A 52207-nucleotide genomic window follows, 5' to 3' on the forward strand; every position below is an offset into this window, starting at 1 on the left:
CAGCAGGAAGGCGGCGGTCTTGCCCGAGCCGGTCTGGCTGGACACCATCAGGTCGACGAAACGGGCCGAACCGGCTTCGCCCATGGCGATCGGCACGACCTTTTCCTGCACGGTGGTCGGCTGGGTGAAACCCATGTCGGCCACGGCGGCGATCAGTTCGGGGGCAAGGCCCAGCTTGATGAAACCGTTGGGCGCGGCGGGCGCCTCGGCTTCGGCGGCCTCGGGGGCTGCAGCGTCCAGTGCGTCGAGGATCGGAGCCTCGGACACGGTTTCCGCGACAGCGGTGAATTCGTTATGGGTAGCGGATTGCACAGGCGCGAGTTCGCCCTGCGCTTCAAAAGCGTCGGTCATGAATATCAATCTCAAACGCGAGCGCTGCCGTAGGCGGCGCCCCGTTGGTGGTTAAAAACATCAACCATCCAACGACATTCAACTTCCGGCTTTCGTCGGAGGCTGCGGCCCTTTTTGATCAGCGAATGCGATCGGGCGCGGTGTGCAAGATAGGGAGATGCGAGAGACGCTGATCTGTGTCCAAAGACGCATTCAAATCAGCGAAGCCTGCGATTATGGCACGGCTTCGGGTTTTTACCTAATTGTTGTCAATCCACCAAGCGCAGGAAGGTTTCCCGGTAGTGCGCCAGCTCCTCGATGGACTCGTGCACGTCGGCCAGCGCGGTGTGCGCCTGCTGCTTCTTGAAGGCGGTGTAGGCCGCGGGCTTCCAGCGCTTGGCCAGCTCCTTGAGGGTGCTGACGTCGAGGTTGCGGTAGTGGAAGTACGCCTCGAGCTTGGGCATGAACTTGACCAGGAAGCGCCGGTCCTGCCCGATGGTGTTGCCGCACATCGGCGAGCCGCTCCTGGGGATGTACTTGGCGATGAATTCGAGCAGCTGCTGCTCGGCCGCGGCTTCGTCGAGCGTGGAGGCTTTCACCTTGTCGATCAGGCCGCTGCGGCCGTGGGTGCCCTTGTTCCAGGCGTCCATGGCGTCGAGCACGGCGTCGCTCTGGTGGATGACGAGCACGGGGCCGTCGATGCGGGGTGTGAGGTCGGGGCCGGTGACGACCACGGCGATCTCGAGCAGGCGCTCTTTCTCGGGGTCGAGGCCGCTCATTTCGCAGTCGAGCCAGACCAGGTTCTGGTCGCTTTTCTTCAGGGTGGGGGCGGCTGCGGGGGGCGTCGGGTCAAGGGATTCGGGCATCGCAGGATTGTCGTCGAAGGCCTGCACCCCCATGGACCGCGGACTAAACTCGCCGCTTCATGATGTCTTATTCGCTCATCTTCACCCTTGCCTTCGCGGCGGCGCTCGTGGCGGGCCTGCTCGTGAAGTTCTGGCTGGCCACCCGCCAGGTGCGCCACGTGGCGCGCCACCGCGGCGCCGTGCCGGAAGCTTTTGCACAAACCATCACGCTCGCCGCGCACCAGAAGGCGGCCGACTACACGATCGCCAAGGCGCGCTTCGGGCTCGTCGAAATGGCCTGGGGCGCCGCCCTGCTGCTGGGCTGGACGCTGCTCGGCGGGCTCGACCTGCTGAACAAGCTGCTGCTGGTGTGGCTGGGCGGCGGCATGGTGCAGCAACTGGTGCTGCTGGCGGCCTTTGCGCTCATCGGCGGCCTGCTGGAGCTGCCGTTCACGCTGTGGCAGACCTTCCGGCTCGAGGAGCGCTTCGGCTTCAACAAGATGACCTGGAAGCTCTGGCTCACCGACACCGTCAAGTCGACGCTGCTCGGCGCGCTGATCGGGCTGCCGATCGCGGCGCTCATCCTGTGGCTCATGGGTGCGGCCGGCACGCTCTGGTGGCTCTGGGCCTGGGGCGCGTGGATGGGCTTCAACCTGCTGCTGATGCTGATCTACCCGACCTTCATCGCGCCGCTGTTCAACAAGTTCAAGCCGCTGGACGACCCGACGCTCAAGGCGCGCGTCACGGCGCTCATGAAGCGCTGCGGCTTCGCGGCCAAGGGCCTGTTCGTGATGGACGGCAGCACGCGCAGCGCGCACGCCAATGCCTACTTCACCGGCTTCGGCGCCAGCAAGCGCGTGGTGTTCTACGACACGCTGCTGCGCCAGCTCAACGCCGGCGAAGTCGAGGCCGTGCTCGCGCACGAACTCGGCCACTTCAAGCACCGCCACATCGTGAAGCGGCTCATCGCGATGTTCGCGCTGAGCCTGGCCGGCTTTGCGTTGCTGGGCTGGGTCTCGACGCAGGTCTGGTTCTACGCCGGCCTGGGCGTGCAGCCCAACCTGTCGCCGGCCGCGCCCAACAACGCGCTGGCGCTGCTGCTGTTCATGCTGGCCGTGCCGGTGTTCAGCTTCTTCGTCGCCCCGCTGCCGGCGCGCCTGTCGCGCAAGCACGAGTTCGAGGCCGACGCCTACGCCGTGGCGCAGACCAGCGGCGCCGACCTGTCGGCCGCCCTGCTCAAGCTCTACCAGGACAACGCCTCGACGCTCACACCCGACCCGGTGTTCGTCAAGTTCTACTACTCCCACCCGCCCGCCTCCGAGCGCCTTGCGCGCATGACCGCGGCGTGACCCTCGACCCCCTATTTCAGCGAAGCCCCTCATGAGCAGCATGTTCAAACCCAAGGACTGGAAGAACCTTCCGCCCCGCAAGGCCCTGAGCGCCACCGAGATCGTCTCGGGCCTGGCCCAGCTCGACGGCTGGAAGCTCACCGGCGACGGCGCCGATGTCGCCATCGAGAAGACCTTCACCTTCGCGAACTACTTCGAGACCATCGCCTTCGTGAATGCGCTGGCGATGGTGGCTCACACGCAGGACCACCACCCCGACCTGTCGGTGCACTACAACCGCTGCGTGGTGCGCTTCAACACGCACGATGTGAACGGCCTCTCGATCACCGACTTCGACTGCGCACGACAAGCCGACGCGCTGGTCGCGAGCCCCGCCGCATGAGGACACGCGCCTGTGGCTAAGCCGGGCCGCGCCGCCTTCCCCCCCGCTGCGCACAACACGGGGAAGGCGCACCACGACGGCCTCGTCGTCGCCAGCCACGGGCGTCACTGCCTCGTCGAAACGCCCACGGGCGAGCGGCTGATCTGCCATCCGCGCGGCAAGAAGAGCCAGGCTGTGGTCGGCGACCGCGTGCGCTGGCAGGCCACCGAAGACGAAGGCACCATCGAAGAGGTGCTGCCGCGGCGCAACCTCTTCTACCGGCAGGACGAGATCCGCACCAAGTCGTTCGCGGCCAACCTCGACCACGTGCTGATCCTGATCGCGGCCGAGCCCGAGTTTTCCGAACACCAGCTGGCACGCGCGCTGATCGCGGCCGAGGCCGAGCGCATCACGCCCATCATCGCGCTCAACAAGAGCGACCTCGTCGAACCCTTTGCGCGCGCCTGGGCCAAGCTGGCGCCCTACCGCCGCATGCACCACGGCGTGCTGCCGCTGTCGCTCAAGGCCTCGGGCGAGGCGGACTACGCCTCGCTGATGAAACTGCTGGCGGGCAAGTCGACCCTGGTGCTCGGCCCGTCCGGCTCGGGCAAGAGCACGCTCACCAACCTGCTGGTGCCCGGCGCGAGCGTGCTGACCCAAGAGATTTCGCAGGCCCTCAATTCAGGCAAGCACACGACCACCAGCACCACCTGGTACTGGATCGACGAGGCCCGCACCACGGGCCTCATCGACTCGCCGGGCTTCCAGGAATTCGGCCTGAACCACATCGAGCCGATGCAGCTCGCCGGCCTCATGCCCGACATCGCCGAGCACACGGGCGACTGCAAGTTCTACAACTGCACCCATCTGCACGAACCCGGCTGCGGCGTGATCTCGAACGTCGAAACGCCGACGCAAGCTGGCCCGATCAGCGCCTCGCGCTACAAGATCTACGGCGAGCTGTTCGCCGAGCTGAGCCAGACGCGCTACTGACGGTGCACCGAGGGGCCGGCCGCGCTCAAGCCAGCCAGGTGCGGTACGACTTCCAGGTCGGGTCGAACGCAAGGTCAAGCGTCACCGGCAAGTCCAGCGCTTCCTGAACCGATTGGGCATGCGCTATGGCCGCCTGCGGATCGGCCACATGGAAGTGCACGGTGCGGACGCCCGCCTCCAGCACGATGTGCGTGCAGCAGCCTTCGCCGTGCGTCTGCAGCAGCGCGGTCAGCCGGTCTTCGTAGCCACGCGCCTCGTCCAGTTCTTCGCCCGACTCGACGGGGATGGCGGCCGAGAGCCGATGGCCCAGGTCGGCACGCCCGAGCAGCGCGTTCGCGGCGTCGTTTCGCATCACGACCGCCTCGACCTCGCTGCCGTCCTCGGCGGTGCGCGTGGCCGTCAGGCCGGACCAGCCGTGCTCGCCCGCGGGAAACACGCCGGTGTGGCCCAGGTCCTCGCGCCAGCATGCGTCGAACAGAGGCACGAAGTCATCGAGCGGCACGCCATCGAAATCCGCTTGCGCATCGGCCTCGACGTGATCGACCGGCCCGACCTTCACGGCGAAGTCGTACTCGCCCAGGATGTGGTCGAGCATGATCAGGCTCATGTGGCGCGCGTGGTCCTGCATGTCCATCGGAATGGGCTTGGCAAAGCCGATCTCCAGCGCCACCCGCCCCTTGTAGGGCTCGTGCTTCACGAGAACGTCCGAGCAGGCCAGTTCGAAGTCGTTCATGCGCATGCTGAAACCTTCGCGCATGCGCTGCCGGAAGGCCTCCACCTCGACCTGGGGCAACGCGGGCGCGCTGTGCACCAGGGCCATGAGGTCTTCGAAATCGTCTTCGGCGCCATGCGCCGTCAGCACGAGCGTGAAAGCCGGCGGGTCGCCCAGCACTTCGGCGGCCAGGTTCGGAAAGAAGGGCTGCAGCAGCGCGTTCAGCGCCTCCACCAGCGCGGGGCCCGACAAGGCATGCAGGCTCTCGAGCCTGTCGCTCAAGGCTTGCCAGAACGATGTGCAGGCAACAGCGCGCGGATCGGCATGAAGGGTCGACATGGGCTTGCCTCGGGAGGTCAGGCCAGGATGTCCTGCAGGCACTGCACGAGCGCGCTGCACTGGTCCCGCGTGCCGATGCTGATGCGCAGGTACTGCGCGATGCGCGGCTGCCTGAAATGCCGCACCAGCACCGCGCGCTCGCGCAGCAAGGCGGCCAGCTCGGCCGCATCGCGTTGCGGATGGCGCGCGAACACGAAGTTGGCCTGCGACGGCAGCACCTCGAAGCCCAGGTCCTCGAGCTGCAGAGTCAGGCCTTCGCGCGTGTCGACGACCTGGTCGCGTGTCTTGCGAAACCACGCCTCGTCGTCGAGCGAGGCCACGGCGCCGGCGGACGCCAGCCGGTCGATCGGGTACGAATTGAAGCTGTCCTTGACCCGCACGAGCGCGTCGATCAGGTGCGCCTGCCCGCAGGCGAAACCGACGCGCAGCCCGGCCAGCGAGCGCGACTTGGACAGCGTCTGCACCACGAGCAGGTTCGGATACCGACTGATCAGCGACAGCGCGCTCTCGCCGCCGAAATCGACATACGCCTCGTCGACCAGCACGACGCGATCCGGGCACGCCGCCAGCAGCTGCTCGATGCGCGCCAGCGGCTGGCCGATGCCGGTCGGCGCGTTCGGGTTGGCGATGACGATGCCGCCGCAGCCCTGCCGTGCGCGCGCTGCGAAGGCATCGATGTCGATGCGCAGGCCCTCATCGACCGGCAGCTGCTCGCAGGCGATGCCGTAGAGCTGGGCATAGACCTTGTAGAAGCTGTAGCTCACATCGGGCATCAGCAGCGGCTGCGCCTGCTGGAAGAAGGCGAAGAACGCGTGCGCGAGCACCTCGTCCGAGCCGTTGCCCGCGAACACTTCGCCGACCTGCAGGCCGTGGCGGCGTGCCACGGCTTCGCGCAGCGCGAGCGACGTGGGGTCGGGGTAGCGTTCGAGGCCGTCGGCCGCCGCGCGCTGGATCGCCGCGATGGCGTCCGGCGATGGCGGGTACGGGTTCTCGTTGGTGTTGAGCTTGACGAGGTTGGCGATGCGCGGCTGCTCGCCGGGCACGTAGGGCTCGAGCGCGCCGACGCGCGGGCTCCAGAAGGCCGGTGCGGGCGGGGTGGTCATGGCCTCAGCCCAGCAGCCGCGCGAGCGTGAGCAAGGCCAGCAGCACCATCCACATCACGACCGAGCGCCAGACCAGGCCGACCACGCTGCGCAGGTGGCCGGGCTCGGGCTCGCGCCCCGGCGTGCTGCCACTGTCCAGGCGCCGGCCGACGCTTGGCGACTCGCCGGCCTGCGCGCGCGGCAGCGGATCGGCCACCGGGATCGGGCTCAGCGAGCCGCCACCCAGGCGCACGTTCACCGCGCCGGACGTGGCCGCGAGGATCACGCCGTCGTTCTCGTTGGGGAAGCGACGCGCGTCATTGCGCCAGCAGTCGATGGCCTCTTCGAAGCTGCCGACCACGGCGAAGCCGAGCGCCGTGATGCGCGCGGGCAGCCAGTCGACGGCATGCCAGGCCCGCTCGGCCGCGTCCTGCACCGCCACGCTCGAAGGCTGCACCGGCGCGCCGTTCTTGTGGGCCCAGTAGCGCGCGACGAACTCGCTCATGCGATAGAACACCGCGCCCGCCGGCCCCAGGCCCAGGGCGGCGAGCACCGAGAACCAGGCCAGCACGCCGAAGACATGGCGGTGCGCCGCAATGACCGAGTGCTCGATCACATGGCGCACGATTTCGCTGCGCGGCAGCTCGGCGGCATCGACGCCCTGCCAGTGCGCCAGCAGCGAGCGCGCGAGCGGCTCATCGCCCTCGTCGAGCGCATCGCGGATGTCGGTGAAATGGTGGCTGAACTGGCGAAAGCCCAGCGTCATGTAGAGCACTGCAACGCTCCACAGCACGGCGAACGGCAGGCCCAGCGTGAGCACCAGCAGCCAGTGCACGCCCAGCGACAGCAGCGTGGGCACGAACACCGCGAGCCCCCAGGCGATCCATCCGTGGTGCGGCTTGCCCGCATCGAAATTGCGGCTGGTCCAGCGCGTCCACGCCAGGACGCCGCCGTACACGGGGTTGTGCGGGCCCAGCGGCCGCACCTGCTCGATCAGCAACGCGCACAGGATGGCAAAGAAGCTCATCCTTCGATGATAGCGAGAGCACCTGAAGGTTTTGACCCCAGGTGGCGCCCGATCCGGCTCAGGCGGCGAGGAAACGGTAGAGGTTGCGCAGCATGCCCGCGGTGGCGCCCCAGACGAAGCGCTCGTGCGGGCCATCGACGTACGGCATCGAGTACCACTCGCGTCGGACCCCATCGGTGGCGCTGACCGCGTGGCGGCGGTGGTTGGCCGGGTCCATCAGCCAGGCCAGCGGCACCTCGAAGGCCTCGGCCACTTCGAACGGATTGATGTCCAGCACGAAATCGGGCTGCACCAGCGCGACCACCGGGGTCACGACGAACGACGTGACGGTCGTGTAGGTCGGCAAGGTGCCGAGCACCTCGATGAACTGCGCCGACAGGCCGACCTCTTCCCAGGCTTCGCGCAGGGCGGCGGCCTGGATGTTGGCGTCCTCGGGGTCGACGCGCCCGCCGGGAAAGGCCACCTGCCCCGAATGGGTCGACAGGTGCGTGGTGCGCTCGGTGAGCAGCACGGTCGCGCCTTGCGGGCGCTGCACGATCGGCACCAGCACGGCGGCCTGGGCCGGCACCCGGTCAGTCATGCGGGGCTCGCGGCGCAACTCGGGCGTCCACACGGGCGGCGAGGCAAAGCGCGCGCGCAGGGCCCTTGCCGTCAGCTGCGCCGGCGCCACCGCCGGCAGACCGTCGCTTCCGTCCACGAAGGGCGCCTGGCGCGGGTCGATCTGCAGCAACGCGGGCGGCACCACGGCATTGACGGGTTCGACGACGGCGGAGGACGTGGGGGCGGAAGTGGAGGAGGTCAAGAGAGGATGCGGCCTGTGGCGGGATGAAAGGAGTAGAGCGTAAAAATGGAAAACTGTCTTGAAGCGCAGCGCCAACGCAAAAAGCCGCCAGAGCGGCGGCTTTTTGAGCAGAAAGGACGGCGGCTGATTAAGCGGCCGACGCAGCCTTCTGCGACTTGCCCGGCAGCTTTTCCTTGATGCGTGCCGAACGACCGCTGCGCTCGCGCAGGTAGTACAGCTTGGCACGGCGCACGTCGCCGCGGCGCTTGACTTCGATGCCGGCGATCAGCGGGCTGTAGGTCTGGAACGTACGTTCCACGCCTTCGCCGCTGGAGATCTTGCGCACGGTGAAGCCGCTGTTGAGGCCACGGTTGCGCTTGGCGATCACGACGCCTTCGTAGGCCTGCACGCGCTTGCGGCTGCCTTCGACGACGTTCACGCTGACGATGACCGTGTCACCGGGCATGAAATCGGGAATGGTCTTGCCGAGACGGGAAATTTCTTCCTGCTCGAGGGTCTGGATGAGGTTCATGATTTCCTGGATATCGATCGTTTCGGGCTGCACTAAAGGCGCCGTGGGCTTTGGCGGAAGAACCACCAACAAACCGGGCGCGGCCGGACAGAGGATCGGGGAACCGCGGATTATAGCTTTTTTTTCAGCGCGGCTTCATCGGCCTTGTTGAGCTTGCCTGCCGCCCGGGCGGCATCGATCAACTCGGGGCGCCGCGCGGCCGTGATGGCCAGGCGCTGGTCGCGCCGCCAGCGCTCGATCTGCGCATGGTGGCCCGAAAGCAACGGCGCCGGAACGCCCTGCCCGCTCCACTGCTCGGGCCGGGTGTAGTGCGGGCAGTCGAGCAGGCCGTCGAGCGCCGGGTTGAAGCTGTCCTGCACATGGCTGGCCTCGTCGCCCAGCACGCCGGGCTGCAGCCGCGCCACGGCGTCGAGCAGCGCCATGGCCGCGATCTCGCCACCCGACAGCACGAAGTCGCCGAGGCTGATCTGGTGCGTGACACGCGCATCGATGAAGCGCTGGTCGATGCCTTCGTAGCGTCCGCAGACCAGCACCGCACCCTCGCTCGCCGACCAGCGCTCGACGGCCTCGTGGCGCAACGCCTCGCCGATGGGCGAGAACAGCACCACCGGCGCCAGTGCGCCGCGGGCCGCCAGCGCGGCATCGAGGCAGGCCGCCAGGGGCTCGGCCATCATCACCATGCCGGGCCCGCCGCCGAACGGGCGGTCGTCCACGCGCTTGTAGTTGCCCTGGGCGAAATCGCGCGGGTTCCACAGCACGACCTCGACCTGCTTGGACTCGTAGGCGCGACGCGTCACGCCGCTGGCCATGAAGGGCGCGAACAGTTCGGGAAAAAGCGTGAGGACGTCGAAGCGCATGCGCGCGCGGCCCGGATCAGAAATCGGGTTGCCAGTCGACCGTGATGAGGCGGCCGGGCAGGTCGACCTTGTCGACGAAGACCGAGACGAACGGCACCATGCGCTCGATGGTCTTGCCGTCTTCTTCGGCCGTCAGCACCAGCGTGGTCTGGGGACCGGTGGCGAGCAGTTCGCGCACCGTGCCGAGCACGACGCCATCGCGGTTGACGACCGACAGGCCGATCAGGTCGACCCAGTAGTACTCGTCATCGCCGGCGGTCGGGAAGCTCGAGCGCGGCACGAACACGCGCGCGCCGCGCAGGGCCTCGGCCGCATTGCGGTCAGGCACGTCCTCGGACGAGGCGACGATGCAGTCGGAATGTTCTTTGGCTTCGCGGACCGCGAGCCGGAAAGCGGCGGGTGTGGAGGCTCCGGGAGCCTGCAGGAACCAGCGCTTGGAAGAAAAAAGCGCCTCAGGTTGGGCGCTGTGGGGCAGGACCTTGAACCAGCCCTTGATGCCCCAGGCATCGGCGATGCGTCCGACCTCGATCGCATCCGCCGGCAGTTCGGCGGCTTCGAGTGTGGGCAGCATCGCCGTGCGGGCGGCTTAGGCGGCCGCCTTGGGGGCCGCGGCAGCGGCTTGCTTGATCAGGCGCAGCACCGTGGGCGAAGCCTGGGCACCGACGCTCTTCCAGTACGCGAGGCGGTCCTGGGCGATGCGGATGCTTTCTTCGTTTTCCTTGGCGGTCGGGTTGTAGAAGCCCAGGCGCTCGATGAAGCGGCCATCGCGGCGAACGCGCTTGTCCGACACGACGATGTTGAAGAACGGACGGCCTTTGGAGCCGCCGCGGGAGAGTCGAATGACGACCATGATTTATCCTTGGGTGGTCAGCGAGCCAGTTCAAATAGAAAGAGGCCCGCTCACGATGTTCTTCCAGCGTCGAGACACGCGACATGGCCACCCGGCCAGCGCACGCTGAAAAGCCCACGATTATAGCCCGACCCGGGTTTTTCTCCGAATTCCGGCCCCGCGCCGCCGCCCTCACCCGCATGACCCTCACCCTCCGCCCCAGCCGCGACGAAGACATCGCAGCCATCACGGCCATCTATGCGCACCACGTGCTGCACGGCACCGGCACCTTCGAAACCGAGCCCCCGTCCGAGGCCGACATGGCCGCCCGGCGCGCCGATGTGCTGGGCAAGAACCTGCCCTACCTCGTCGCTGAAGAAAACGGCGAAGTGTTGGGTTTTGCCTACTGCAACTGGTTCAAGCCCCGGCCGGCCTACCGGTTTTCGGCCGAAGACTCGATCTACATGTCCGAAGCCGCGCGCGGCAAGGGTGTGGGCGCACAGCTGCTGGCGGCGCTCTCGCAGGCGGCCGAGGCGGTCGGCGTGCGCAAGCTGATCGCGGTGATCGGCGATTCGGCCAACGCCGGTTCGGTCGGCGTGCACCGCAGCCAGGGCTTCACGCACGTGGGCGTGCTGAAAGACTGCGGCTGGAAGTTCGACGCCTGGCGCGATGTGGTCCTGATGGAAAAAGTACTCGGCGAAGGCAGCCGCACCAAACCCGAATGATGTGATGAAAAAGATGAAAAGCAAGACCGTGGCCGCCTGGCTCTCCTTCCTCGGGGGCCCGCTGGGCCTGCACCGCTTCTACCTGCGCGGCATGGGCGACTGGCTCGGCTGGCTGCTGCCCATTCCCACGGCGCTGGGCATCTACGGCATCGAGCGCTTGCGCATGTACGGCGTGGACGACGGCGTGAGCTGGGCGCTGATTCCGCTGCTCGGCTTCACGATCGCGGGCTGCGCCTTGATGGCGATCATCTACGGCCTGATGACGCCCGAGAAATGGAATGCCCGCTTCAACGCCGGCGCAGCGCCCGACGCCGCGCCGGGCCAGACCAACTGGCTCACGATCGGCGCCGTGGTCGCGTCTTTGTTCTTCGGCAGCTCGATCCTGATGGCGAGCATCGTGTACAGCTTCCAGCACTACTTCGAGCACCAGATCGAAGAGGGTCGAAAGATCTCGCAGTAGCCGGATCAAGCGCGGCGGCCTCTGCGAACGAGGCGCCGACGCTTCAGTGCTTCAGTGCTTCAGTGCTTCAGAAAATCTGCCAGCTGAACCAGTAAGCCATCGCCGCGACGAAGGCCGAGGCGGGAATGGTCAGGACCCAGGCCCAGACGATGTTCCCCGCCACGCCCCAGCGCACCGCGCTGGCGCGCTGCGTGGCACCGACGCCGACGATGGCGCCCGTGATGGTGTGCGTGGTCGACACCGGAATGCCCAGCGCGGTGGCCAGGAACAGGGTCAGCGCCCCGCCGGTCTCGGCGCAGAAGCCGCCCACGGGCTTGAGCTTGGTGAGAAGAGTTTCACAGTCTGGAATGTGCTCAGTGGTCACCGACGATTCCCTTACCGTTTCAATGGTGAAAGCTTCACGATTCTTCGGCATGGGACGACTTCCATGGCGACACGGCCACTCTGATCAGTACGCTTCCGAACTGAGACAAAGTCTCTTGTCGAGAATGGGCCACCGCTGAGCCGCACTCAGGGACGGATGACGATTTGAGGCTGGATTACGACTGCGGGTCGTTCCACGATCACTCCGGGCCTTGGCGCAACATACACCGGCTGTGGCTCGGCGTAGTAGGGAGCGTCATTGCGAACGCGCGCCTGTTTGCCCTTGCACTTTCGCTCTTCCTTGTACTCGCCATCCTTGTCCCATTTACGCTCAACCTTGCAGCGCCCGTCCCAGTACTCTTCCTTGTGCTCGCGGTCTTTATGCCAACCTTTCCCGCGGCCATGGCCACTTTCGTCCTTGTGCGGGTCCGCCATGGCGGCGCCTACCAGGCCACTGAATATCAGCGCCGCATAGGCTAGGGGGCGAAACAGGTTTTTCATCTGCAGTCCTGACTGTGAATTTTTCCCAGATCGTACCCGGTCGCTCTGGTCGCTCGCGTCCGACAAGGCGCGCCTGTTCTGTCAGTCAGAAGCGGGAAGCAGCAGTTCCGAGGTCAATGAAACAATTCCGCCCCCAGTGAGGCACTACATCTCTTGCGAAATGCGGGCGGACGCGCTCCCCAACCAGCCATATCCCCCCCGCCAGTGCAGCCGATCGACCTCAATATCTTAACAATTCAAATAGGTCAGTTTTCTACAACCTGTTAGTGCGGGGCTTCACCCGAAATACTCCCTTCATGCACTGATTCACAGCGCATCTCAACCCCGGTTGAGTCATCCAACGAAAGGAGTTTTCAATGAACGCAACCAACACGACTGTCCCGCTCGCAAACCCCAGCGAGACGGGAGGCATGAACTTTGTACCTCGAAGAGTCGATCTACGCGCCGAACGTCGCGCTCGCTTTATCAAAGGCGTACAACGGCAGATCAAACGCCTTGACCAGTTCCAGATCGAGCCATCGTCACGGGACTGGTTTGAACTACTTGACGAGGTTGACGGGGGAAGCATTCGTGGCCCCAAGTGCATCGCCTCGCTGCGCAACGGCTCGAAGGCCATGCCTCTTACTTCTGACGGGGCGACGCATGTCAGCTTCGACACCACATTCGACGCAGTCACCTTCTACTATGAGGCCATCCACGCATGCAAGAACGGGGAGCTGGACGAGTTGCTTGCTGCCACCCCAGGCAAAGCCCGAAGAGCGTGATCAATCGGGGCGGGATTCAGCGCCCCACCATGAGCGGCCCAGCTTCGCGCTGGGCCGCTTTCATTTCACCGTCCGAAGATCTTTCGAACGATTGACGGCCCCAGCAGTCCCGTCAGGAACGGGTGGCGTTCGATCAGCTTCTTGCCCTGTGCAAATGCGCTGGATTCCTCGACTGTCTGCGCAACGTTGTCGATGCTGTCGATCAACTGCCGGTGACGGTCATCCTCGCGTTCCATCTGCAGCGTCTGGAGCTTCGTGGTCGCATCGATGCTCTGCCTGATCGACCACTCAGTGTCCATCTCGACCTTGGTCTGCTTCTCAACCATGTCCGCGAACTCGGGATGGCCCTTGCCGTAGGCGCGCGAAACGAAGTCTTCTGCCTTCTGTTTCGCATCGTCCTCGTAGAGGTCCATTGCCTCGTGGTCCATCAACTGGTTGATGCGCTCCTCGTAGCAGTCCAGCTCCAAGTTCGACATCTTGTAGCCGGACACGAGGGCCGCCAGCTCTTCCGAGGTCTGGCACCGATAGACCGCCGTATTGAAGGACACCCCGAAGTGCGGGTTGTCTTCCCAGATTTCGAGTTCGCGTTCGGGCGGCGGTGTGCGTGAGAACAGTCCCATGTGTTCTCTCTCTTTACTTCGCTTGACCGACTCGAACGAGCTGATTCTTCATGATGGGGCTCTCCGGGTCCATCGAACAGACGACCGCCGTTGCAACGTCCGGTGACTGCGTCCCGAACGGCATCTGTACCCGTTTCTTCTGCCCCGGCAACAGTCCAGAGACAAGCACGTAGGTGTTGCCGAGCAACACACCGTCCCTGCCATACCCCCATGCTTGAAGGTCTGCCCTGAGTGCTACCTGCGCAGTGTTCTCGACGACGCATTCAAGGATCGGGATCGGCGAGGCGATCTTGCAGTCCGAAATACGAACTGGTTCGGGACACATTGCCACCTCATAGGTCTGCCCTTGGCCTTGACTCGCGACAGCGTCTGCGGTGCCGGAATGACTTCGACCAACAAGGTAATCGATCCCATGTGCTCCTGCCAGGACGACCGCGAACGCAGCAGCCGTGTAGACGAATTTCTTCTTGTCCATGAATTGAATTTCTCCTCGACTCGTTGACTTGTAGATGCGCCGGACGCGAGGGTGACCCTCGCGTCAAAGCCACGACCAAGGTGGTCGTGATGCCGTTCAAGTAGCCGGCTCCCTCACTTTCCCGGCATGAATCGAATCCTTCAACGACAATAGCGGTACATGGACCGTGGCCTCATATGCATCATATCCATAACCATCAAGGGGTGCCAAACCTCTCCAGTCATCGTCAAGATCCGCAGCTTGTGGCGCTTGGCATGGCCATTCGACGCATCCGTCAGGCGAGCAAGATTTCGCAGGAGAAGCTCGCGCTCACAGCCGAACTGGACCGCAGCTATGTCGGTCGTGTGGAGCGAGGGGACAACAACGTCGCCGTCCTGACGCTGTCACGTGTAGCCGCCGCGCTGGGCGTCACGATGAGTCAGCTACTGGTTGAAGCAGGTCTGTAGACTTTGCAGTTCCATGCGAAGACGACCATGACGATGCAGCCCGCTGACGACGACGAACCACCCTACGTGAAATCACCGCTGAGCCGGCGCCTCACCCGCCACGGGGTGACGGTGCAGGTTGAGATCTATGGGGACGGAGAAGGCAAATGGATTCTCGAAGTGGTGGATGCCCATTGGTCATCTCACGTCTGGGACGATCACTTCGAAACTGACCAGCAGGCTCTTGCCGAAGCGATCCGTGCCCTGGAAGAGGAGACGATCGATTTCATTGACCCACCACCTCCGGAATCAGGCAACCTTCACTGACCTTGCGAAGATCGATTGGGGCACCGTTCCCATGATGAAGCAGCCGATCCTCTTCAAACCCGTTACTTTTCTTGAAGATCGATCTGACAGCCCTCGACCTGCTCAGATGCCTTCAGGACTAACCAACGACTGGTAAGAGAAGTCATACCAGTTTTGCACCGAGCGTCGGAGACCCGCGCCGTTGCGGGCTCTACAGTCATAGGCCCTGAGCTTCGATAGAACTGCAGCGGTTGTTCCAGGCGAACAGCCGAATCGGCCCCACTCCCGCCGGTCAGGACAATGCAGGCAACGACTGGAAAGCGAGTGGAAGCGGTCGTTGCCGCTCGCGGTCGGGCCCAAGGGATTCCTGCGACCGAGGCGAAAGATCGGACACGGCGGTTCTTATCTACTGCCCGCAACAGTACCTTGGGCGAGCCGACGAGCGATCTTCTGACCAAGCGAGAAAGCCGCCTCGACGCTCACGACCTCGACCTCTGGGTGCCGCAGTGCCCATCGATCGCCGTCAGCGCGAGAGGCGAAGAAATGCACCTGGCAGCAGAAAGATTGCCGGATGCCGGCCTGCGGAACCGCAAAGGAAACAGCGGCGTCGGCCGGTTCGACCACGCATAGATCGTGCGGAGCCACCGTCAGCGAGACCGGCATTCCCGTCTCCGGACAGAGAGAGCGTACTTGTGCAGCCTTGCCGATGATGGCCGGGAACATCAAGGTGTCGAGAGCGCACCAGGTGAACAGCTCGCGCCCCTCCACTTCGAAGGCATGCAGCGTTTGCCGCAGCGTGATGCCGTAGCCGACGATGTTGCCTGCCGGGTCGTATTCGATGTCAGGTGCCCGCCGAAGTACCGCGTCGACCTGGTCCAATGACCGCCCTGAGGCTTCAGCCAATACCCGCACAGGCACCGGGGAGCCTTTCGCCAGCTCGCGTAGGAGCGTGCTAAAGACGGGAGCAAAAGCTTCCAGCCTGCTCCCGCCTGACAACCCGTCGATGATGAGCGCCGCGAAATCGCTCTTATCGGTCATTGCTGCCGCACCGCTCTGCATGGAAGTTCCTCAACCTGCGCAGCACGAAAGCTGCGTCACGTCCTTGGTGAAGGTCTGGGCCGTGAGCTTCAAACCTTCGACCATCGTCAAATAGGGGAACAACTGGTCGGTCAGGTCCTGGACCGTCATGCGGGCCCGGATCGCCAGCGCCGCCGTCTGGATCAGTTCGCCCGCTTCTGCGGCAACCGCCTGCACGCCCAGGATTTGACCGGTACCGGCCTCGGCAACGAGCTTGATGAAGCCGCGCGTGTCGAAATTGACCAGGGCGCGCGGCACGTTGTCCAGGGTCAACGTGCGGCTCTCTGTCTCGATCCCCGCTTGACGCGCTTCGGTCTCGGTGTAGCCGACGGTCGCTACCTGCGGATCGGTGAACACGACAGCCGGCATCGCCGTTAAATCGAGTTCAGCCTTGCCGCCCATCATGTTGACGGCCGCGCGCGTCCCGGCCGCCGCGGCGACATAGACGAACTGCGGTTGGTCCGTGCAGTCGCCGGCCGCATAGATGCCCTCGACATTGGTTCGCATTCCGCGGTCGATGACGATGGCGCCACGCTCACCGAGCTTTACGCCCGCAGCTTCGAGGTCCAACTCGCCAGTGTTCGGAGAGCGTCCGGTGGCCACCAGCAGTCGCTCCACGCGCAGTTCGCCGCGATTGGTCTTCAGCACGAACTCGCCGCCGGTGTAGGCCACCTGGCTCGCCTCGGTCTGCTCATGCACCGCGATACCTTCATCGCGAAACGCGGCAGCGACCGCCTCGCCGATGGCCGGATCTTCCTGGGAAAAAAGTCTGCTACGCGCCAGGATGGTGACTTGGCTGCCCAGCCGGGCGAACGCCTGGGCAAGCTCCAGCGCCACCACGGACGCGCCGATCACCGCCAAGCGTTGGGGGATCACATCGGAGGCCAGGGCTTCGGTTGAGGTCCAGTACGGTGTTTCCGTCAGACCCGGGACTGGCGGCACCGCAGCGCTTGCACCGGTGGCCACCAGGCAGCGATCGAAAGACACCTCCCTCTCGCCGCCTTCGCGCAGCGTCACCATGAGCGTATGGCTGTCCTTGAAGCGCGCGGTGCCGTGCACGACCGAGATGGCCGGCGTGCCGTTCAGGATGTTCTCGTACTTGCCGTGACGCAGTTCGTCCACGCGAGCTTGTTGCTGGGCCAGCAGCCGATCGCGCAGCACGGTCGGCGCCGCCGCGGACAGTCCGGTGTCGAACGGACTCTCGCGGCGCATGTGTGCGACGTGCGCGGCGCGGATCATGATCTTGGACGGCACACAGCCCACATTCACGCAGGTGCCGCCGATCGTGCCGCGTTCGATCAGCGTGACGCGGGCGCCGCTTTCCACCGCCTTGAGCGCCGCTGCCATCGCGGCGCCACCACTACCGATGACAGCGACGTGCAGCGGCTTGCCAAGCAGCCCGGCCGGTGCCGGCGTCGAAGCATCGACACGCAGGGCCCGGTAGCCGGCTGCTGCCACTGCTGTGGTCAGCGCTGCCGGCGATGTGCCTTCGTCGAGCGTGAGCGTGGCCAGTCGGTCCGGGTAAGAAACCGACACCGAGCGAACCCCGGGCACCTCCTGCAGCGCACTGCGCACATGCTCGGCGCACGAGGCACAGGTCATGCCTTCAATTTGCAAGCGGGTCATCGAATTCCTGTCTGTGTAGGTTGAAAAACATTCACTGTCTGCGTGGCAACGCATTTACATCGGGAGCGCACCTGCGGTGCGCCGGCGCGAGCAGATCCCAGACCGACACGCCGATCATGATGGCCAAGCCCGCGTAGAGCAGCTTCTCCGCCATGGTGTACGTGGCGAAGAGCACGATGACCGGGCCGACCATGCCCAGCACGCTGCGATGCCACTGGCGATGGCTCAGCCAGCCCAGGGCATTGGCCAGCAAGGCCAGCGCGGCAAACAGCGGCAGGAGCACGGTGATGAACAGGCCCTCGTACTGGTTCAGAAATCCCAGGCCAAGCGCCATCCCCAGGCTGCCGAGCGCCGGAAAGCACCCTGCGCAGCCCATCGCAGAGACAACGCTGCCCAGCGCCCCGGCCTTGTCCCCAACGCGCGCAATCAGTCCCATGGTAGGAGGCCTATTGCTCGGCGGTCGACGGGTACCCCGCGTCCGCCGTGGCCTTGGTCAATGCCTGGATGTTGGTCTTCGCGTCATCGAACGACACGACGGCCTGTTTTTTGTCGAAGCTGACATCGGCCTTGTTCACGCCTTTGACTTTGCTCAGTGCCTGCTTGACCGTGAACGGGCAAGCAGCACAGGTCATGCCCGGTACGGAGAGAGTGACCGTTTGCGGGGTGGCCCACACGGGAGCCGTGAATCCGCCGAGTAGCGCGAGAACGGGGAGCAGCTTTTTCATGACGAGGTCCTTTCAATAGAACAAGGGCAACACATAGGGAAACGCGAGCGCCACGACGATCAGCGCCGCAACGATCCAGAACACGACCTGGTAGCCGAGCCGCGCTTGAGGCACGGCGCAAACCTCCCCGGGCTCGCAGGCCTGCACTGACCGAAAGATGCGGCGATATGCAAAGAACAACGCCACCAACGCCGTCCCCAAGAAAAGTGGCCGGTATGGCTCCAATTCGGACAGGTTTCCGATCCACGCGCCGCTGACACCAAGCGCCATCAGGACCAAGGGGCCGAGGCAGCAGGTCGACGCGAGCAGCGCGGCAAGTCCTCCTGTAATCAGGACCGCTCGACTGCTTTTCGTTTCCGGCATTGCAACCATCCTTTCCAGCTGTTTAATTAACTGGAGTAAGCTTACTTCCGTAGTTAAGTACGGAGTCAAGCGGTATGAATAAGCAGGCGGACAACCTGAGCATCGGCGCATTCGCCGAGACGGCTGGGGTGAACGTGGAGACCATCAGGTTCTACCAGCGCAAGGGACTGCTGCCGCAGCCGGACAGGCCCTACGGAAGTATCCGGCGCTATGGCGAGGTCGACGTGGCGAGGGTTCGGTTCGTCAAGTCCGCCCAGAGCCTGGGTTTCAGCCTCGACGAGGTTGCCAGCCTGCTCGCATTGGACGATGGCACCCATTGCGACGAAGCGCGCCAGGTCGCGGAGGAAAAACTCGCCGATGTGCGCTCCAAGCTAGCCGATCTCCACCGCATCGAGTCAGTTCTGGCCACGTTGGTTGACGACTGCTGTGCGAGTCACGGGACAGTCTCTTGTCCGTTGATTTCAGCGCTGCAGGAGCAGCGGCAGTAACGCCCGGTACACCTTACTGTAGGTGCCCAGAAACCGGAGAGTTATCGACACTAGCTTGGATGCCAAGGAGATCACGATTTCCACGGCGAGGCCCGCTTCCATGGGCAGAGCGGAAGTCGCCGGCGACGGGATGAATGTCCGCAGTTGGCCGACTGCAGTAGGCTGCCATCTTCCCGATCAGCGATCGAAGGACGCAGCAACTCCTTCAGAAATTGACCGGGGATAGCACCTACGAGGCTGCGCTTCGACATCAACTGACCGTGGCCGTTCGCTACGGGTTCAAGCCCTCGCCACCTGATTGAGCCGATTGATCACATCTCGCGCCTTCGATGTGACCTGCCGGGTTTCGAGATGGGCATACCGCATGGTCGTCTTGATGTCGGTATGCCCGAGCACTTCCCGCACCTCATAGACGCTCATTCCGTTCTGGATCAGCCGCGACGCGTGCGTGTGCCGCAACGTGTGGACCTTCACCCCTTCAAGGCCAGCGTTCCGCAGCGCCTTCCGGATCGATCTGGCCTGATAACCCCTCGGCCCACCGTGCTTGTTGACGAACACGTATTGGCCGGCACCTTGTTCTCCCCTCCTCGTCAGCACCTCGAACACGCGATCCGTCATGTACAGGATTGCCTCGTTCTGCACCTTCGGACGCCAAAGATTGATCGACCGATCTTCAAGGTTGATCCGTGACCATTCGATGTTGGCAATCTCGCTGTATCGAGCGCCCGTGTCGAGCAGCAGAATCACGAGGTCATATGCGTCCTGCATCGTTCGCTTGATTTCCTCACGACGATCCTCGTAAGCTGGGTAGTTCTTCACGTCTCGCTTCGGGTCGAGGCACATGAGCAGCCGCTGCTCTTCGTCCGCCGACAGATAGCGCAGTGATGTCTTGGGCATCTTGATCTTCGGGAAGCTCAGTTCGCTCGTCTGGTAGCCGAGCTTGTGCGCAAATTTCCAAGCGCTGCGAATCAGGTTCAGGTGGTGCTTGATCGTCTGCTGATTGACGCCCTCTGCCATCCGAGCGCGTTTGAACCTCTCCAGTTCGTGCGACGTGAGTTCGTCCAGCGGCCTGTTGACCGTCATGAGCCGCGTGACCGTTTTCACGATGCTCAGCAGGCCTCGGTAGCTCGGCGTGCCCTGCTTGGATTCGCAGAACTGCGCCATCGCTGTCTTCAAGGTGATCCGCGTCTTTTCGCCGAGGAAGCGTTCGGCATGCAGCTTCGATTTCCAGTCGATCTCCATCTGCTGCGCCGCCTTCTTGTCCGTCGTACGAGACGAACGGATGTAGGTCTTTCCATTCATCTGGAACTGGATATACCAAGCCTTGCTGTTGCCGCGCTTGATGACGGTCATGGTGGATTCCTTCGGTGGTGGTGTCGGTAAATTCCAGTCCACCATCCCGCCGACCTCGACCAGGGGCAACAGGTTTTTGCGGTACCTTCGACTAAATACCTCTGAACACGGCTGTCAGCCTCCCGAGCACCCGTTCAGTTCCGTCCGAGCCTCCCTGCTTGGCGGCTGTCGCCTGTTCATCTCGCCGCGCGGAACTCGGCGATCATCACCATGAGAAGAACGGAGGAGGCCCATGCGCCCACACATCACCTGTAGTCCTGATTGGACACCCTCGACACTGCCATCACCCCAACTTGAACTCGATCAACTGGAATCCAATCGATTCCAGCGCTGCAAATGATGAAGTTCGGCGTCAACTATTTTCGATCTGTGCATGACGGCGTCCGCGATCGCGTGGATGACTTGGAGTGGGATGAGTTCGCCACCTTCATGAAGAACGAAGGGCACCGTGTCGCACCGACCAAAGATGACGTAAGCCTGTTCAGTGCCACAAAATTCAAGACGCTCGATGCCGTTCTGACGGAGGACCGCCATGGGTATCGAGAGGATCCAGATGGAACACAGATCGTCCGCCGCCAACAACGCAACGCTCTCCAAGTCGAATTACTGATCCTCGACTACGACGGCACGCTGACCCTAGATGAAGCACGGGAGCGCTTCAAAGACTACGAATATCTCGGGTACACGTCGTACGGCCACATGAAGACGCCGGGCACCCACAAGTTCCGCTTGATCTTCCCGTTGTCGCAGCCCATCCCGGCACACAAGACGTTCAACGAATACGAGATGGTGGTGGAGCACGGTGCCTATTACGACCTCTCCGAAGCCTTGATCGAATTCGCACCAGGTTGCGATCCTGTGATCACAAAGACCGTGCAAGCGTATTACTTGCCTTCCGCCCCTTCGGCGCGGATCGCCGACGCCGTGATCTGGCGCAATCATGGCGTCGTACTCGACTGGACGACATGGAGGAAGAACGACGCTCACTACTCGTCATCGGATGCATCGCCGGTTCCACGCAAGGCGAACGGCCAGCCGAATCGAACTCTTGATCCCGATCAAGAATTCACCCATCCGCGCGGAACAATCAAAGCCTCCGACGTGACCCGGCGCATCCAGCACGTGCGCTGCCCGTTCCATGGCGATGCGACCGGGTCAGAGTTTCTTGTGCGCTATGACTCCGGCGTGGTGTGCTTCCAATGCAAACGGTGTGGCCCTTTCACTCTGAGCCCGGCCGTTCGATTACCCAAGGCGGTCATCAAGGATGCATGTCCGACAGATGAGGTCAAGACGCCTGGAGTCGAAATGGAAGAGGTCTGGCTTGACCATACCGACCGCGACCAGATCGAACAACTTCTCGCCGAGGCGAAGAAAGACATCTTGTCCGACAAGGGCGTCGAGTACTTCGGCGCCACGCGGTTCAAATCACATGCCATCTACTTGCCGGAAGGAGCGGGGAAGAGCCAGCTCGCATTGAGCTTCCTCTCGGACTCCGCCTCGCCATATCGCAACCACCTCGTCTTCGCGTGCAAGTCTTGGAAGCAAGTGATCGAGAAGGAGGCATCTTTCCGCCCCAAGCTCAAGGAGATCGGTCGGACATCACAGATTGCGTGGAGCTTCGACGGATCGATCGAGCGCCGTTTCAATGTCAAGGTGAGGCGCGGGAATGGAAAGCCGTTTTCGCCCGGGGATCAGCTCGAAGAAGAAACAATTGCCGAGATCATTCGACGCCATCCCGATCTTTCCGAGCGATTCATCCGCATGACCTGGGCGATCCTCGGAGGCGATTCGCTGCGATTCGAGGCCATGACCGCCCGGGATCGAATCTATGCTGAACCCGCGTCTCCCACAGATGACGAAGACCTGATCTTTGATGATCTCGGCGACGAGCCCCCGGCAATCATTTTCACAACATTCGCGCAACTTCGCCTGGTTGCTGCCAAGCGTGACCGAATCCCACGGAACTGGATCATCTGGTTCGACGACCCGGACCTCGACGAACTGATCGACATCAAGCCACGCCGTGCCGATGCCAAAGGGGACGACAAAAAGGTCAAGACAATCGAGGGGACGAGATATGACGTACGCCCAGCGAAAACATCGCTCGGGTTGCCGTTCATCAGCCACAGGTGCATCTACACGACGACGGAACGGGTGACGCTGCGGCTTCTCGAACACCATCTCAAGGAGCACGGCGACCCATGCACGGTCCACGGCGAGCGCCGCCGCGTCACAGGCGGGCAGATCACGATTCTTGGGACAGACAAGGTCCAGAAGAAATTCGACGCCATCGTTCCGTTGTTGGTTCGGCGCCTCGAAATGGAACACGCCAAGAAGGTCACGTTGATTGCCGACGGAATTCCGGCCGAGTTCAATCACAGCACGAACAAGGGACGAAACGACCTCAAGGACCGGCACCTGCTGGTCGAAGTCAGTCTGCCGCACCCGGCTCAGATCAAGGTGGTGTGCGATGCCCTCGGCTTGCCTTTTGCGCAGCATCGACATCAGATCGGAGCGGAATTGATGCTGGACAAGATGCATCAAGCCATCGGTCGGAATTCCGGGTTTCGAACATCCGGCTTCGAATGCGCGGTGTTGGTAGACAAGAACAGGCACGCCGATCTGGTGAAGAACTGCGGGTATGCGATCGATGGTGAGAACAGCGTCATCGTCGACAAGACAGACAAGATGAGCCGGCGCGACAGTCGCCTTGCGGAATCTGCTTCACCTCTCGTGAAGCAGATTGGATCTTTTCTGAACAACCCGTTCGACTACCTGTCGGATTTGAGGAAGGTCAAGCCGGATATCACCTTCGTTCTCGATCGGATCGCCGATGACACCAAGCGCTTCGATTACATCGCACGACTTCTGGCGGCCTTGACCTCGTTGACACGAGTTCGCTTCGATCTCGATTCGTCCTCTTCATCGACATCACGTCTCGATCGACAGGTCCTGCAGTTGGGAGGATGGGTTTTGACCCAAATTCCGGATGCAAAACGGGGTGGGGTTCTGACGAACTACCGGGAAATTCTCAAGATTTCGGAAATTCCTGAGGTCGAACGATAGACTTTTTCATAACTCCTTGATTTATAACGATTTTCTTATTTTTTCGCCTATCTTTACTTAATATATAAAAATCAAAAATCCCTTATAAATCAACAAGTTAAATTTTTCTCACTCCACCGCTTTCCAAGGGTGGAGGGGGCGACGGAAAAAATGGCGGGAACGAAGGCAAGGTTCATGGCCCCTACCCCCATTCCAGGTGGATTTTTGAGGGTCAAGACCCCGAACCAACTCCCGGTTCAAGACTGGTCCCGTTTTCCTTGCGGGCAGCGTCCTTGGCAGCCTTGCGGCGCACGTTGTACCAGTACGTGAGAGCGCCTTTGTCGGTGAGGGTGGCACCTTCGACGAACGCTGCGACGATCACGTCCTTGGGTTCATCCTTGATCGCGTCGAAGATGGCGCGAGCTGCATCCGCCTTGGACTTGCCCTCTGCGATCAGGACTTTTCCCTGATCGATGGCAGCTCGGATCGTCGGTTTGCTCAGATCGATCTCGATCGGCTCTGACGACTTCGAGGAGGACTCGATCACCTCGGACCCGTTCTCGGCGGTCTCGGTTTGTTCAGTGGTCGCGGCGGGCTTCTTTCCCATGGTAGGTGCTCCAGAGTTGGTTGACGATGTGGCTCGCCTTGGCAGGCGGCATGGTCTCGAAGCCTGGAATGTTTTCGAACAAATCCAGCATCGCCTCTGCAAACTCCTCTTCGGTGAGGCTCGGTCCGAATTGCTCGTCGATGATTGCGAGCAGCGTGTTCCGTGCTTCTTCCAACAAGGTGTGCATAGAGGAATGTTTCTTGACCATGCGCACACCATCCCGCCGAAAACGAGGTCGGACAACAGGGGCGGAACGATAAATACAGGTGCAGAACTCACACGGGAGACGGAACATGCACCTCGCTATCAACGACTACAACCAGAACCAGATCAAGTCGGCACTCGCCGCAAACATTCAGACGGCCATCGGGCTATGGGAAGCCAAGGACTGGCAGACCTACCGGTCCATGCGTGATGTGCTGCTGGCTCTGATCCGCTCAGGCCGCGGTGACGAGGTCGGCATCGAGCAGATGCAGTTCATCTACTTCATCGGCACGCACCTGCGACGCCGTTTCCCGGGTCAGATGCCGGACTGGAGGGCGTTCACTGCCCAGCTACCAGCATCACGCCCGGCTGGCGACAAGGCGTGGCAGATTGCGACTGAGGGCGCTTTCTGGAGCGAGACGCTGTAGTCACGCCCGTGCGCCTCAGTAAACCGGGAACTGACCCTTCTCGACGTTCTGGATCATGGTCTTGGCGCGCTTGATCATCCGCGAGGCAGTGATCGACATCAGCTCTCTCTTGGCCGCTGCCTCTCGGGTGTGATCGTTCACGTCTTCCACGATGTAGCCGGGTGAAATCTTGGCGAGCACACCGATTTCGTACAGCTTTCGCCTAGCTGCATGAGGACGCCGCTGGTTCTCCAACCAGAGGTCATAGCACCTGAGCATCTTCTCTATCAACGGCACATTCGGCGGCCTCGCCAGCGGCAGGTCCACCAACGTTTGATCGATCGCTGGACGCCCTGCCTTGTTCTTCGCCAGTGAACGCACGAGCCTTCCGAAGTCCCGGATCAGGATCGATGACGGGGTGTAGAGATTGACGTAGAGCAGCTTCACGCTCGGGTCGTAGCCGTACTCACCCCACCATTCGTTTGCTTGATGTTCATCGTCCACCGGCACCACCGTGAACGGCTCGGGCGGCAAGAAGTACTCCTTCACCTGCTCCCACCACTGGTCGAACTCCAAGCCGTCAGCGAAGGCAAGGTACTCGCGCGTCCTCTTCGACCACTTCTTGCGGTCGCTGCGCTGGAGGGCCTCGTACCAGAGGCGGTAGGCGGAAATGTTGTCCATTCGCCGATCTTAACAATCCAAATAAATGCGTTTCCTGATAACTGTTAGTGCCGCGCCATCAGCGGTTCAATACACACATGCCTTGATTCACAGGGCATCTCAGCCAGACCGGTTGAGCAACCAACCCAAAGGAGTTTTATGAAGGATGCCAAGACCAATCCCCCCCGCCGCCAAACGGCTTCGAGACGCAACCGCAAGGCTAGCGATCAGTTGAAGTCCTTTCTGGCGATGAGCCCGCACGTCGTTTGCCGTGATGCAGACCTGTCTCCGCAAGGACAAGGCGGTCCGGTTCGCTACGACCCCGAGAAGATCTACGTTCGTGCGGACTACAACGAGAAGCTGGTTCGCAAGGCTGTCGAACTGCGGGAGTCGGGCGCTACGTACGTGATGGTTCACGGCAAGTCCGTGTCGGGTCGGTTTTCGATCAAGCCCGAAACCCCTGAGCCCGGCTTCAGGGTGCGCCGCCTAGATCTGCGCTTCAACCTGGAGATGAAGGCTTAACACCCCCTCTCCAATATCAAGAAACTTTTAGTTAATAAATCTCAACATACACAGGAATATCAAAATGTCTTTTCTTCAAACCCTTCATACCTTCGGCACCATCGAGACCACGCGTTCGTACTCCTACTCCAAGCACCTCGATCCGGTTCAACGTCTTCGCATGAACTTCACCGAGAACGCGAAACGCCAGATCGCGGATGTGAAGAGCGATGCGCCCCTCTCGCCTAACGCATGGGTCTCCAAGAAGGCACTTGGCGGAGGGCGGGTTCAATACAAGGTGTCGCTGCGGGTGGGGCCGCGTCTGATCAAGCTGCCTGAGGGAACCCACGTCACGATTGAATCGAAGGAGAAGGTGATCGAGTTCCTGGAAGGCGCCATCGCCGCGTGCAACGGCGGCGAATTCGATGAGCTTCTTGTGGAGACGTCGGGCAAGGGCAAGATGTCTCCTACGCCTACGATGGATGAAGCGCCGATGAGCAGTTGATGATGGCCCCGTCACCTCGGATTCCGGGGTGGCGTCCTGGCAAGCGACTCAGCCGAAAGGCTGCGGTCGCTTTTTTATTGCGCGAGCGACGACCTGAAGCCGAGCTTCGGAATCGGCTGGCCGTACAGCAGAAAATCAGGGATGGCTAGCGGCTCGACGAAGCCGTGTTCGACATTGCCAGCCTTGATCTCTTCACGCAGACCGACAAGCAGTTGGCCGAGGACGTTCTGGCCCTTCAACGTGTCGTCATCGACAACGAGCGCTCCCCAGAACGGATCCTTGGCCGACTGCTCGACGATTGGCTTGTCCTTCGTCGCCAATAGGAAGCGGCCAAACTCCGTCCGGTTCATCGCCAGCTTCGTCCGCAAGCACCATTCCATGATTGCCACACGCTGCTCATCCCAATCCGCACGAGAACTGCTCTTTCGATGCGGCTTCGATTTCATTTTCGCGGCCATCGGGCTGGCTTCGCTGAGGATCGCCTTCTGGATGTCGGGAAGGTGTGGGTAGCGGCACGCTTGATACAGCGCTTCGCTCGTCAGGATGTGCGTGCCATTGATCTTGATCGGATAGCCGGCAGCCATGTTCGAGAGGTCTCCGAAAGCTTCCCTCGTCTTGTGGAAAACGAGGGCTTCCGAACGCTTGTAAATCTTTGGAGAGAGGTCAATGGTGATCATTGAAGCGGGAACGTGATCGCCCGCTTAAATGCGGGAAATGGAAAAATATGCTTGGCATGTGAACTGGGGAACCCAAAGCGATTGGAACGAGTTATGGAAGCGCAGGTTCATCGCTTTGTTTAGGTGCCAATGCCAATTGGTGTCCAAAAACGACTGACCAAACATCCGCGTCAGTCGGTTCTGCCTCATTACTCACGCCTTCGTGCGTTATGTTGTGCAGTCGATACTTCTCCCATACCGCCAAGTACTGAAGTGCACCGTCTATGCTGAGCCGCTCCGACGACAAGCTCGCAGTCTGTTGTATGGACTTTATCAACGTGTCGACATAGACGTGTAGGTTCTCGACCAAAGTCGACAAGTAGGGCAGCGCCATGGCATTGTGCATGATCGAGTTCCGAGTGTGATAGATGCGTGCTAAGTGCCAAGCTACCTTCTGACGATGTTTTCTCAATGTCTGTTGTGTTGCCGTTCGATTTTTGAACATCTCAAAAAGCCGCCATACTTTGTTTAATAGCAGAGGGAAAGGCTTGAGATGTTCAATGAACTCGTCTCGAACTGCAGCGTGTTCAACGCACAATGTTACGCGCACAAACTTCGAGAAACCGCTGTCCGTTCCTGGCAAATTTCGAGTCACAGCTCGAGCTCGAGGCGCAAGACGAACGAGGTCTCGATATGCCGATATAAAGAGTTTTTCCGGATAACTAAGCGTCAAAGACGGCAGCAAACAATCGGAGAAGAAAGCGAGGCGTTGACTTTCACGACCCGGCCTTGACACGATTCCCTCAAGTCCGGCCCACAGAGCAATGAGCTGATTCTCCGCAGAATTCGAGAGCAAGGCCGACCGATGAAGTCGAATCGCGCGACGCAGCCTGACAGCTGACGATTCGGTTAGGTGATGCCCATGAGTGGCCTTGACAAGCTCCAACATCTCCTGCTCACCAGATGCGGTGTGGCTAACCCAGCAATGCATCGGATCTGGAGCATCGTGCACTCGGTAGATTCGGTTCGAATCTTCGTCCCGAACAAGAGATAACGAAGTTGGGGTAAATGGAAGCCGATGCTCGAAGAAGCGGACTACTCCAATGAACTCATCGAATGCCCCTGATGCCATTTGGTGAGCTTGCACTGGACTTCGAGCGGACAGATTGCTCACAAGGAGAAATCGCTGCCGCTCACTTTTCGAGTCCAGGAACGCTTGCTGATCCGGCTTTATGCCGTCCCATGACGGGGGGCTGTTGGAGACCGTAATTCCAAATGTTTTCAGAACCTTTGGGAAGCGCTCGAACTCGCCTTCACCAAGAAATAGGCAACTGTACTTGCCATGTTTATCGGGAAATCCTTCGAAGAAGCGGTCAAGAAGCTCCTTCGGGTCGAACTCATCCTCGTACTTCAGATGCCTTATCAACGCGTTCTGCGTCACGTGATAGCTATGTCGTCGAGGAAAACCGAGGGTCTCGGCTTGGACGACAAAAACAGATGCGAGAGATGCAAGAACTTGCTTGTGGTTCGGATTGGATTCAACGGTACTCCTGATCGCTTGGACGGTAGCGTTGAAATAGTCGCCCAGCACTGTTCGGAGTCCTGAGACTCCTCTGGCAATTCTGTCTGGCTCGCCAAGGTTATCGCGAATGCTGGCGAGATGGAGTTTGCAAAGTGCTCGCTGTTGAGCATCGAGGACGGGATCCTTCGCGATACTCCATTCAAGCTCGTCAATGAACGGATTTAGAGCTTCTTTTGCGATGCCGGCGCCATGGTTTGCAGTCGCAATGGCCTGGAGCTCTAGAGTTCTGGAGAAAGTGTTGAGCGCAGGAGCCTTGAAGCTGTCGTCAGTTAGGTCATACAACTGCTCGTCCAGTACAAGCGCGAAGAACAACACTGCTTCATGTTGAAGGGTTGGCAGAGATGACTTGACGCGGAGTTTTCGCATAGGTATTTCGAACTGGCTCCAAGGCCATCTCCGTTCCAATTGAGCAATTACACATTGTCACTCAATTCCCTCGATGTCATGTCAGCGTCGCTTCTCTCAAAGCTCATGATCTGGGCTTGGGAAGCGACGGAATTTGCGGGGGGTGACGGATCGGCTCGTGACTGGGCCGACTCTCGGTGATGGTCGTCGGTCAATCCACGCTGGTCATGTCGATAAATACAGCCAGGAGGCGATACGACATGAATGAGAACACCACACCCTGGAACCGACTACGAGCGCTACTGGACACGATATTCGGCTTCACCCAACGAACGAGATCGACCGTCAAGGTGGTCCAGCAAGGCTTCGACAACGCCAAACAGGAGCATGTCGTCCTGATCGAGTACAGAGCGCATGTGAAGCCACCGGGAGCGATGGCGACCGATCAGAAGTCATCGAAGCAGGTCAAGCGTGCACCGATGGAATCAATCCGTGAGCTGTTTGCGCAGCAGCACCAAGACCGTCAGGCATAGACGGCTTGCCATCGTGCCTACGATCTGCCAAACCGGCAACGAGGGCAACGGATGTGATCGGTGTATGGGAAGGACATGAAGGGCCAATAACCCGTCTTCATGGTCCCCAATCCCTCCGCAGCACCCCGCCCTGCTCCAAACCAGCACCGTTTCTCTGACGAGCACGGTTCTGGTCCCCGATTCAAGACGCTTCAGTGCTTCAGAAGATCTGCCAGCTGAACCAGTAAGCCATCGCCGCCACAAAGGCCGAGGCGGGAATGGTCAGGACCCAGGCCCAGACGATGTTCCCCGCCACGCCCCAGCGCACCGCGCTGGCGCGCTGCGTGGCACCGACGCCGACGATGGCGCCCGTGATGGTGTGAGTGGTCGACACCGGAATGCCCAGCGCGGTGGCCAGGAACAGGGTCAGCGCCCCGCCGGTCTCGGCGCAGAAGCCGCCCACGGGCTTGAGCTTGGTGATCTTCTGGCCCATGGTCTTCACGATGCGCCAGCCGCCGAACATGGTGCCCAGCGCAATGGCGGCGTAGCAGCTCACGATGACCCAGGTCGGCGGCACCGCGTCGCTGGCCGAGGCGTAGCCGGTGGCGATCAGCAGCATCCAGATGATGCCGATGGTCTTCTGCGCGTCGTTGCCGCCGTGGCCCAGGCTGTAGGCACCGGCCGAGACCAGCTGCAATCGCCGGAACCACCGGTCCACCCGAGAGGGCGTGGCACGTCGGAAGCCCCAGGCCACCACGATCATCATCAGCGAGCCCAGCAGGAAGCCCAGCAGCGGCGACACGAAGATGAAGGCCACGGTCTTCCAGATGCCGGAGGCCACGAGGCCGCTGGTGCCGGTCTTGGCGATCACGGCGCCCACGATGCCGCCGATCAGTGCGTGCGACGAGCTGCTCGGGATGCCGTAGTACCAGGTGACGAGGTTCCAGCTGATGGCGCCGATGAGCGCCCCGAACACCACGTGCACGTCGACCACCCCGGGCTGGGCGATGCCCTTGCCCACGGTGGCCGCCACGCTCAGGTGAAAGACGAAGATCGCGATCAGGTTGAAGAAAGCCGCGAACACCACGGCCTGCCCCGGCTTGAGCACGCCGGTGGACACCACCGTCGCGATCGAATTGGCGGCATCGTGGAAGCCGTTCATGAAGTCGAACAGGATCGCGAGCGCGACCAGCACCACCACCACCCAGAGGGCGACCTGCACCGTTGTCATCGGCTGCTACCCGCTCAGGAATTCTCGAGGACGATGCCCTCGATCACGTTGGCCACGTCCTCGCACTTGTCGGTGATCGTCTCGAGCAGCTCGTAGATCGCCTTGAGCTTGATGACCTCGCGCACGTCCGGCTCCTCGCGGAACAGCTTGCTCATGGCGCTGCGCATCACGCGGTCGGCGTCGGATTCGAGGCGGTCGATTTCCTCGCAGGTCTTGAGCGTGGCCTCGGCCACGGCCGGGTCGGCGATCTTGCCGAGGTACTTCACGGCGTCCTTGAGGCGGTCGCAGCACTTCACGCTCAGGGCCGTGAGGCGCACGATCTCGTCGGTCATGTGGCGCACGTCGTACAGCGCCATGGTCTCGGCCGAATCCTGGATCAGGTCGGCCACGTCGTCCATCGTGTTGATGAGCTTGTGGATCTGCTCGCGGTCGATGGGCGTGATGAAGGTCTTGTGGATCAGGCGGTTGACGTCGTGCGTCACGCGGTCTGCGGCGCGCTCGGCGTTGTCGACGTCGCGGTTGTACTGTTCGCGCAGGTGCACGTCCGCATAGTGGGTGACGAGCTGCTCGAACGCACGCGCCGCCTCCACGATGCGCTCGGCATGCTGGTTGAACATTTCAAAAAAATTGCCCTCTCGGGGCAGCAGCTTGCCGAACATGGAAAAAACTCCTGGGACGCGCCAATCACAATTTCATGACGCCTTCGTGAAAACTTCCCGAGTTTAACGGGCGCGACCGGAACGACCGGTCGGGCCGACCTTCCGGCCCCGGCTTGACCGGCTCGCTCAGGCCGGCAGCTGCAGTGCCACGACCAGCCGCATGCACGCGGCAACGCCGGCGAGATCGGGCAGTTGCGGCCGCATGCCGGCGGCCCCCGAGGGTCAGCGGATTTTCTGGATGACCTGGCCGGTCACGCGCGCCAGCGCGGCGCGTGGCACCTTGTCGGGTGCGATCTCGGCCAGCGGCTTGAGCACGAAGGCGCGCCCGCGCATGCGCGGGTGCGGCAGGGTCAGCGTGGGGCTTTCGATCACCGAGTTGCCGTGCATCAGCAGGTCGAGATCGAGCGTGCGCGGCGCATTGGGAAAGGGCCGCTCGCGGCCGGCCAGCGTTTCCAGGCGCTGCAGCGCGATGAGCAGCTGCTCCGCGTCCAGCCCGGTGCGCACGGCCACCACGGCGTTGATGAAGTCGGGGCCTTCGGCATCGACCGGCGCGCTGCGGTAGAGCGACGAGCGGGCCGTGACCTGCGTGCGCTGCAGCGCACCGATGGCGGCCATGGCCTCCTTCACGGTCGCCTCGGCATCGCCCAGGTTGGCGCCGATGGCGACGAAGGCCTGCACGGTCGGGTAGTCCTCGCGCGGACCGCGTGGACGCGAAGGCGCGCGGCGTGCGGGCGGGCCGCTCTTGCTGCCGGCCGATGACGGCTTGCCTGCGGCGCGCGGCGCGGGCTTGCCCCCCTTGACGGACTTGGCAGCCGGGGCGCTCTTCTTGCCGTCCTTCGGCTTGTCGGGCGCGCTCATTCGCCTGCGGCGCTCCCGCCGCCCTCGCTGCCACCACCACCGCTACCGCCGCCCACGGGGCGCGGCTTGCGCCGGCGCTTGCGCTTGCGCGGCGCGGCGGCTTCGCCGTCCGGCGGCACGGCGTCGGCCTCGATGTCGGGGCCGTCGCCATCGTCCGATCCGGCGGCGGCCTGTTTCTGGCGCGCCGGCTGCTCGCTGCGCGGCTTGGGCGCAGCGGCCGGATCGCGCAGGCGCACGCGCTGGCGCACCTTCTGTTCTTCGCGCACCTGTTCGAGGAGGTCCTGGCGGCGCAGGTCGTCGGCGGTGCTGAACTCTTGCCACCACTCGGCGATGGCTTCACCGACCTCGCCCACGTCGGCACGCAGGCGCATGAAGTCGAAGGCGGCGCGGAAGCGCGCCTGCTCGACCAGGCTGTAGGGCGTGGAGCCGGTGCGCTTGTCGAAGCGCGGCTGCATCATCCAGATCTCGCGCATGTCGGCGGCCAGCTTGCCGCGGCCGGACACATCGCCGATGCGCGAATTGAACACGTCGTCGATGGCGTCCTGCAGCGCCGGGAACGGCGGCTGCGGGCGCTGGCCATGGCGGCCTTCCTGGCGCTGGGCCCAGCCGTCGCGCACGTCGGCCCACAGCACGCAAGCCAGCAGGAAGCTGGGCGCCACGGGCTTGCCTTCGCCCACGCGGCGGTCGGTGTCCTGCAGGGCGGCCTTCACGAAGGGCTGGTCGGCGCGCTCCACCACCACGTCGAGCAGCGGATAGATGCCGGTGGCGAGCCCCAGCTTGCGCAGCTGCTCCACCGTCGCGATGGCGTGACCGGTCTGCAACAGCTTGAGCATCTCGTCGAACATGCGGCTTTGCGGCACGTCGGCCAGCAGCTTGCTCGATTCGATGAGCGGCGCGGCGGTCTTGGCTTCCATCTTGAAACCGAGCGCAGCGAGCTTGGCCGAGAAGCGGATCGCGCGAATGATGCGCACCGGGTCTTCGCGGTAGCGCGTGACCGGGTCGCCGATCATGCGCAGCGTGAGCTTCTGGGCGTCCTTGATGCCGTTGTGATAGTCGACCACCACCTGGTTGGCCGGGTCGTAGTACATGGCGTTGACGGTGAAGTCGCGGCGCGCCGCGTCTTCTTCCTGCGGGCCCCAGACGTTGTCGCGCAGCACGCGGCCGCTGGCGTCCACGGCGTGCTTCATGCTCGCGAGTTCGCCCTTGCTGGTGCGCTCGTTGCCGGCCACCTGCTCGGCGGCGGCGCTGTCCATGTAGGCGCGGAAGGTCGAAACCTCGATCACCTCGTGCTCGCGGCCGCGGCCGTACACCACGTGCACGATGCGAAAGCGCCGGCCGATGATGAAGGCGCGGCGGAACAGCGACTTGACCTGCTCGGGCGTGGCGTTGGTGGCCACGTCGAAGTCCTTCGGACGCAGGCCCAGCAGCAGGTCGCGCACCGCGCCGCCCACCACGTAGGCCTCGTAGCCGGCCTGCTGCAGCGTGGTGACCACGTTCTTCGCGCGTTCGTCGACCAGGGCGGGATCGATCTTGTGAACCTCTGCCGGCACCTCCTGGCGCTTGCCGAAGCGGCTCTTGCCCTGCGTGCCGCCGGCGGACTTGCCGAGCAGCTTGTCGATGAATTTCTTGATCATTGGTTGTTTTTCGAGGAGGAGCAGGCGCTTCTTCTTATCTGTCTATTCGTTTTCGAGCATGGAGCGGATCAGCGGAATGGTGATCGCGCGTTGGGTCTGCAGGGCGTAGCCGTCCAGCTGCGACAGCAGCTCCATCAGGCTGCCCAGGTCGCGGCTGAAGCGGTGCAGCATGAAGTCGAGCACGTCGTCGGACAGCATCACGCCGCGCGCGTCGGCCGCCTGGCGCAGCACCGCGCGGCGTTCGCTTTCGCTCAGCACCTGCAGGTGGAAGACATGGCCCCAGCCGAGGCGGGTGCGCAGGTCTTCGCGCAGCGGCAGGTCGGCCGGCGGCAAGGCGCCGGCGGCGACCACGCCGCGCTGCAGGGTCTGGGCGTTGACGAACCAGTTGAAGGCCGCGTGCTGCTGCACCGCGGTGTAGAGGTGGACGTCGTCGAGCAGGACGGCGCCCCAGCGCTCGTCGAACTCGGGCGGCTCCAGCAGGCCGGCGTGCAGCCAGCCCACGCTGGCGCCCTGCTCGGCCAGTGCGACACGCACGGATTCGAGCAGGTGGGTCTTGCCACTGCCGCTGTCGCCCCAGAGGTAGGTCGGCACCGGCGAGTGCAGCGCGGGGCTGCCATCGGCGCCGCCGACCCACACTTGCAGGTGTCGCAGCGCCGCCTCGTTGGGGCCGGCAAAAAAGGCGTCGAAGCTGGGGCCCGTCGCAATGCCGATATCGAGCGCGAGCTGTTTCATCCCGGGAAGGTTCATGGAGGGGGCCCGGAGGGCCCTTAAAATCGTGAGGAATTCTATCGGCCCGGCCGCCTCGGTCGCCGGCGCCTCCCCTGCCCGCCCTTCCTCGCCGCTTCGCGAACCTTTTCGCTCCTTCTTCTCGACACCGCCCGCCCATGACCTCCTCCACGCCCACCCCGCTCAGCTACAAGGACGCCGGTGTCGATATCGACGCAGGCGACGCCCTGGTCGACCGCATCAAGCCACTGGCGAAGAAAACCATGCGCGAAGGCGTGCTGGCCGGCATCGGCGGCTTCGGCGCGCTGTTCGAAGTGCCCAAGCGCTACAAGGAACCCGTGCTGGTGAGCGGCACCGACGGCGTGGGCACCAAGCTCAAGCTGGCTTTCGAATGGAACATGCACGACACGGTCGGCATCGACCTCGTGGCCATGAGCGTCAACGACGTGCTGGTGCAGGGCGCCGAACCCCTGTTCTTCCTGGATTACTTCGCCTGCGGCAAGCTCGACGTGGACACGGCCGCGGCCGTGGTCGGCGGCATCGCCCGCGGCTGCGAAATCTCGGGTTGCGCCCTCATCGGCGGCGAAACCGCCGAAATGCCCGGCATGTACCCGGCCGGCGAGTACGACCTGGCCGGTTTTGCGGTCGGCGCGGTCGAAAAGTCGAAGATCCTCACGGGCCAGAACGTCAAGCCCGGCGACGTGGTGCTGGGCCTGGCCTCGGCCGGCGTGCATTCCAACGGTTTCAGCCTCGTGCGCAAGGTGATCGAGCGCGCCGGTGCCGACCTGCCCGCCACCCTGGACGGCAAGCCCTTCCGCGAAGCCGTGATGGAGCCCACCCACCTGTACGTCAAGCCCGTGCTCGAAGCGCTGGGCAAGCACCCGATCAAGGCCCTGGCCCACATCACCGGTGGCGGCCTGCTCGAGAACATCCCGCGCGTGCTGCCCGAAGGCACCGCCGCCCACCTGAAGAAGGGCAGCTGGCCGCAGACCGAGCTCTTCGCCTGGCTGCAGAGGGTGGCCGGCATCGACGACATCGAGATGAACCGCACCTTCAACAACGGCATCGGCATGGTCGTGGTGATCGACGCGGCCGAAGCCGCCGCCTGCGCCGCCACGCTGCGCGCCGCCGGTGAATCGGTGCATGAGATCGGCGTGATCGCCGAGCGCGGCGACGGCGCGGCCGTGGTCGTCGCCTGATCGCGCGCCCGTTCTTTTTTCTTTTTCTCACCGCACGCCCCGCTCCCCGGATGGCCACGCCGCTGCCCGACGCCACCCTCGCCGCCCCGCCCCCGGCCGCCGCCTCCCGCCACGTGGTACTGGCCAGCTACCTGCTGATGCTCGCGGGGCTGATGCTCGTGATGTGGCAGCACCTGCTGCCGGGGCTGCTGTGCGTGTGCATCGGCTTCCTGGTCGCACGCTGGTTCGCCCGACTGCTGGGCGGCTGGCTGTCGCGCCTGAAGCCCCTGCGCTCCGCCGCCGGCAGCCTGGCCCGGGTGGTGGCGGTCACGCTGGTGCTGCTGGGCCCGATCGGCCTGGTCACGCTGGGGTTCTCGCAGGCGCGCGAGTACGTGCTCGATGCGCCCGACCAGTACCGCGAACTGCTCGACTACACGGCCCGCACAGTGCTCGAACTGCGCTCCAAGCTGCCGCCCGACATCGCCGTCTACCTGCCCGAGGGCGCGGCCGAGGTGCAGCGCATCGTCGCCAACTACCTGCGCACGCAGGCCGGCTCGCTCGCCATGGCCGGGCGCGCCTGGCTGGGCGGGCTGCTGTTCGCCTACGTGGGCCTGATCATCGGCGCGCTGGCCGCCGTGGCGCCGGCGCCGGCCCAACGCCGGCCGCTGGCGCAGCAGATGTTCCTGCGCATCACCACCTTCGGCGAGGCCTTCGGCCAGATCGTCGCGGCGCAGTTCTGGATCGCCGCCTTCAACACGCTGCTGACCGCGATCTTCCTGTTGTTCCTGATGCCGCTGTGGGGCCTCGAGCTGCCCTACACGCCCGCGCTCATCACGCTGACCTTCGTGGCCGGACTGGTGCCGATCGTGGGCAACCTGGTCTGCAACTCGGTGATCACGCTGGTGGCGCTGTCGGTGTCGCCGGTCACGGCCGCGGCCTGCCTGGGCTTCCTGATCCTGATCCACAAGGCCGAGTACGTCATCAACGCCAAGGTGGTCGGCGCGCGCACGCAGATGCGTGTGTGGGAACTGCTGTCGGTGATGTTCGTGGCCGAGGCGGTGTTCGGCCCCGCCGGGCTGGTGGCGGCGCCGCTGTACTACGCGTACCTGAAAAAAGAACTGCACGCAGGCGGCCTGGTCTAGCGACCGGGCAATGTCCTGATCTGATCGGTTCCGGTCCGCATCGGCGCGGACGAAGCGCTGGCGGCGCCCAAGAATAGGCGGCATCATCCACTTTGCCTTGCCCGCCACCGCCATGACCACCTGTCTGATTGTGATCGACGCCCAGGAATCGTTCCGCCACCGCCCCTACTGGAACGCCGCCCTGCTCGCGCCCTACCTCGAGGCCCAGAACGCGCTGATCGCCGGCGCCGTGGCGGCCGGACTGCCGGTGGTGCGCGTCTTCCACGTCGATGCGCCGCCATCCCCGGCCAACCCCTTCGCGCTCGAATCGGGCCACGTGCGCCCGATCGAGGGCCTCGCGCCTTTCGAGGCGGCCGCCACCTTCACCAAGCACCGCCACAGCGCGCTGGTCAACAGCGGGCTCGACGTATGGCTCACGCAGCACGGCATCCGCCGCCTGATCGTGAGCGGCATCCGCACCGAGCAATGCTGCGAAACCACCACGCGTCACGCCTCGGACCTGGGCTGGGAGGTCGACTACGTGACCGACGCCACCCTCACCTTCGACATGGTGCAGCCCGACGGCCGCCCCCTGTCGGCCGCCGACATCAAGGCGCGCACCGCGACCGTGCTGGACGGGCGCTTCGCCACGGTCTGCAGCGTGGCGCAGGCGTTGGCGCATGCCACGGAAGGCGCGACCGCATGAGCGCCGCGCCGGGCCGCCCCAAGCAAGCTCGCACCGAAGTGCGAAGCACGGAGGTATTTCAATGACCCCGCTGCGCGTGCGCATCCTGGCCTACGACGGCGTCGAGGCGCTCGATTTCGCCGGCCCCTTCGAGGTCTTCACCACCGCTGCCCGCGTCCACCAGCGCCTGCAGCCGGGTGCGCCCGCGCCGTTCGAGGTGGCCTCGGTCGCCCACACCCGCGCCGGGGAACCGGTGCAGGCGCGCGCCGGTCTGCGGCTGCTCGCCGACCACACGCTGGCCGATGCCGCCGCCACCGCAGACGTGCTGGTCGTCCCCGGCGGCGTGGTCGATGCGCCGATGGCGAGCCCCGACACCCTGCGCTGGATCGCCCGCTGCGCGGCCAGCGCGCAGCTCGTCGCCTCGGTCTGCACCGGCGTCTTCCTGCTGGCGCAAAGCGGCGTCGTGACGCGCGAGGCGGTCACCACGCACTGGGAAGACCTCGCCGATCTGCGCGCCCAATTTCCGCAGCTCGACGTGCGCGAAGGCGTGCGCTGGGTCGACACCGGCCGCATCGTCAGCTCGGCCGGCATCAGCGCGGGCATCGACATGAGCCTGCACCTGGTCGAGCGCCTGGCCGGACGCGACCTGGCCGAGCGCACCGCGCGCCAGATGGACTACGCATGGACCCGCAACGAGCCCCTGTCCGCGTAGTCTTCGTGCTCCTGCCCGACAGCCTGGTGCTCGACTGGGCCGGGCCGGCCGAGGCGCTGCGCATCGCCAACCAGCGGCTGCGCGCGGCAGGCCAGCCCGAGCGCTTCGTCATCGAATTCGCCGGGCCGCGCCCGACCGTCATGGGCTCCGTCGGCGTCGCGCTGTCGGGGCTGTCGCCGCTGCCGACGCAGTGGGACGGCCCGGGCTGGGTGGTGCTGGTCGGCCTGCCGGGCGACACCATTGCGACCGACACCCCCGAGGCGCAGGACCTGCTGCACTGGTTGCGCGGCCAGCGCTTCACGCGCGGCGGTGTCGAGCTGGTCACGGTCTGCGCGGGCGCCCTGCTCGCGGCGCACGCGGGCGCGCTCGCGGGCCGGCGCGTCACCACGCACCACCATCACCTGGACGAACTGCGCATCGTGGAGCCGCGCTGCGAGGTGGTGAGCAACCGGGTGTTCGTGATCGACCCGCCGGTCTACAGCAGCGCGGGCGTCACGACGGGCATCGACCTGATGCTGCACCGCATCGCCGACACCTGCGGCGAGGCGCTGGCGGCCCAGGTCGCGCAGACGATGGTGGTCGCGCTGCGGCGCGGCCCGCACGACCCGGAGCTGTCGCCCTTTCTCGCCTACCGCAACCACCTGCACGCGGCGCTGCACCGGGTGCAGGACGCGGTCAGCGAACAACCGCAGGCCGACTGGAGCGTGCCGCGCATGGCCGAGGTCGCCCACACCTCGGCGCGGCACCTGACGCGGCTGTTCGTCGAGCACGCGGGCGTGGCGCCGCTGGCCTACCTGCGCCGGCTGCGGCTGGCCGCCGCGCAACTGGCGCTGGCCTCGGGTGCCAGCGTGACGCGGGCGGCCGAGCTGTCGGGCTTCGGCTCGGACACGCAGCTGCGCCGCGCGTGGCACCAGTTCGGGTTGCCGGGCTCGCCTTCCGCGGGCACGTCGGCGCCCGTCCGCTAAGGCTTGTCGCCGCAGGCCTCGGCGCGCGCCCGCAGCAGCGCCTGCTCGCGCGTGTTGCGCGTGAGCGAGGCGGCGCGCTGGAACTCCCGGCGCGCCTCGTCGCGGCGGCCCAGCTTGAAGAGCAGGTCGCCGCGCACGGTCGGCAGCAGGTGGTAGCCCTTCAGCGCGGGCTCGTCCTGCAGCGCATCGACCACCTCCAGCCCGGCCGCCGGCCCGAAGGCCATCGACAGCGCGACCGCGCGGTTCAGCTCGACGATGGGCGACGGCGACAGCGCGGCCAGCGCGTCGTACAGCGCCGCGATGCGGGCCCAGTCGGTCTCGCCCGCGGTGCGCGCGCGGGCGTGGCAGGCGGCGATGGCGGCCTGCAGCGCGTAGGGGCCGAGCGCGCCGCCCAGCGCTTCGGCGCGCGCCAGCGCCGCCAGGCCGCGGCGGATCAGCATCGGGTCCCAGCGTGCGCGGTTCTGGTCAAGCAGCAGCACCGGTTCGCCCGAGGCGCCCACGCGCGCGGCGGTGCGCGAGGCCTGGATTTCCATCAGCGCGACCAGCCCGTGCACCTCGGATTCGCCGGGCACCAGCTCGGCCACGATGCGGCCCAGGCGCAGCGCCTCGTCGCACAGCGCGGGGCGCATCCAGTCGCCGCCGGCGGTGGCCGAGTAGCCTTCGTTGAAGATCAGGTAGAGCACCTCGAGCACCGAGGCCAGCCGGGCGTCGAGCTCGTGGCGGCGCGGCACCTCGAAGGGCACGCGCGCCTCGGCCAGCGTGCGCTTGGCGCGCACGATGCGCTGCGCCACGGTGGCCTCGGGCACGAGAACGGCGCGCGCGATCTCGTCGGTCGTGAGGCCGCCCATCAGCCGCAGGGTGAGCGCCACGCGCGCCTCGGTCGAGAGCACCGGGTGGCAGGCGGTGAACACCAGGCGCAGCAGGTCGTCGCCGATGTCGTCGTCGAGCGCCGCATCGACCGCCTGCGCGAAATCGGCCTGGGCCATGGCGTGCAGCGCGTCGAGCTCGCGGCCGATCTCGGGCGCCTTGCGCTCGGCCAGCTGCACATGGCGCAGGCGGTCGAGGGCGCGGTGCTTGGCCACCTGCGTGAGCCAGGCGGCAGGGTTGTCGGGCACGCCGTCGACGGGCCACTGCTCGAGCGCGGCCACCAGCGCGTCCTGCGCCAGCTCCTCGGCCAGGCCCACGTCGCGCACCTTGCGCGCGAGCGCGGCGATGATCTTCGCGGACTCGATGCGCCAGACCGCCTCGATGGCGCGGTGGATGGCGGCGGCGTCTGGTCCGCTGCTCATGCGGCCTCGCTCCGGCCCGGCAGGCCGGATAGCATGCGGCCATGACACCACGCCTCGTCTTGTGGAGCCTGGGTTTCGCGTTCGGCCTCGCCTGCGGCGGCGTGCGGGCGGACGACCTTGCCGTGGAACGCAACAGCCTGGGCATGGCCTTCGTGCGATTGCCGGCCGGCGAATTCCTCATGGGCAGCGACGAGCCGCCCGACGCGCTGGCACGCGACTACCCCCAACTGCCCAAGGAACGCTTCACCCAGCTGGCCGACGAAGGGCCAGTGCACAAGGTGCGCATCACGCGGGCGTTCTGGATGGGACAGCACGAGGTGACGGTGGGCCAGTTCCGGCGCTTTCTCGAGGCCTCGGGCCACGTGCCCGAATCGGTGGCCGACGGCACCGGCGGCTACGGCTGGCGCGCCGACTACGATCCCGCCACCACGCGGCGCGGCGACGCCTTCGAAGGCCGCGACCCGCGCTACTCGTGGCGCAACCCGGGCTTCGCGCAGGGCGACGACCACCCGGTCGTCAACGTGAGCTGGAACGACGCGCAGGCGCTGGCCGCCTGGCTGAGCAAGACGGAGGGCCGGCACTACCGCCTGCCGACCGAGGCCGAGTGGGAGTACGCCTGCCGCGCCGGCACGCGCACCCGCTACAGCACGGGGGACGATCCGGCCACGCTGCTGCGCGGGGCCAACGTGTTCGACACGCGCAGCGCCGCCCATTGGCCGCGCTGGCGCGCGATGGCGCTCGCGGGCGACGACGGTTTTGCCTTCACCGCCCCGGTCGGCAGCTTCGCGCCGAACGCCTGGGGCCTCTACGACATGCACGGCAATGCGTGGGAGTGGGTGGCCGACTGGCATGGCGACGAATACTACGCGCGCTCACCGGTCGACGACCCCCAGGGCCCGGCCACGGGCACCGTGCGGGTGCGCCGCGGGGGCTCCTGGCACACCTGGGCCTTCTATGCCCGCTCGTCGTACCGCAACTGGAATGCGCCGGACACGCGCTACACGCTGGTGGGCATCCGGCTGGTGCGGGAAGACTAGGCCCCGCTCACTTTCACTTCTTGAGCGTCTGCTGCATCGACGTGAACTCGCTCGCAACGTCCTGCACCTCGGGCGAGAAGTCCTCCATCTCCTGCACCTGGCGGATCTCGATGACCTCGTTCTCGCTGCCCGGGCAGCGGCTCGCCCATTCGATGGCCTCGGCGCGCGAGGCGACGTCGATCAGCCAGTAGCCGCCCAGCACTTCCTTGGCCTCGGCGAAGGGGCCGTCGACCACCTTCGGCTTGCCGCCCGGAAAGCTCACGCGCGCGCCCATCGACGGCGGATGCAGGCCCTCGCAGCCGATCAGCACGCCGGCCTTCTGCAGGGACTCGTTGAAGGCCATCATCGACCCCACGCGTTCGACGTCGTCGGGCACGGTGCCGGGCGCGGCGTTTTCGTAGCCGCGGGGAATCATCAGCAGCATGAATCGCATGATCGTTTCTCCTTCGAGGAATGGATGAGGTTCAGCGGCCGGCCTTGGCAGCCGACTCGGCGCGCAGGCGGTCTTCCTGGGCCAGCAGCTCGGGCGTCATGGCCTCGCCGAAATCGGTGGCTTCGAAGACCTGGCGGATCTCGATCTCGCCTTCCTGGAACGGGCTGCGCTTGATCCACTCGATGGCCTCTTCCTTCGACTTGACCTGCAGCAGCCAGAAGCCCGCGAGCAGCTCCTTGGTCTCGGTGAAGGGGCCGTCGATGACGGTGCGCTTCTTGCCTTCGCAGCGCACACGCGCGCCCTTGGAGCTGGGGTGCAGCCCTTCGCCCGCCAGCAGCACGCCGGCCTTGACCAGTTCCTCGTTGAACCGGCCCATCTCGGTGAGGATCTCGGTGCTCGGCATCACGCCGGCTTCGGAATCCTTGTTCGCCTTGACCAGAACCATGAATCGCATGTCGCTTCTCCTGAAAGTGGGTGGGGATCGGGAGACGCCGGAATCTGCGTGCTCCTGTTCACACGTCGCGCGAGCGGGCCACGGATCGACACGGCCGCATCGATCTGTTTGTAATTTTGTGTTTCAGAGATAGCCGCAAAACCGCAGCACGTGGCCGTCGGGTTCGCGGATCGCGAATTCGCGCAGGCCCCAGGGCTGGGACGTGGGCGGCTCGATGATGGTCACGCCGCGCTTCACATAGGCGGCATGCAGGCCGTCGATGTCCTTGCCAACGTGGATCACGATTTCGCCGCGCCAGGGCCGGGCCTCGCGGCTGCCGCACTGCCACAGGCGCAGGTACACGGGGTCGCCATAGCTGCGATCGCCCTTCATCACGCGGGCGTAGCTGGGCGGCTCGCCGGCGATGAAGTCGATCTCGAAACCCAGCACCTCGGAAAACCAGCGCGCGGCGCGCGAGACGTCGGACACCGGCAGCACCGGCTGCACGCCGTGGAATTCGTGCAGCGTGCCCAGGTCGGGCGCCGCGCTCACGCCGGTACGGGTGTCGGTCATGGGCGTTGTGGCTGTTGGGCTGGTCAGTTGGCCAGGCGCCGCAGCAGCGCCACGCGCTCGGCGATCGCGTCGATGTCGAGCGCGTCTTCGGCGTTGGCGAGGTAGGTTTCGAGGTCGCGCACGGCCAGCGCCGCATGGCCCTGCTCGGCATGCGCCACGCCGCGGTCGCGGTGCTCGCCCCAGGCGGTGGGCAAGAGGGCAATGAGGCGGTTCTGCACCGCGATGTAGCGCGGCCAGTCTTCCTGCGCGTGGTGCACTTCCTTCAGGTTGCGCAGCATGCGCGCGATGATCTCACGCGGGCTCGCGGGCTGCAGGTACAGGCCCAGCGGCACGTCGAATTCGCCGACCAGCCCATTGCCGCGCTTGTAGGGTTCGAGCCGCTCGCCCAGCTCCTCGCGCGAGAGCGACTTGCCGGTGAACGGGTCGATCACGACCTGCCCCTTGGGCAGCGTGACCTTGACCATGAAATGTCCCGGAAAGCTGATGCCGCGCGTCTGCAGGCCCAGGCCCTGGGCCAGTTCCATCCACAGCACGGCCAGCGAGATCGGAATGCCGCGGCGGGTGCGCAGCACGGCGTTCAGGTAGCTGTTGTCGGGGTCGTAGTAGTCGTTGACGTTGCCGCCGAAGTTCAGGTCGCTGAAGAAGAACTGGTTCAGCGCGCGCAGCCGGGCCAGCGGCGCGGCATCGGCCGGCAGGCGGCGCTTGAGGCGCGCGAGCAGCTGGTCGACGTCGCCCAGCACCTGCTGCACGTCGAGTTCGGGGTATTCGTCCTGCGCGATGCTGGCGGCCGCTTCGAGCAGCGGAAAGTGGTCATCGCTGCCGACCAGCGACTCGAAATATTCCAGTGCCGTGGGAACCTGGTAGCTGAACGTCATATGGCTTTGTAGAGGAGCCCGCAGGGAGCGTCAAGGCAGTGTTTTCCGGCTCGCCAACGGCGCTTCAGCGGCGCATGAAACTGCGCAGACGCACGCCTGCGGCGGTGAGCACGGCGAAATAGAGCAGCGCGGCGCCGGCGACGAGCGCGGCCAGAAGGCCGATGCGGTGCAGGCGCTGCGCGCGCAGGCCGACCCAGTCGAAATAATGCGCGCCCCAGGCCAGCAGGGCCGCCAGCACCACGGTGCCCAGCAGCACCTGCAGCGCGAACTTGCCCCAGCCGGGCTCGGGGATGTAGCTGCCGCGCCGGATCAGGCCGATCAGCAGCCACAGCGCGTTGACCAGCGCGCCGATGCCGATCGTCAGCGTCAGCGCCGCGTGCTGCAGCAGCGGCACCAGGAAGAAGTTGAGCACCTGCGTGAACACCAGCACCGTCACGGCGATCAGCATGGGCGTGCGGGTGTCGTGCTTGGCGTAGTAGCCGGGCGCGAGCACCTTGACGGCCACGAGGCCGACCAGCCCCACGCCGTAGCCCATGAGCGCCACGGTGGTGCGGCCCACGTCCTCGCCGGTGTAGGCGCCGTTGTGGAACAGCACCGCCACGAGCGGCTTGGCGAACAGCAGCAGCGCCACGGCGCACGGCGCCGCCAGCAGCACCACGAGGCGCAGGCCCCAGTCGAGCAGCGAGGAGTAGCGCGCGTCGTCCTTGGCGGCGCGGGCGCCCGCGAGCTGCGGCATCAGCACCACGCCCAGCGCCACGCCGAGCATGGCGGTGGGAAATTCCATGAGCCGGTCGGCGTTGGTGACCCAGGTCACGCTGCCGGTGGCCAGGTGCGAGGCGATCTGCGTGTTGATGAGCAGCGAGATCTGCGCCACGCTCACGCCCAGCAGCGCCGGCAGCATGAGCTTCATGACCTTGCGGGTGGTCGGATCAGTCCACGCGGCGCGCAGCGCCTTGAAGCTGGCGCCGATGCGCGGCATGAGCCCCAATGCGCGCAGCGCCGGGATCTGCAGGGCCAGCTGCAGCACGCCGCCGACCATCACGCCCACGCACTGGGCGTAGATCGGCTCGATGCCGTAGCGACGGAACAGCGGCGCGCCGATGGAGATCGACAGGATCAGTGCGATGTTGAGCAGCACCGGCGACGCCGCCGGCACGGCGAACTTGCGCCAGGTGTTGAGAATGCCGCCCGCCAGCGCCACCAGCGACATGAAGCCGATGTAGGGGAACATCCAGCGCGTCATGACCACGGCGGCGTCGAAGCCCTGCAGGCCGCTGGCCATGGCCCAGACCAGCAGCGGCGCGCCGGCCACGCCGGCCACGCACAGCACCACCAGGGCCCAGGTCAGCAGCGTGGCGACGTGGTCGACCAACTCCCGGGCGCCCTCCTGCCCCGCCTCGGTCTTGCGCGCGGCCAGCACCGGCACGAAGGCCTGGCTGAAGGCGCCCTCGCCGAACACGCGGCGAAACAGGTTGGGGATGCGAAAGGCGACGTTGAAGGCGTCGGTGAGCGCGCTGACGCCGAACACCGAGGCAAACAGCACGTCGCGCACGAGGCCCGTGATCCGCGAAGCGAGGGTCAGCAGGGAGACGGTGGAGGCGGATTTGAACAGGGACACGGGGGCGAGTGTAGGGCTGCGAAAGGTGGCAAAAGCAGGCAATTCGGCAAAAACCGGAACCCGGCCTATAATGGAGGGCTTTGCTGCATCATCCTCAGACACCTAAGGAACACTAAATATGGCATCCGCCAAGCCCAAGAAGAAGAACCCGCGCCTCGCGTCGGGCCGCAAGCGCGTCCGCCAGGACGTCAAGCTCAACGCTGCGAACACCTCGCTGCGCTCCAAATACCGTACCGCTGTCAAGAACGTCGAAAAGGCTGTTCTGGCTGGCGACAAGACCAAGGCAAGCGAACTGTTCGCGAAGGCCCAGAGCATCGTCGACACCGTCGCCGACAAGGGCATCTTCCACAAGAACAAGGCCGCCCGCGACAAGAGCCGCCTGTCGGCCAAGGTCAAGGCCCTCGCCCTGGCGCCTGAAAAGGCCGCCGCCTGACACCTGTCAGGCAAGCCCGGACCGGAATTCTCCGGTCCGCCGTTTGATCGGGGTGCGCTGCAGCAAGCAAAAGTGAAAAACCGCCTTCGGGCGGTTTTTTCATGGGCGCTCGAAAAGCCTCCACGCGCGAGCAACCCGTGCAGCCTAAAAAAAAGACCTGGAAGTCAGGTCTTTTTGGGAGGGGGCGGCGTGTCCGCCGGGTCGGGCACCAGGCAGGCCTCGGCCACCTGGAGGTTGTTGTCTTTCGCGAAGTTCACGCAGAAGTCCCAGGCCATGGGCTCGGCGTCGCGCAGGGCGCGGTTCACCACCACGCATTTCACGCCGTTGATGGTCGTGGGAATGCACCAGGGCGAGTAGCTCAGGTGGCTGCCCGGGTAGGCGCCGCCGGGGCGGAAGGAGCACATGACGCCGGCGAGGCGTTCGGCCCAGTCGCTGGGGCGAAAAGTGCGGCCATCATGGGTGATGCCCTGGATGAAGATTTCTTTGGCGTTGGGGGAAATCATCGTGAAGTGAGGCGACCGGAACAGGTGCTGCGGTGCAGCAAGCGATTGTATCCGGGGCCCTTTTTGCATCCTGAATGGGGGGCATTGCTGTGATGCGGAATCCTCAACGAAGCCGTCAAATCGCACGCCTAGAATTCGTGTTCCCTATCTGGAGTACCGAATGAGCGCCACCGCCCAGCAACCCACCTCGCCCCACGTCATGAACACCTACGGTCGCCTGCCGATCGCGCTGTCGCACGGCCAGGGCTGCCGAGTCTGGGACACCACGGGCAAGGCCTACCTCGACGGCCTGGGCGGCATCGCCGTCAACACGCTGGGCCACAACCACCCCGAGTTGGTGCCCGCCCTGCAGGACCAGCTGACCAAGCTGATCCACAGCTCCAACTACTACCACGTGACCGGCCAGGAACAGCTCGCCACCAAGCTCACCGAGCTGTCGGGCCTGACCAACGCCTTCTTCTGCTGCACCGGCCTGGAAGCCAACGAAGCGGCCCTGAAGCTGGCCCGCAAGTACGGCCACGACAAGGGCATCGAGCGCCCCGAGATCGTCGTCTACGAAGCCGCCTTCCACGGCCGCAGCATCGCCACGCTGTCGGCCACCGGCAACCCCAAGGTGCAGGCCGGCTTCGGCCCGCTGGTCGAAGGCTTCATCCGCGTGCCGCTGAACGACATCGAGGCGCTGAAGAAGGCCACCGAAGGCAACCCCAACGTGGTCGCCGTGTTCTTCGAAACCATCCAGGGCGAAGGCGGCATCAACCCGATGCGCGTCGACTATCTGAAGCAAGTGCGCGCCCTGTGCGACGAGCGCGACTGGCTCATGATGATCGACGAAGTGCAGTGCGGCATGGGCCGCACCGGCAAGTGGTTCGCCCACCAGTGGGCGGGCATCAAGCCCGACGTGATGCCGCTGGCCAAGGGCCTGGGCTCGGGCGTGCCGATCGGCGCCGTCGTGGCCGGCCCCAAGGCCGCCAACATCTTCGGGCCGGGCAACCACGGCACCACCTTCGGCGGCAACCCGCTGGCCATGCGCGCCGGTGTGGAAACCATCCGCATCATGGAAGAGCACAAGCTGCTCGAGAACGCCGCCACCGTGGGCGCGCACCTGAAGGCCGCACTGGAGCGCGAAATCGGCAGCCTGCCCGGCGTCAAGGAGATCCGCGGCCAGGGCCTGATGCTGGGCATCGAGCTCGACCGTCCCTGCGGAGTGATCCTGAACCGCGCCTGCGACGCCGGCCTGCTGCTGAGCGTGACGGCCGACAAGGTGATCCGCCTCGTGCCGCCGCTCATCCTGAGCATTGCCGAAGCCGACGAGATCGTTGCGATCCTCGCGCCGATCGTCAAAACCTTCCTCTCGGAGCCTGTTGCGCAATGACGACCGCCGCCGCACCGAACGCCCTGCGCCACTACCTGCAGTTCTCGGACCTCACGGCCGATGAGTACGTCTACCTCTTCGATCGCATGGCGATCATCAAGAAGAAGTTCAAGACGTATGAAAAGCACCAGCCGCTGGTGGACCGCACGCTGGCCATGATCTTCGAGAAGGCCAGCACGCGCACCCGCGTGAGCTTCGAGGCCGGCATGTACCAGCTCGGCGGCAGCGTGGTGCACCTGACCACGGGCGACAGCCAGCTGGGCCGCGCCGAGCCCATCGAGGACAGCGCCAAGGTCATCAGCCGCATGGTCGACCTGGTGATGATTCGCACCTACGAGCAAACCAAGATCGACGCCTTCGCCGCGCACTCGCGCGTGCCCGTCATCAACGGCCTGACCAACGAGTTCCACCCCTGCCAGATCCTGGCGGACATCTTCACCTACATCGAGCACCGCGGCTCGATCCAGGGCAAGACGGTGGCGTGGGTCGGCGACGGCAACAACATGGCCAACACCTGGCTGCAGGCCGCCGAGATCCTGGGCTTCACCGTGCACGTGAGCACGCCCAGCGGCTACGAGGTGGACCAGTCGATCGCCGGCATCCGCTCGGGCGACAGCTACAAGGTCTTCCAGGACCCGATGGAAGCCTGCCGCGGCGCCGACCTCGTCACCACCGACGTGTGGACCAGCATGGGCTACGAAGCCGAGAACGAGGCGCGCCGCAAGGCCTTCGCCGACTGGTGCGTCGACGAGGACATGATGCGCATCGCCCAGACCGACGCCCTCTTCATGCACTGCCTGCCCGCGCACCGCGGCGAGGAAGTGCAGGCCGAGGTCATCGACGGCCCGCAGTCGGTCGTGTGGGACGAGGCCGAGAACCGCCTGCACGCGCAAAAAGCGCTGATGGAGTTCCTGCTGCTCGGCAGGCTCTGACAGACACCGAACCGCTGAACCACCCAGGCGCCGCATGGAGCTGATGAACCGCTACCTGCCGCGCTACCAGTTCGCGGAGACGCACAGCCTCCATGTGCCCGCGTCGCCCGCACGCGTGCTCGACGTGGCGGCCCGCCCCGAGATCACCGACGACCCCGTGGCGCGCAGCCTGATCGCGCTGCGCGAACTGCCGAACCGGTTGGCCAGCCGGCTCGGCCTGGCCGCCCCCACGCTGCGCCAGCGCGAGGCCTTCGGTTTTGCCGACTTCACGCCGCTGGGGCGCGACGGCGAGCGCGAACTGGCCTTCGGGCTGGCCGGCCGCTTCTGGCGCTTCGACTACGGCCTGGTCCCGCTGGCCGACGGCCCGGCCTTCGCCGCGCTCGATGCCACGGGCCTGGCCAAGCTGGTGCTCCACTTCACGGCCGAGCCCGAAGGCACAGGCACGCGCCTCACCACGCGCACCCGGGTCTGGTGCGGCGATGCCGCCGCGCAGCGCCGCTTCACCGCCTACTGGCTGCTGATCCGCCCCGCGAGCGGGCTGATCCGCCGCCGCATGCTGCAGCGCGTGCGTGACGCCGCGCTGCTCGCCTCATGAATCCCTGCCAGACCTGCGGCGCCTGCTGCGCCAGCTACCGCGTCGACTTCAGCGTGCACGAGCTCGACGACAACGGGGGCCGAGTGCCCTCGGGTCTGGCGGTCGACGTGAACGACGCCCTGTGCCGCATGCGCGGCACCGACCACACGCCGCCGCGTTGCGCCGCGCTCACCGGCAAGATCGGCCAGTCGGTCGCCTGCGGCATCTACGAATGGCGACCCAACCCCTGCCACGAGCTGCAGGCCGGCAGCGACGCCTGCCAGCGCGCGCGCCTGCGGCATGGGCTGCCCCTGCTGTCAGACGAGTTGCACTGACCGCTCAGGCTAGGGGCACCGGCAGACCACCGAGCTGCCCCTTGAACTCCTGCAGCGAGAAATGCGTCTGCACGTGCCGCACGCCCGGCAGGCGATGCAGCTTGCGCTGCAGCAGGTCGGAGTACGCATCGAGGTCCTTCGCGACCACCACGAGGATGAAATCCGCCGGCCCCGAGATGCCGTGGAACATCACCACCTCGGGAATCGCGCACACCGCGTCCTCGAAGGCACGCGACGAGATCTCGGTCTGGTGGTCGATGCCGACCATCACGAAGGCCAGCACGCCGAAGCCCAGCGCGCGCCGGTTCAGGCCCGCGTGGTAGCCGCCGATCACGCCGTCGTCCTCCAGCTTCTTCACCCGGCGCCAGCACGGCGACTGCGACAGGTGCGCCATCTGCGCCAGCTCGCCCGAGGTCAGGCGGGCGTTGTCCTGCAGCGCGCGCAGCAGCTGGAGGTCGGTTCGGTCGAGGTCGGCTTGCATGATTTGTTCTCCATTTCCTGTCGATTGAATAGATTATTCAATCTTTCAATGATTGATGGATAACTTCTCGACTTGAGGCAGCCACTGCGCATAGCATTCGGCACCCGCCGGCCCCTTGTGGACCGACACCAACCGGCCCACACTGCCCTTTTCTTCCTTCGCCCTGCCGCCCGCCATGACCGCCCCGCTCCGACTCTGGGACATCTCCGCCCCCGTGCACGCCGGCAGCCCGGTGTTCCCGGGCGACACGCCGTATTCGCAGCAGTGGTGCGCCACCATCGGCCCCGGCTGCCCGGTCAACGTGAGCGCGATCACGCTGTCGCCGCACGTGGGCACCCATGCCGACGCGCCGCTGCACTACGCCCCCGAGGGCCAGACCATCGGCCAGGTCGACCTCACGCCCTTCCTCGGCCCCTGCCGCGTGATCCACGCGATCGGCCGCGGCCCGCTGGTCACCTGGGAGCACATCGCGCATGCCGTGAACGACACGCTGCCCCCGCGCGTGCTCGTGCGCACCTACCCGGCCATGCCCGTCGACCGCTGGGACCCGCAGCTCGCGGCCTACGCGCCCGCCACCGTCGAGCGCCTGGCCGCCATGGGCGTGAAGCTCATCGGCATCGACACCGCCAGCATCGACCCGGCCGACAGCAAGACGCTCGACAGCCACCAGCGCATCCGCCACCTCGACCTGCGCGTGCTCGAGAACCTCGTGCTCGATGACGTGCCCGAGGGCGACTACGAACTCATCGCGCTGCCGCTCAAGCTGACAAGCGCCGATGCCTCCCCCGTGCGCGCCGTGCTGCGCGAACTTCCCCGCTGAAACCCTCCCTTCCATGACGACGACCCTCGCCGACTGCCGCGCCCTCGATGCGCAAGACCCGCTGCGCGCCCTGCGCGACCAATTCACCCTGCCCGAGGGCGTGCTCTACCTCGACGGCAACTCGCTCGGCGTACTGCCCAAGGCCGCGCCCGCGCGCATCGCCGACGTGGTGGCCAAGGAATGGGGCGAAGGCCTGATCCGCTCGTGGAACACCGCGAGCTGGTTCGATCTGCCGCAGCGCCTGGGCGACAAGGTGGCCCGCCTGATCGGCGCCGCGCCGGGCGAAGTGGTGTGCACCGACAGCACCTCCGTCAATCTCTACAAGGTGCTGTTCGCGGCGCTCTCGCAGCAGAAGGCGAGCGGCCGCAAGCTGGTGGTGAGCGAGCGCAGCAACTTCCCCACCGACCTGTACATCGCCGAATCGCTGTGCCGTGAACGCGGCTTCACGCTGAAGCTCATCGACGCGAGCGAACTGGCCACGGCACTGACCGACGAGGTCGCCGTGCTGATGCTCACGCACGTCAACTACCGCACCGGTGCCATGCACGACATGAAGGCCGTCACCGCCGCCGCGCACGCCGCGGGCGCGCTCACCGTGTGGGACCTGGCGCACAGCGCGGGCGCCGTGCCCGTGGCGCTCAACGACAGCAACGCCGACTACGCGATCGGCTGCGGCTACAAGTACCTCAACGGCGGCCCCGGCGCCCCGGCCTTCGCCTGGGTGAACACGAAGCACGCGGGCCAGTTCGAGCAGCCGCTGTCGGGCTGGTGGGGTCACGCGGCGCCCTTCGAGTTCACGCCGCACTACCGACCTGCCCCAGGCGTCGGCCGCTACCTGTGCGGCACGCAACCGGTCATCGCGCTGGCCGGCCTCGAGTGCGGTCTCGACACCGTGCTCGCCGCCGAAGCCTTCAACGGCACCGGCGGTGCGATGGCCGCGCTGCGCACCAAGTCGCTCGCGCTCACCGACCTGTTCATCCGCCTGGTCGAAGAACGCTGCGCCGGCCAGGGCCTGTCGCTCGTCACGCCGCGCGACCACGCACTGCGCGGCTCGCAGGTGTGCCTCAGCCGCGAGGAAGGCGCCTACGCCATCGTGCAGGCGCTGATCGCACGCGGCGTGATCGGCGACTACCGCGCCGGCGATTCGCAGATGCCCGATATCCTGCGCTTCGGTTTCACCCCGCTGTATGTCGGCTTCGAGGACGTGTGGCACTCGGTCGAACACCTCGTGCAGGTGCTCGAGACCGGCGAGTGGCGACGCGCCGAATTCAACCGCAAGAACGCAGTGACATGAGCACCGACAACGACAACAACAAGACCCCCGAGTCCATCGTCCACGAAGAGAAGGCGCAGCTGGACTTCAGCAAGTCCATGAGCTACGGCGACTACCTGCACCTC

Annotated in this window: 65 protein-coding genes and 1 pseudogene (2 of these 66 cut by a window edge); 28 read left to right on the forward strand and 38 right to left on the reverse strand. The window is 65.0% G+C overall.

Annotated elements, in window-relative coordinates; all coding sequences use genetic code 11:
* Positions 1-351 carry the 5' end (the start) of a DEAD/DEAH box helicase gene (locus AC07SQ_RS26555; RefSeq protein ID WP_495271839.1) on the reverse strand. It extends 1557 nt beyond the left edge of the window, so the window shows 351 of its 1908 coding nt (coding positions 1-351); its start codon is at positions 349-351; the stop codon falls past the left edge of the window.
* Between the two features lie 248 nt (positions 352-599).
* Positions 600-1196, reverse strand: a complete 597-nt coding sequence (gene orn / locus AC07SQ_RS26560) for an oligoribonuclease (protein WP_070062329.1) — start codon at positions 1194-1196, stop codon at positions 600-602.
* A gap of 62 nt (positions 1197-1258) precedes the next feature.
* Here orn and AC07SQ_RS26565 point away from each other — a divergent pair, with 62 nt between their 5' ends.
* From AC07SQ_RS26565 to rsgA, 3 genes are read left to right on the forward strand one after another with little or no spacing between them, the layout of a single operon-like run.
* Positions 1259-2524, forward strand: a complete 1266-nt coding sequence (locus AC07SQ_RS26565; RefSeq protein WP_495271840.1) for a M48 family metallopeptidase — start codon at positions 1259-1261, stop codon at positions 2522-2524.
* 31 nt (positions 2525-2555) lie between these two features.
* Complete coding sequence (locus tag AC07SQ_RS26570; RefSeq protein WP_095746391.1) at positions 2556-2906, forward strand: 4a-hydroxytetrahydrobiopterin dehydratase; 351 nt, start codon at positions 2556-2558, stop codon at positions 2904-2906.
* Positions 2907-2918: 12 nt separating this feature from the next.
* Positions 2919-3878 carry a ribosome small subunit-dependent GTPase A gene (gene rsgA / locus AC07SQ_RS26575; RefSeq protein ID WP_495271841.1) on the forward strand — a complete coding sequence of 320 codons (960 nt, stop codon included), beginning with the start codon at positions 2919-2921 and terminating at the stop codon, positions 3876-3878.
* Positions 3879-3903: 25 nt separating this feature from the next.
* Here the strand turns inward: rsgA and AC07SQ_RS26580 are convergent, their stop codons facing one another.
* The 8 genes from AC07SQ_RS26580 to rpsP form a co-directional block, all read right to left on the reverse strand.
* Positions 3904-4929, reverse strand: a complete 1026-nt coding sequence (locus AC07SQ_RS26580; RefSeq protein WP_495271842.1) for a hypothetical protein — start codon at positions 4927-4929, stop codon at positions 3904-3906.
* Positions 4930-4946: 17 nt separating this feature from the next.
* Positions 4947-6032, reverse strand: a complete 1086-nt coding sequence (gene hisC, locus AC07SQ_RS26585; protein ID WP_159275692.1) for a histidinol-phosphate transaminase — start codon at positions 6030-6032, stop codon at positions 4947-4949.
* Positions 6033-6036: 4 nt separating this feature from the next.
* The gene (locus AC07SQ_RS26590) at positions 6037-7038 is read right to left on the reverse strand and encodes a CobD/CbiB family protein (RefSeq protein WP_062475069.1); all 1002 of its coding nucleotides are present in this window, start codon (positions 7036-7038) and stop codon (positions 6037-6039) included.
* Positions 7039-7096: 58 nt separating this feature from the next.
* Entirely contained in the window at positions 7097-7840 is a 744-nt protein-coding gene (locus AC07SQ_RS26595) for a CoA pyrophosphatase (protein WP_495271843.1), read from the reverse strand.
* Positions 7841-7967: 127 nt separating this feature from the next.
* Positions 7968-8351: a 50S ribosomal protein L19 gene (gene rplS, locus AC07SQ_RS26600; protein ID WP_056572437.1), complete on the reverse strand. Its 384-nt coding sequence runs from the start codon at positions 8349-8351 to the stop codon at positions 7968-7970.
* A gap of 110 nt (positions 8352-8461) precedes the next feature.
* The gene (trmD, locus tag AC07SQ_RS26605; RefSeq protein WP_495271844.1) at positions 8462-9208 is read right to left on the reverse strand and encodes a tRNA (guanosine(37)-N1)-methyltransferase TrmD; all 747 of its coding nucleotides are present in this window, start codon (positions 9206-9208) and stop codon (positions 8462-8464) included.
* A gap of 16 nt (positions 9209-9224) precedes the next feature.
* Complete coding sequence (rimM, locus tag AC07SQ_RS26610) at positions 9225-9779, reverse strand: ribosome maturation factor RimM (RefSeq protein WP_495271845.1); 555 nt, start codon at positions 9777-9779, stop codon at positions 9225-9227.
* A gap of 15 nt (positions 9780-9794) precedes the next feature.
* The gene (rpsP, locus tag AC07SQ_RS26615) at positions 9795-10058 is read right to left on the reverse strand and encodes a 30S ribosomal protein S16 (protein ID WP_007831311.1); all 264 of its coding nucleotides are present in this window, start codon (positions 10056-10058) and stop codon (positions 9795-9797) included.
* Positions 10059-10237: 179 nt separating this feature from the next.
* Here rpsP and AC07SQ_RS26620 point away from each other — a divergent pair, with 179 nt between their 5' ends.
* Together AC07SQ_RS26620 and AC07SQ_RS26625 are read left to right on the forward strand one after the other, a co-directional pair.
* The gene (locus tag AC07SQ_RS26620; RefSeq protein ID WP_062475081.1) at positions 10238-10762 is read left to right on the forward strand and encodes a GNAT family N-acetyltransferase; all 525 of its coding nucleotides are present in this window, start codon (positions 10238-10240) and stop codon (positions 10760-10762) included.
* Between the two features lie 13 nt (positions 10763-10775).
* A complete protein-coding gene (locus AC07SQ_RS26625; protein ID WP_070062592.1) occupies positions 10776-11222 on the forward strand; it encodes a TM2 domain-containing protein in 447 nt (148 codons plus the stop codon).
* A 67-nt stretch (positions 11223-11289) separates the two neighbouring features.
* Here AC07SQ_RS26625 and AC07SQ_RS26630 read toward each other — a convergent pair.
* Positions 11290-11550: pseudogene (locus AC07SQ_RS26630) on the reverse strand (inorganic phosphate transporter); the annotation flags it as partial.
* A gap of 182 nt (positions 11551-11732) precedes the next feature.
* Entirely contained in the window at positions 11733-12086 is a 354-nt protein-coding gene (locus tag AC07SQ_RS26635) for a PXPV repeat protein (protein WP_095746398.1), read from the reverse strand.
* Positions 12087-12442: 356 nt separating this feature from the next.
* Between AC07SQ_RS26635 and AC07SQ_RS26640 the strand changes: the two genes are divergently transcribed.
* Positions 12443-12850, forward strand: coding sequence for a hypothetical protein (locus AC07SQ_RS26640; RefSeq protein WP_157755156.1), 408 nt, complete (start codon positions 12443-12445; stop codon positions 12848-12850).
* Between the two features lie 65 nt (positions 12851-12915).
* Here the strand turns inward: AC07SQ_RS26640 and AC07SQ_RS26645 are convergent, their stop codons facing one another.
* Positions 12916-13470: a hypothetical protein gene (locus tag AC07SQ_RS26645; RefSeq protein WP_495271846.1), complete on the reverse strand. Its 555-nt coding sequence runs from the start codon at positions 13468-13470 to the stop codon at positions 12916-12918.
* Positions 13471-13483: 13 nt separating this feature from the next.
* Positions 13484-13945 carry a hypothetical protein gene (locus tag AC07SQ_RS26650; protein ID WP_095746400.1) on the reverse strand — a complete coding sequence of 154 codons (462 nt, stop codon included), beginning with the start codon at positions 13943-13945 and terminating at the stop codon, positions 13484-13486.
* Positions 13946-14121: 176 nt separating this feature from the next.
* On the opposite strand from AC07SQ_RS26650, the gene AC07SQ_RS26655 reads away from it, so the two are divergent.
* On the forward strand, positions 14122-14391 hold the full coding sequence (locus tag AC07SQ_RS26655; RefSeq protein WP_167395058.1) for a helix-turn-helix domain-containing protein: 270 nt from the start codon (positions 14122-14124) through the stop codon (positions 14389-14391).
* A 27-nt stretch (positions 14392-14418) separates the two neighbouring features.
* Positions 14419-14697 (forward strand): hypothetical protein, encoded by a 279-nt coding sequence (locus AC07SQ_RS26660; RefSeq protein WP_240531176.1) that lies wholly within the window; start codon positions 14419-14421, stop codon positions 14695-14697.
* Between the two features lie 381 nt (positions 14698-15078).
* On the opposite strand, the gene merB is transcribed toward AC07SQ_RS26660, so the two are convergent.
* The 5 genes from merB to merT are packed head-to-tail and all read right to left on the reverse strand — an operon-like array spanning position 15079 to position 18467.
* Positions 15079-15735, reverse strand: coding sequence for an organomercurial lyase MerB (gene merB / locus AC07SQ_RS26665; protein WP_240531177.1), 657 nt, complete (start codon positions 15733-15735; stop codon positions 15079-15081).
* A 9-nt stretch (positions 15736-15744) separates the two neighbouring features.
* A complete protein-coding gene (gene merA, locus AC07SQ_RS26670) occupies positions 15745-17379 on the reverse strand; it encodes a mercury(II) reductase (protein WP_095746401.1) in 1635 nt (544 codons plus the stop codon).
* Between the two features lie 31 nt (positions 17380-17410).
* Positions 17411-17815: an organomercurial transporter MerC gene (merC, locus tag AC07SQ_RS26675; protein ID WP_095746402.1), complete on the reverse strand. Its 405-nt coding sequence runs from the start codon at positions 17813-17815 to the stop codon at positions 17411-17413.
* A 10-nt stretch (positions 17816-17825) separates the two neighbouring features.
* Positions 17826-18104 carry a mercury resistance system periplasmic binding protein MerP gene (gene merP, locus AC07SQ_RS26680; RefSeq protein WP_095746403.1) on the reverse strand — a complete coding sequence of 93 codons (279 nt, stop codon included), beginning with the start codon at positions 18102-18104 and terminating at the stop codon, positions 17826-17828.
* 12 nt (positions 18105-18116) lie between these two features.
* Complete coding sequence (gene merT / locus AC07SQ_RS26685) at positions 18117-18467, reverse strand: mercuric ion transporter MerT (RefSeq protein ID WP_095747697.1); 351 nt, start codon at positions 18465-18467, stop codon at positions 18117-18119.
* Positions 18468-18541: 74 nt separating this feature from the next.
* On the opposite strand from merT, the gene merR reads away from it, so the two are divergent.
* The gene (gene merR, locus AC07SQ_RS26690; protein WP_095746404.1) at positions 18542-18955 is read left to right on the forward strand and encodes a mercury resistance transcriptional regulator MerR; all 414 of its coding nucleotides are present in this window, start codon (positions 18542-18544) and stop codon (positions 18953-18955) included.
* Between the two features lie 279 nt (positions 18956-19234).
* On the opposite strand, the gene AC07SQ_RS26695 is transcribed toward merR, so the two are convergent.
* Positions 19235-20308 (reverse strand): tyrosine-type recombinase/integrase, encoded by a 1074-nt coding sequence (locus AC07SQ_RS26695; RefSeq protein WP_495271847.1) that lies wholly within the window; start codon positions 20306-20308, stop codon positions 19235-19237.
* A 339-nt stretch (positions 20309-20647) separates the two neighbouring features.
* On the opposite strand from AC07SQ_RS26695, the gene AC07SQ_RS26700 reads away from it, so the two are divergent.
* Positions 20648-23374: a hypothetical protein gene (locus AC07SQ_RS26700; RefSeq protein WP_495271848.1), complete on the forward strand. Its 2727-nt coding sequence runs from the start codon at positions 20648-20650 to the stop codon at positions 23372-23374.
* Positions 23375-23585: 211 nt separating this feature from the next.
* On the opposite strand, the gene AC07SQ_RS26705 is transcribed toward AC07SQ_RS26700, so the two are convergent.
* Complete coding sequence (locus tag AC07SQ_RS26705) at positions 23586-23960, reverse strand: hypothetical protein (protein WP_206167802.1); 375 nt, start codon at positions 23958-23960, stop codon at positions 23586-23588.
* Positions 23932-24147: a hypothetical protein gene (locus AC07SQ_RS26710; RefSeq protein ID WP_095746407.1), complete on the reverse strand. Its 216-nt coding sequence runs from the start codon at positions 24145-24147 to the stop codon at positions 23932-23934. The genes AC07SQ_RS26705 and AC07SQ_RS26710 overlap by 29 nt, the downstream gene beginning before the upstream one ends.
* Positions 24148-24253: 106 nt before the next feature.
* Here AC07SQ_RS26710 and AC07SQ_RS26715 point away from each other — a divergent pair, with 106 nt between their 5' ends.
* Positions 24254-24592 (forward strand): hypothetical protein, encoded by a 339-nt coding sequence (locus AC07SQ_RS26715; protein ID WP_495271849.1) that lies wholly within the window; start codon positions 24254-24256, stop codon positions 24590-24592.
* A 15-nt stretch (positions 24593-24607) separates the two neighbouring features.
* Here AC07SQ_RS26715 and AC07SQ_RS26720 read toward each other — a convergent pair whose 3' ends face one another.
* Entirely contained in the window at positions 24608-25252 is a 645-nt protein-coding gene (locus AC07SQ_RS26720; RefSeq protein ID WP_095746409.1) for a hypothetical protein, read from the reverse strand.
* A gap of 138 nt (positions 25253-25390) precedes the next feature.
* Here AC07SQ_RS26720 and AC07SQ_RS26725 point away from each other — a divergent pair, with 138 nt between their 5' ends.
* Complete coding sequence (locus AC07SQ_RS26725) at positions 25391-25753, forward strand: hypothetical protein (protein WP_157755160.1); 363 nt, start codon at positions 25391-25393, stop codon at positions 25751-25753.
* A 64-nt stretch (positions 25754-25817) separates the two neighbouring features.
* Complete coding sequence (locus tag AC07SQ_RS26730) at positions 25818-26237, forward strand: hypothetical protein (protein WP_495271850.1); 420 nt, start codon at positions 25818-25820, stop codon at positions 26235-26237.
* A 74-nt stretch (positions 26238-26311) separates the two neighbouring features.
* On the opposite strand, the gene AC07SQ_RS26735 is transcribed toward AC07SQ_RS26730, so the two are convergent.
* Entirely contained in the window at positions 26312-26914 is a 603-nt protein-coding gene (locus AC07SQ_RS26735; RefSeq protein ID WP_495271851.1) for an NADAR family anti-phage protein, read from the reverse strand.
* Positions 26915-27005: 91 nt separating this feature from the next.
* Complete coding sequence (locus AC07SQ_RS26740) at positions 27006-28841, reverse strand: hypothetical protein (protein ID WP_495271852.1); 1836 nt, start codon at positions 28839-28841, stop codon at positions 27006-27008.
* A 239-nt stretch (positions 28842-29080) separates the two neighbouring features.
* Between AC07SQ_RS26740 and AC07SQ_RS26745 the strand changes: the two genes are divergently transcribed.
* Positions 29081-29353 (forward strand): hypothetical protein, encoded by a 273-nt coding sequence (locus AC07SQ_RS26745; protein WP_495271853.1) that lies wholly within the window; start codon positions 29081-29083, stop codon positions 29351-29353.
* Positions 29354-29552: 199 nt separating this feature from the next.
* On the opposite strand, the gene AC07SQ_RS26750 is transcribed toward AC07SQ_RS26745, so the two are convergent.
* From AC07SQ_RS26750 to hda, 5 genes are all read right to left on the reverse strand, one after another.
* Positions 29553-30563, reverse strand: coding sequence for an inorganic phosphate transporter (locus AC07SQ_RS26750; protein ID WP_062475084.1), 1011 nt, complete (start codon positions 30561-30563; stop codon positions 29553-29555).
* Positions 30564-30577: 14 nt separating this feature from the next.
* Positions 30578-31222 carry a DUF47 domain-containing protein gene (locus AC07SQ_RS26755; protein ID WP_056571891.1) on the reverse strand — a complete coding sequence of 215 codons (645 nt, stop codon included), beginning with the start codon at positions 31220-31222 and terminating at the stop codon, positions 30578-30580.
* A 222-nt stretch (positions 31223-31444) separates the two neighbouring features.
* Entirely contained in the window at positions 31445-32080 is a 636-nt protein-coding gene (gene folK / locus AC07SQ_RS26760; RefSeq protein WP_495271854.1) for a 2-amino-4-hydroxy-6-hydroxymethyldihydropteridine diphosphokinase, read from the reverse strand.
* Positions 32077-33714, reverse strand: coding sequence for a polynucleotide adenylyltransferase PcnB (gene pcnB / locus AC07SQ_RS26765; RefSeq protein ID WP_492728281.1), 1638 nt, complete (start codon positions 33712-33714; stop codon positions 32077-32079). Before pcnB ends, folK begins: the two co-directional genes overlap by 4 nt.
* Positions 33715-33756: 42 nt before the next feature.
* On the reverse strand, positions 33757-34446 hold the full coding sequence (hda, locus tag AC07SQ_RS26770) for a DnaA regulatory inactivator Hda (protein WP_056571899.1): 690 nt from the start codon (positions 34444-34446) through the stop codon (positions 33757-33759).
* A gap of 152 nt (positions 34447-34598) precedes the next feature.
* Here hda and purM point away from each other — a divergent pair, with 152 nt between their 5' ends.
* From purM to AC07SQ_RS26795, 5 genes are all read left to right on the forward strand, one after another.
* Positions 34599-35639, forward strand: coding sequence for a phosphoribosylformylglycinamidine cyclo-ligase (purM, locus tag AC07SQ_RS26775; RefSeq protein WP_495271855.1), 1041 nt, complete (start codon positions 34599-34601; stop codon positions 35637-35639).
* Between the two features lie 50 nt (positions 35640-35689).
* Positions 35690-36760 carry an AI-2E family transporter gene (locus AC07SQ_RS26780; RefSeq protein ID WP_369646131.1) on the forward strand — a complete coding sequence of 357 codons (1071 nt, stop codon included), beginning with the start codon at positions 35690-35692 and terminating at the stop codon, positions 36758-36760.
* A 112-nt stretch (positions 36761-36872) separates the two neighbouring features.
* Positions 36873-37445, forward strand: coding sequence for an isochorismatase family protein (locus AC07SQ_RS26785; protein WP_495271856.1), 573 nt, complete (start codon positions 36873-36875; stop codon positions 37443-37445).
* A 61-nt stretch (positions 37446-37506) separates the two neighbouring features.
* Positions 37507-38136 (forward strand): DJ-1/PfpI family protein, encoded by a 630-nt coding sequence (locus tag AC07SQ_RS26790; protein ID WP_495271857.1) that lies wholly within the window; start codon positions 37507-37509, stop codon positions 38134-38136.
* Positions 38106-39101 (forward strand): GlxA family transcriptional regulator, encoded by a 996-nt coding sequence (locus tag AC07SQ_RS26795; RefSeq protein ID WP_495271858.1) that lies wholly within the window; start codon positions 38106-38108, stop codon positions 39099-39101. The genes AC07SQ_RS26790 and AC07SQ_RS26795 overlap by 31 nt, the downstream gene beginning before the upstream one ends.
* On the opposite strand, the gene AC07SQ_RS26800 is transcribed toward AC07SQ_RS26795, so the two are convergent.
* A complete protein-coding gene (locus tag AC07SQ_RS26800) occupies positions 39098-40390 on the reverse strand; it encodes an RNA polymerase sigma factor (protein WP_495271859.1) in 1293 nt (430 codons plus the stop codon). The two genes, AC07SQ_RS26795 and AC07SQ_RS26800, sit on opposite strands and share 4 nt — an antisense overlap.
* A gap of 143 nt (positions 40391-40533) precedes the next feature.
* On the opposite strand from AC07SQ_RS26800, the gene AC07SQ_RS26805 reads away from it, so the two are divergent.
* Complete coding sequence (locus AC07SQ_RS26805) at positions 40534-41427, forward strand: formylglycine-generating enzyme family protein (protein WP_495271916.1); 894 nt, start codon at positions 40534-40536, stop codon at positions 41425-41427.
* A gap of 13 nt (positions 41428-41440) precedes the next feature.
* Here the strand turns inward: AC07SQ_RS26805 and AC07SQ_RS26810 are convergent, their stop codons facing one another.
* The 5 genes from AC07SQ_RS26810 to murJ all read right to left on the reverse strand — a co-directional run bounded on the left by AC07SQ_RS26810 (position 41441) and on the right by murJ (position 45359).
* Positions 41441-41860, reverse strand: a complete 420-nt coding sequence (locus tag AC07SQ_RS26810; protein ID WP_495271860.1) for a YciI family protein — start codon at positions 41858-41860, stop codon at positions 41441-41443.
* Between the two features lie 31 nt (positions 41861-41891).
* Entirely contained in the window at positions 41892-42314 is a 423-nt protein-coding gene (locus tag AC07SQ_RS26815; RefSeq protein WP_307586760.1) for a YciI family protein, read from the reverse strand.
* Between the two features lie 123 nt (positions 42315-42437).
* Positions 42438-42866, reverse strand: a complete 429-nt coding sequence (locus tag AC07SQ_RS26820) for a bleomycin resistance protein (protein WP_056571928.1) — start codon at positions 42864-42866, stop codon at positions 42438-42440.
* A gap of 23 nt (positions 42867-42889) precedes the next feature.
* Complete coding sequence (locus AC07SQ_RS26825; RefSeq protein WP_062477211.1) at positions 42890-43741, reverse strand: SirB1 family protein; 852 nt, start codon at positions 43739-43741, stop codon at positions 42890-42892.
* A gap of 64 nt (positions 43742-43805) precedes the next feature.
* Positions 43806-45359 (reverse strand): murein biosynthesis integral membrane protein MurJ, encoded by a 1554-nt coding sequence (murJ, locus tag AC07SQ_RS26830; protein WP_495271861.1) that lies wholly within the window; start codon positions 45357-45359, stop codon positions 43806-43808.
* Between the two features lie 118 nt (positions 45360-45477).
* Here murJ and rpsT point away from each other — a divergent pair, with 118 nt between their 5' ends.
* Positions 45478-45792 (forward strand): 30S ribosomal protein S20, encoded by a 315-nt coding sequence (gene rpsT / locus AC07SQ_RS26835; protein WP_056571937.1) that lies wholly within the window; start codon positions 45478-45480, stop codon positions 45790-45792.
* A gap of 164 nt (positions 45793-45956) precedes the next feature.
* On the opposite strand, the gene AC07SQ_RS26840 is transcribed toward rpsT, so the two are convergent.
* Positions 45957-46295, reverse strand: coding sequence for a DUF3579 domain-containing protein (locus tag AC07SQ_RS26840; protein WP_062477206.1), 339 nt, complete (start codon positions 46293-46295; stop codon positions 45957-45959).
* 160 nt (positions 46296-46455) lie between these two features.
* On the opposite strand from AC07SQ_RS26840, the gene AC07SQ_RS26845 reads away from it, so the two are divergent.
* The 4 genes from AC07SQ_RS26845 to AC07SQ_RS26860 are packed head-to-tail and all read left to right on the forward strand — an operon-like array spanning position 46456 to position 49508.
* On the forward strand, positions 46456-47667 hold the full coding sequence (locus tag AC07SQ_RS26845) for an aspartate aminotransferase family protein (RefSeq protein ID WP_495271862.1): 1212 nt from the start codon (positions 46456-46458) through the stop codon (positions 47665-47667).
* Positions 47664-48599, forward strand: coding sequence for an ornithine carbamoyltransferase (gene argF, locus AC07SQ_RS26850; RefSeq protein WP_139706507.1), 936 nt, complete (start codon positions 47664-47666; stop codon positions 48597-48599). Before AC07SQ_RS26845 ends, argF begins: the two co-directional genes overlap by 4 nt.
* Positions 48600-48633: 34 nt before the next feature.
* A complete protein-coding gene (locus AC07SQ_RS26855) occupies positions 48634-49194 on the forward strand; it encodes a DUF2867 domain-containing protein (RefSeq protein WP_159275676.1) in 561 nt (186 codons plus the stop codon).
* Entirely contained in the window at positions 49191-49508 is a 318-nt protein-coding gene (locus AC07SQ_RS26860; protein WP_495271863.1) for a YkgJ family cysteine cluster protein, read from the forward strand. The genes AC07SQ_RS26855 and AC07SQ_RS26860 overlap by 4 nt, the downstream gene beginning before the upstream one ends.
* Before the next feature lie 4 nt (positions 49509-49512).
* On the opposite strand, the gene AC07SQ_RS26865 is transcribed toward AC07SQ_RS26860, so the two are convergent.
* Positions 49513-49989: an Lrp/AsnC family transcriptional regulator gene (locus AC07SQ_RS26865; protein WP_492728299.1), complete on the reverse strand. Its 477-nt coding sequence runs from the start codon at positions 49987-49989 to the stop codon at positions 49513-49515.
* Positions 49990-50164: 175 nt separating this feature from the next.
* Here AC07SQ_RS26865 and kynB point away from each other — a divergent pair, with 175 nt between their 5' ends.
* The 3 genes in view from kynB to kynA are tightly spaced (at most 13 nt apart) and all read left to right on the forward strand, a layout consistent with a single transcriptional unit that may run on beyond the window.
* Positions 50165-50809 (forward strand): arylformamidase, encoded by a 645-nt coding sequence (kynB, locus tag AC07SQ_RS26870; RefSeq protein WP_159273237.1) that lies wholly within the window; start codon positions 50165-50167, stop codon positions 50807-50809.
* 13 nt (positions 50810-50822) lie between these two features.
* A complete protein-coding gene (gene kynU, locus AC07SQ_RS26875) occupies positions 50823-52103 on the forward strand; it encodes a kynureninase (RefSeq protein ID WP_495271864.1) in 1281 nt (426 codons plus the stop codon).
* Positions 52100-52207: the start of a tryptophan 2,3-dioxygenase gene (gene kynA, locus AC07SQ_RS26880; RefSeq protein WP_095746431.1), read on the forward strand. 753 nt of this gene lie beyond the right edge of the window; 108 of the gene's 861 nt are visible here — the first part of the coding sequence; it begins with the start codon at positions 52100-52102; its stop codon lies off the right edge, out of view. The genes kynU and kynA overlap by 4 nt, the downstream gene beginning before the upstream one ends.

The organism is Variovorax sp. GW821-FHT06D12 (genome assembly GCF_059419205.1).

What these genes read in the sequence shown, in the direction of transcription:
- orn (WP_070062329.1), bottom strand. Translation starts at nt 1,196, where the DNA reads ATGCCCGAATCCCTTGACCCGACGCCCCCCGCAGCCGCCCCCACCCTG.
- AC07SQ_RS26565 (WP_495271840.1), top strand. Translation starts at nt 1,259, where the DNA reads ATGTCTTATTCGCTCATCTTCACCCTTGCCTTCGCGGCGGCGCTCGTG.
- AC07SQ_RS26570 (WP_095746391.1), top strand. Translation starts at nt 2,556, where the DNA reads ATGAGCAGCATGTTCAAACCCAAGGACTGGAAGAACCTTCCGCCCCGC.
- AC07SQ_RS26580 (WP_495271842.1), bottom strand. Translation starts at nt 4,929, where the DNA reads ATGTCGACCCTTCATGCCGATCCGCGCGCTGTTGCCTGCACATCGTTC.
- hisC (WP_159275692.1), bottom strand. Translation starts at nt 6,032, where the DNA reads ATGACCACCCCGCCCGCACCGGCCTTCTGGAGCCCGCGCGTCGGCGCG.
- AC07SQ_RS26590 (WP_062475069.1), bottom strand. Translation starts at nt 7,038, where the DNA reads ATGAGCTTCTTTGCCATCCTGTGCGCGTTGCTGATCGAGCAGGTGCGG.
- rplS (WP_056572437.1), bottom strand. Translation starts at nt 8,351, where the DNA reads ATGAACCTCATCCAGACCCTCGAGCAGGAAGAAATTTCCCGTCTCGGC.
- trmD (WP_495271844.1), bottom strand. Translation starts at nt 9,208, where the DNA reads ATGCGCTTCGACGTCCTCACGCTTTTTCCCGAACTGTTCGCGCCCTTC.
- rimM (WP_495271845.1), bottom strand. Translation starts at nt 9,779, where the DNA reads ATGCTGCCCACACTCGAAGCCGCCGAACTGCCGGCGGATGCGATCGAG.
- rpsP (WP_007831311.1), bottom strand. Translation starts at nt 10,058, where the DNA reads ATGGTCGTCATTCGACTCTCCCGCGGCGGCTCCAAAGGCCGTCCGTTC.
- AC07SQ_RS26620 (WP_062475081.1), top strand. Translation starts at nt 10,238, where the DNA reads ATGACCCTCACCCTCCGCCCCAGCCGCGACGAAGACATCGCAGCCATC.
- AC07SQ_RS26625 (WP_070062592.1), top strand. Translation starts at nt 10,776, where the DNA reads ATGAAAAGCAAGACCGTGGCCGCCTGGCTCTCCTTCCTCGGGGGCCCG.
- AC07SQ_RS26635 (WP_095746398.1), bottom strand. Translation starts at nt 12,086, where the DNA reads ATGAAAAACCTGTTTCGCCCCCTAGCCTATGCGGCGCTGATATTCAGT.
- AC07SQ_RS26640 (WP_157755156.1), top strand. Translation starts at nt 12,443, where the DNA reads ATGAACGCAACCAACACGACTGTCCCGCTCGCAAACCCCAGCGAGACG.
- AC07SQ_RS26645 (WP_495271846.1), bottom strand. Translation starts at nt 13,470, where the DNA reads ATGGGACTGTTCTCACGCACACCGCCGCCCGAACGCGAACTCGAAATC.
- AC07SQ_RS26650 (WP_095746400.1), bottom strand. Translation starts at nt 13,945, where the DNA reads ATGGACAAGAAGAAATTCGTCTACACGGCTGCTGCGTTCGCGGTCGTC.
- AC07SQ_RS26655 (WP_167395058.1), top strand. Translation starts at nt 14,122, where the DNA reads ATGCATCATATCCATAACCATCAAGGGGTGCCAAACCTCTCCAGTCAT.
- AC07SQ_RS26660 (WP_240531176.1), top strand. Translation starts at nt 14,419, where the DNA reads ATGACGATGCAGCCCGCTGACGACGACGAACCACCCTACGTGAAATCA.
- merB (WP_240531177.1), bottom strand. Translation starts at nt 15,735, where the DNA reads ATGCAGAGCGGTGCGGCAGCAATGACCGATAAGAGCGATTTCGCGGCG.
- merA (WP_095746401.1), bottom strand. Translation starts at nt 17,379, where the DNA reads ATGACCCGCTTGCAAATTGAAGGCATGACCTGTGCCTCGTGCGCCGAG.
- merC (WP_095746402.1), bottom strand. Translation starts at nt 17,815, where the DNA reads ATGGGACTGATTGCGCGCGTTGGGGACAAGGCCGGGGCGCTGGGCAGC.
- merP (WP_095746403.1), bottom strand. Translation starts at nt 18,104, where the DNA reads ATGAAAAAGCTGCTCCCCGTTCTCGCGCTACTCGGCGGATTCACGGCT.
- merT (WP_095747697.1), bottom strand. Translation starts at nt 18,467, where the DNA reads ATGCCGGAAACGAAAAGCAGTCGAGCGGTCCTGATTACAGGAGGACTT.
- merR (WP_095746404.1), top strand. Translation starts at nt 18,542, where the DNA reads ATGAATAAGCAGGCGGACAACCTGAGCATCGGCGCATTCGCCGAGACG.
- AC07SQ_RS26695 (WP_495271847.1), bottom strand. Translation starts at nt 20,308, where the DNA reads ATGACCGTCATCAAGCGCGGCAACAGCAAGGCTTGGTATATCCAGTTC.
- AC07SQ_RS26700 (WP_495271848.1), top strand. Translation starts at nt 20,648, where the DNA reads ATGAAGTTCGGCGTCAACTATTTTCGATCTGTGCATGACGGCGTCCGC.
- AC07SQ_RS26705 (WP_206167802.1), bottom strand. Translation starts at nt 23,960, where the DNA reads ATGGGAAAGAAGCCCGCCGCGACCACTGAACAAACCGAGACCGCCGAG.
- AC07SQ_RS26710 (WP_095746407.1), bottom strand. Translation starts at nt 24,147, where the DNA reads ATGCACACCTTGTTGGAAGAAGCACGGAACACGCTGCTCGCAATCATC.
- AC07SQ_RS26715 (WP_495271849.1), top strand. Translation starts at nt 24,254, where the DNA reads ATGCACCTCGCTATCAACGACTACAACCAGAACCAGATCAAGTCGGCA.
- AC07SQ_RS26720 (WP_095746409.1), bottom strand. Translation starts at nt 25,252, where the DNA reads ATGGACAACATTTCCGCCTACCGCCTCTGGTACGAGGCCCTCCAGCGC.
- AC07SQ_RS26725 (WP_157755160.1), top strand. Translation starts at nt 25,391, where the DNA reads ATGAAGGATGCCAAGACCAATCCCCCCCGCCGCCAAACGGCTTCGAGA.
- AC07SQ_RS26730 (WP_495271850.1), top strand. Translation starts at nt 25,818, where the DNA reads ATGTCTTTTCTTCAAACCCTTCATACCTTCGGCACCATCGAGACCACG.
- AC07SQ_RS26735 (WP_495271851.1), bottom strand. Translation starts at nt 26,914, where the DNA reads ATGATCACCATTGACCTCTCTCCAAAGATTTACAAGCGTTCGGAAGCC.
- AC07SQ_RS26740 (WP_495271852.1), bottom strand. Translation starts at nt 28,841, where the DNA reads ATGCGAAAACTCCGCGTCAAGTCATCTCTGCCAACCCTTCAACATGAA.
- AC07SQ_RS26745 (WP_495271853.1), top strand. Translation starts at nt 29,081, where the DNA reads ATGAATGAGAACACCACACCCTGGAACCGACTACGAGCGCTACTGGAC.
- AC07SQ_RS26750 (WP_062475084.1), bottom strand. Translation starts at nt 30,563, where the DNA reads ATGACAACGGTGCAGGTCGCCCTCTGGGTGGTGGTGGTGCTGGTCGCG.
- AC07SQ_RS26755 (WP_056571891.1), bottom strand. Translation starts at nt 31,222, where the DNA reads ATGTTCGGCAAGCTGCTGCCCCGAGAGGGCAATTTTTTTGAAATGTTC.
- folK (WP_495271854.1), bottom strand. Translation starts at nt 32,080, where the DNA reads ATGAGCGCGCCCGACAAGCCGAAGGACGGCAAGAAGAGCGCCCCGGCT.
- pcnB (WP_492728281.1), bottom strand. Translation starts at nt 33,714, where the DNA reads ATGATCAAGAAATTCATCGACAAGCTGCTCGGCAAGTCCGCCGGCGGC.
- hda (WP_056571899.1), bottom strand. Translation starts at nt 34,446, where the DNA reads ATGAAACAGCTCGCGCTCGATATCGGCATTGCGACGGGCCCCAGCTTC.
- purM (WP_495271855.1), top strand. Translation starts at nt 34,599, where the DNA reads ATGACCTCCTCCACGCCCACCCCGCTCAGCTACAAGGACGCCGGTGTC.
- AC07SQ_RS26780 (WP_369646131.1), top strand. Translation starts at nt 35,690, where the DNA reads ATGGCCACGCCGCTGCCCGACGCCACCCTCGCCGCCCCGCCCCCGGCC.
- AC07SQ_RS26785 (WP_495271856.1), top strand. Translation starts at nt 36,873, where the DNA reads ATGACCACCTGTCTGATTGTGATCGACGCCCAGGAATCGTTCCGCCAC.
- AC07SQ_RS26790 (WP_495271857.1), top strand. Translation starts at nt 37,507, where the DNA reads ATGACCCCGCTGCGCGTGCGCATCCTGGCCTACGACGGCGTCGAGGCG.
- AC07SQ_RS26795 (WP_495271858.1), top strand. Translation starts at nt 38,106, where the DNA reads ATGGACCCGCAACGAGCCCCTGTCCGCGTAGTCTTCGTGCTCCTGCCC.
- AC07SQ_RS26800 (WP_495271859.1), bottom strand. Translation starts at nt 40,390, where the DNA reads ATGAGCAGCGGACCAGACGCCGCCGCCATCCACCGCGCCATCGAGGCG.
- AC07SQ_RS26805 (WP_495271916.1), top strand. Translation starts at nt 40,534, where the DNA reads ATGGCCTTCGTGCGATTGCCGGCCGGCGAATTCCTCATGGGCAGCGAC.
- AC07SQ_RS26810 (WP_495271860.1), bottom strand. Translation starts at nt 41,860, where the DNA reads ATGCGATTCATGCTGCTGATGATTCCCCGCGGCTACGAAAACGCCGCG.
- AC07SQ_RS26815 (WP_307586760.1), bottom strand. Translation starts at nt 42,314, where the DNA reads ATGCGATTCATGGTTCTGGTCAAGGCGAACAAGGATTCCGAAGCCGGC.
- AC07SQ_RS26820 (WP_056571928.1), bottom strand. Translation starts at nt 42,866, where the DNA reads ATGACCGACACCCGTACCGGCGTGAGCGCGGCGCCCGACCTGGGCACG.
- AC07SQ_RS26825 (WP_062477211.1), bottom strand. Translation starts at nt 43,741, where the DNA reads ATGACGTTCAGCTACCAGGTTCCCACGGCACTGGAATATTTCGAGTCG.
- rpsT (WP_056571937.1), top strand. Translation starts at nt 45,478, where the DNA reads ATGGCATCCGCCAAGCCCAAGAAGAAGAACCCGCGCCTCGCGTCGGGC.
- AC07SQ_RS26840 (WP_062477206.1), bottom strand. Translation starts at nt 46,295, where the DNA reads ATGATTTCCCCCAACGCCAAAGAAATCTTCATCCAGGGCATCACCCAT.
- AC07SQ_RS26845 (WP_495271862.1), top strand. Translation starts at nt 46,456, where the DNA reads ATGAGCGCCACCGCCCAGCAACCCACCTCGCCCCACGTCATGAACACC.
- argF (WP_139706507.1), top strand. Translation starts at nt 47,664, where the DNA reads ATGACGACCGCCGCCGCACCGAACGCCCTGCGCCACTACCTGCAGTTC.
- AC07SQ_RS26855 (WP_159275676.1), top strand. Translation starts at nt 48,634, where the DNA reads ATGGAGCTGATGAACCGCTACCTGCCGCGCTACCAGTTCGCGGAGACG.
- AC07SQ_RS26860 (WP_495271863.1), top strand. Translation starts at nt 49,191, where the DNA reads ATGAATCCCTGCCAGACCTGCGGCGCCTGCTGCGCCAGCTACCGCGTC.
- AC07SQ_RS26865 (WP_492728299.1), bottom strand. Translation starts at nt 49,989, where the DNA reads ATGCAAGCCGACCTCGACCGAACCGACCTCCAGCTGCTGCGCGCGCTG.
- kynB (WP_159273237.1), top strand. Translation starts at nt 50,165, where the DNA reads ATGACCGCCCCGCTCCGACTCTGGGACATCTCCGCCCCCGTGCACGCC.
- kynU (WP_495271864.1), top strand. Translation starts at nt 50,823, where the DNA reads ATGACGACGACCCTCGCCGACTGCCGCGCCCTCGATGCGCAAGACCCG.